Annotated in this window: 39 protein-coding genes (1 of these 39 running past the window's edge); 28 read left to right on the forward strand and 11 right to left on the reverse strand. The window is 56.1% G+C overall.

The window, feature by feature from the left end:
- Positions 1-1,783: 1,783 nt before the first annotated feature.
- The 11 genes from H6B30_RS06745 to H6B30_RS06795 all read left to right on the forward strand — a co-directional run bounded on the left by H6B30_RS06745 (position 1,784) and on the right by H6B30_RS06795 (position 18,780).
- Entirely contained in the window at positions 1,784-5,107 is a 3,324-nt protein-coding gene (locus H6B30_RS06745; RefSeq protein WP_205108981.1) for a SusC/RagA family TonB-linked outer membrane protein, read from the forward strand.
- A 20-nt stretch (positions 5,108-5,127) separates the two neighbouring features.
- Positions 5,128-6,717, forward strand: coding sequence for a RagB/SusD family nutrient uptake outer membrane protein (locus H6B30_RS06750; protein ID WP_205108983.1), 1,590 nt, complete (start codon positions 5,128-5,130; stop codon positions 6,715-6,717).
- A 35-nt stretch (positions 6,718-6,752) separates the two neighbouring features.
- On the forward strand, positions 6,753-7,667 hold the full coding sequence (locus H6B30_RS06755) for a zinc-binding metallopeptidase (RefSeq protein ID WP_205108985.1): 915 nt from the start codon (positions 6,753-6,755) through the stop codon (positions 7,665-7,667).
- A 13-nt stretch (positions 7,668-7,680) separates the two neighbouring features.
- A complete protein-coding gene (locus tag H6B30_RS06760; RefSeq protein WP_205108986.1) occupies positions 7,681-8,997 on the forward strand; it encodes a DUF4302 domain-containing protein in 1,317 nt (438 codons plus the stop codon).
- A gap of 9 nt (positions 8,998-9,006) precedes the next feature.
- A complete protein-coding gene (locus H6B30_RS06765) occupies positions 9,007-10,071 on the forward strand; it encodes a BACON domain-containing protein (RefSeq protein ID WP_205108988.1) in 1,065 nt (354 codons plus the stop codon).
- Positions 10,072-10,143: 72 nt separating this feature from the next.
- On the forward strand, positions 10,144-10,635 hold the full coding sequence (locus H6B30_RS06770) for a TlpA family protein disulfide reductase (RefSeq protein ID WP_205108990.1): 492 nt from the start codon (positions 10,144-10,146) through the stop codon (positions 10,633-10,635).
- A gap of 24 nt (positions 10,636-10,659) precedes the next feature.
- On the forward strand, positions 10,660-12,384 hold the full coding sequence (locus H6B30_RS06775; RefSeq protein WP_439116961.1) for a DUF6029 family protein: 1,725 nt from the start codon (positions 10,660-10,662) through the stop codon (positions 12,382-12,384).
- Positions 12,385-12,392: 8 nt separating this feature from the next.
- Positions 12,393-13,259, forward strand: a complete 867-nt coding sequence (locus H6B30_RS06780; protein WP_205108992.1) for an Omp28 family outer membrane lipoprotein — start codon at positions 12,393-12,395, stop codon at positions 13,257-13,259.
- Between the two features lie 36 nt (positions 13,260-13,295).
- Entirely contained in the window at positions 13,296-13,937 is a 642-nt protein-coding gene (locus H6B30_RS06785) for a hypothetical protein (RefSeq protein WP_205108994.1), read from the forward strand.
- Positions 13,938-13,982: 45 nt separating this feature from the next.
- Complete coding sequence (locus H6B30_RS06790) at positions 13,983-16,097, forward strand: hypothetical protein (protein ID WP_205108996.1); 2,115 nt, start codon at positions 13,983-13,985, stop codon at positions 16,095-16,097.
- Between the two features lie 565 nt (positions 16,098-16,662).
- Positions 16,663-18,780 carry a hypothetical protein gene (locus H6B30_RS06795; RefSeq protein ID WP_205108998.1) on the forward strand — a complete coding sequence of 706 codons (2,118 nt, stop codon included), beginning with the start codon at positions 16,663-16,665 and terminating at the stop codon, positions 18,778-18,780.
- Between the two features lie 508 nt (positions 18,781-19,288).
- Here the strand turns inward: H6B30_RS06795 and H6B30_RS06800 are convergent.
- Positions 19,289-20,065 (reverse strand): radical SAM protein, encoded by a 777-nt coding sequence (locus H6B30_RS06800; protein ID WP_205109000.1) that lies wholly within the window; start codon positions 20,063-20,065, stop codon positions 19,289-19,291.
- A 271-nt stretch (positions 20,066-20,336) separates the two neighbouring features.
- On the opposite strand from H6B30_RS06800, the gene H6B30_RS06805 reads away from it, so the two are divergent.
- The 6 genes from H6B30_RS06805 (at position 20,337) to folK (ending at position 24,835) form a co-directional block, all read left to right on the forward strand.
- Positions 20,337-21,215 carry a cell division protein FtsX gene (locus tag H6B30_RS06805; protein ID WP_205109001.1) on the forward strand — a complete coding sequence of 293 codons (879 nt, stop codon included), beginning with the start codon at positions 20,337-20,339 and terminating at the stop codon, positions 21,213-21,215.
- Between the two features lie 152 nt (positions 21,216-21,367).
- Positions 21,368-21,646 (forward strand): DUF3098 domain-containing protein, encoded by a 279-nt coding sequence (locus tag H6B30_RS06810; protein ID WP_205109003.1) that lies wholly within the window; start codon positions 21,368-21,370, stop codon positions 21,644-21,646.
- A gap of 1 nt (position 21,647) precedes the next feature.
- A complete protein-coding gene (locus H6B30_RS06815; RefSeq protein WP_205109005.1) occupies positions 21,648-22,502 on the forward strand; it encodes an undecaprenyl-diphosphate phosphatase in 855 nt (284 codons plus the stop codon).
- A complete protein-coding gene (truB, locus tag H6B30_RS06820) occupies positions 22,502-23,221 on the forward strand; it encodes a tRNA pseudouridine(55) synthase TruB (RefSeq protein ID WP_205109007.1) in 720 nt (239 codons plus the stop codon). The genes H6B30_RS06815 and truB overlap by 1 nt, the downstream gene beginning before the upstream one ends.
- Positions 23,222-23,225: 4 nt before the next feature.
- Positions 23,226-24,386, forward strand: coding sequence for a tRNA preQ1(34) S-adenosylmethionine ribosyltransferase-isomerase QueA (queA, locus tag H6B30_RS06825; protein WP_205109009.1), 1,161 nt, complete (start codon positions 23,226-23,228; stop codon positions 24,384-24,386).
- A 20-nt stretch (positions 24,387-24,406) separates the two neighbouring features.
- Positions 24,407-24,835 carry a 2-amino-4-hydroxy-6-hydroxymethyldihydropteridine diphosphokinase gene (gene folK, locus H6B30_RS06830; protein WP_239483710.1) on the forward strand — a complete coding sequence of 143 codons (429 nt, stop codon included), beginning with the start codon at positions 24,407-24,409 and terminating at the stop codon, positions 24,833-24,835.
- Between the two features lie 224 nt (positions 24,836-25,059).
- On the opposite strand, the gene rpsO is transcribed toward folK, so the two are convergent.
- From rpsO to H6B30_RS06850, 4 genes are all read right to left on the reverse strand, one after another.
- A complete protein-coding gene (gene rpsO, locus H6B30_RS06835; RefSeq protein WP_205109011.1) occupies positions 25,060-25,329 on the reverse strand; it encodes a 30S ribosomal protein S15 in 270 nt (89 codons plus the stop codon).
- A 217-nt stretch (positions 25,330-25,546) separates the two neighbouring features.
- On the reverse strand, positions 25,547-25,930 hold the full coding sequence (locus H6B30_RS06840) for a DUF2752 domain-containing protein (protein ID WP_205109012.1): 384 nt from the start codon (positions 25,928-25,930) through the stop codon (positions 25,547-25,549).
- Positions 25,931-26,105: 175 nt separating this feature from the next.
- Positions 26,106-26,372 (reverse strand): CD225/dispanin family protein, encoded by a 267-nt coding sequence (locus H6B30_RS06845; protein WP_205109015.1) that lies wholly within the window; start codon positions 26,370-26,372, stop codon positions 26,106-26,108.
- A gap of 55 nt (positions 26,373-26,427) precedes the next feature.
- Positions 26,428-26,973, reverse strand: a complete 546-nt coding sequence (locus H6B30_RS06850; RefSeq protein WP_205109017.1) for a CD225/dispanin family protein — start codon at positions 26,971-26,973, stop codon at positions 26,428-26,430.
- A 602-nt stretch (positions 26,974-27,575) separates the two neighbouring features.
- Between H6B30_RS06850 and typA the strand changes: the two genes are divergently transcribed.
- Positions 27,576-29,378 carry a translational GTPase TypA gene (gene typA / locus H6B30_RS06855; RefSeq protein ID WP_205109019.1) on the forward strand — a complete coding sequence of 601 codons (1,803 nt, stop codon included), beginning with the start codon at positions 27,576-27,578 and terminating at the stop codon, positions 29,376-29,378.
- Between the two features lie 251 nt (positions 29,379-29,629).
- On the opposite strand, the gene H6B30_RS06860 is transcribed toward typA, so the two are convergent.
- Together H6B30_RS06860 and H6B30_RS06865 are read right to left on the reverse strand one after the other, a co-directional pair.
- Positions 29,630-30,109: an S-ribosylhomocysteine lyase gene (locus tag H6B30_RS06860; protein WP_205109020.1), complete on the reverse strand. Its 480-nt coding sequence runs from the start codon at positions 30,107-30,109 to the stop codon at positions 29,630-29,632.
- Between the two features lie 53 nt (positions 30,110-30,162).
- Complete coding sequence (locus H6B30_RS06865) at positions 30,163-30,849, reverse strand: 5'-methylthioadenosine/adenosylhomocysteine nucleosidase (protein ID WP_205109022.1); 687 nt, start codon at positions 30,847-30,849, stop codon at positions 30,163-30,165.
- A 151-nt stretch (positions 30,850-31,000) separates the two neighbouring features.
- Here H6B30_RS06865 and H6B30_RS06870 point away from each other — a divergent pair, with 151 nt between their 5' ends.
- Positions 31,001-33,508: a YfhO family protein gene (locus H6B30_RS06870; protein WP_205109024.1), complete on the forward strand. Its 2,508-nt coding sequence runs from the start codon at positions 31,001-31,003 to the stop codon at positions 33,506-33,508.
- 374 nt (positions 33,509-33,882) lie between these two features.
- Here the strand turns inward: H6B30_RS06870 and fucP are convergent, their stop codons facing one another.
- Both fucP and H6B30_RS06880 read right to left on the reverse strand, forming a co-directional pair.
- Positions 33,883-35,271: an L-fucose:H+ symporter permease gene (gene fucP / locus H6B30_RS06875; protein ID WP_205109026.1), complete on the reverse strand. Its 1,389-nt coding sequence runs from the start codon at positions 35,269-35,271 to the stop codon at positions 33,883-33,885.
- A gap of 58 nt (positions 35,272-35,329) precedes the next feature.
- Entirely contained in the window at positions 35,330-37,243 is a 1,914-nt protein-coding gene (locus H6B30_RS06880; protein ID WP_205109027.1) for a DUF2264 domain-containing protein, read from the reverse strand.
- A 954-nt stretch (positions 37,244-38,197) separates the two neighbouring features.
- Here H6B30_RS06880 and H6B30_RS06885 point away from each other — a divergent pair.
- The 4 genes from H6B30_RS06885 (at position 38,198) to H6B30_RS06900 (ending at position 46,255) form a co-directional block, all read left to right on the forward strand.
- The gene (locus tag H6B30_RS06885; RefSeq protein WP_205109029.1) at positions 38,198-40,924 is read left to right on the forward strand and encodes a bifunctional fucokinase/fucose-1-phosphate guanylyltransferase; all 2,727 of its coding nucleotides are present in this window, start codon (positions 38,198-38,200) and stop codon (positions 40,922-40,924) included.
- A 248-nt stretch (positions 40,925-41,172) separates the two neighbouring features.
- Positions 41,173-41,973 (forward strand): GSCFA domain-containing protein, encoded by an 801-nt coding sequence (locus tag H6B30_RS06890; protein WP_205109031.1) that lies wholly within the window; start codon positions 41,173-41,175, stop codon positions 41,971-41,973.
- Between the two features lie 206 nt (positions 41,974-42,179).
- Positions 42,180-44,651: a bifunctional UDP-N-acetylmuramoyl-tripeptide:D-alanyl-D-alanine ligase/alanine racemase gene (locus H6B30_RS06895; protein ID WP_205109032.1), complete on the forward strand. Its 2,472-nt coding sequence runs from the start codon at positions 42,180-42,182 to the stop codon at positions 44,649-44,651.
- A 152-nt stretch (positions 44,652-44,803) separates the two neighbouring features.
- The gene (locus tag H6B30_RS06900; RefSeq protein WP_205109034.1) at positions 44,804-46,255 is read left to right on the forward strand and encodes an MFS transporter; all 1,452 of its coding nucleotides are present in this window, start codon (positions 44,804-44,806) and stop codon (positions 46,253-46,255) included.
- Between the two features lie 434 nt (positions 46,256-46,689).
- Here H6B30_RS06900 and H6B30_RS06905 read toward each other — a convergent pair whose 3' ends face one another.
- Together H6B30_RS06905 and tnaA are read right to left on the reverse strand one after the other, a co-directional pair.
- Positions 46,690-47,427: a nitroreductase family protein gene (locus H6B30_RS06905; protein WP_205109035.1), complete on the reverse strand. Its 738-nt coding sequence runs from the start codon at positions 47,425-47,427 to the stop codon at positions 46,690-46,692.
- A gap of 603 nt (positions 47,428-48,030) precedes the next feature.
- Complete coding sequence (tnaA, locus tag H6B30_RS06910) at positions 48,031-49,404, reverse strand: tryptophanase TnaA (RefSeq protein WP_205109037.1); 1,374 nt, start codon at positions 49,402-49,404, stop codon at positions 48,031-48,033.
- A 931-nt stretch (positions 49,405-50,335) separates the two neighbouring features.
- Here tnaA and H6B30_RS06915 point away from each other — a divergent pair.
- The 5 genes from H6B30_RS06915 to dnaA all read left to right on the forward strand — a co-directional run.
- Entirely contained in the window at positions 50,336-52,900 is a 2,565-nt protein-coding gene (locus H6B30_RS06915; RefSeq protein WP_205109038.1) for an adenosylcobalamin-dependent ribonucleoside-diphosphate reductase, read from the forward strand.
- A gap of 105 nt (positions 52,901-53,005) precedes the next feature.
- Positions 53,006-53,386, forward strand: coding sequence for a dihydroneopterin aldolase (gene folB / locus H6B30_RS06920; protein WP_205109040.1), 381 nt, complete (start codon positions 53,006-53,008; stop codon positions 53,384-53,386).
- Between the two features lie 53 nt (positions 53,387-53,439).
- Positions 53,440-54,849: an N-acetylmuramoyl-L-alanine amidase family protein gene (locus H6B30_RS06925; protein ID WP_205109041.1), complete on the forward strand. Its 1,410-nt coding sequence runs from the start codon at positions 53,440-53,442 to the stop codon at positions 54,847-54,849.
- A 12-nt stretch (positions 54,850-54,861) separates the two neighbouring features.
- The gene (locus tag H6B30_RS06930; protein WP_205109043.1) at positions 54,862-55,764 is read left to right on the forward strand and encodes an MlaD family protein; all 903 of its coding nucleotides are present in this window, start codon (positions 54,862-54,864) and stop codon (positions 55,762-55,764) included.
- Between the two features lie 805 nt (positions 55,765-56,569).
- Positions 56,570-57,671, forward strand: partial view of a chromosomal replication initiator protein DnaA gene (gene dnaA / locus H6B30_RS06935; RefSeq protein WP_205109044.1) — the 5' portion only. It continues 305 nt past the right edge of the window; only the first 1,102 of its 1,407 coding nucleotides appear in the window; it begins with the start codon at positions 56,570-56,572; the stop codon falls past the right edge of the window.

The following is a 57,671-nucleotide window of genomic DNA, read 5'->3' on the forward strand; positions in this document are numbered from 1 at the left end:
GTCACAAAACCAATCTATATCTGTATCTTGTCCTTTCCATCATCTTGCAAGCTCTTCCGGGTGTTTTCTTTATGCCCAATCGAGTGTTTGGTTCGCTTCACTTCCTTCTTCGCCCTTGCCAAAAACATTCCCGTAACTGCGCACAATCTGATGATGATTAATTTTCAACAGCTACTTAAAATGTGTACTTCTTCGTATCGGCGAAGCCCTGCTCTGGCATAGGCCAACGGCATCATCGGCAACAGGCATATTGCCTGAAGGTTGCCTGATGGCGCTCTATGTGCTTGAAAATCAGGGTTTCCCTCCTGCGCCTTTGCTTCGTGTAGCGCCTTTGCCAGGGCTCTGCGCGCCCAAGTGCTGAGCCATCTTTCAGCAACTTGCCTTGAGTACCGGCATGCACATCAGTCTTTGCCCAACCTTCGCTTCCGTTATTGTCATGCTGTTGTCAGCGTATTTACATACAGGCAGCCGCGAGTTTTTTCCACAGCCATACTCGGGCTCGTTGATTGCAACAGTTAAGTTATTTTATAATCGCTTTTGTTATCAAGAATGATTTTTTTTTATTTTATCATTACCCAAATCCTAATTATCCATCTAAGGCGTTTCTTTATAACATCCGATTTGCTGTGCTGTCTGTCGGTAGTGGCATTGTTGTACACTTTGAAATTTAACATTTGCTGTATCTTTTGTGTCTGTTCAATTACACCTTTGCCGGTGCTCAGTCCGCCCGTTTATATTTTCCGCATATATTTCAAAATGCTGAAAGCCCTTCAAGCCAGTTCCGTTAAAGTCTGTTTTTCTGTGTCTGTTATTTCCTTCCAAATGATAAGTTTCTCACCATTGTGGTTTATTCGGCTGAACTTTGTGACATGTTAATATGGGGTTGACGCCATTTTTTGAAGCAGATTGAACATGCGCATCGCGGCCATCCGCCATCGCCTGTCGTTCATTTATGCATTTTGTGCGCAATTTTGTGTTTGATAACAGTTTTACAGCACAATAGTATTTCAGTGCAATTTGTTCTCAAAATCATGTCCTTACCGCCTGTTTCCGTGTTACTTTTATCGGCATAATTATCGGTTCTTGATATTTTCACTTACTAATTCGTGCCATTATAGTTTTTAAAGTTCTCCGTTTTTTCCACCAGAGATATTATAATTATGTATGCGTGCGCGCGTACCTATAATATATAGTAGCCACGGCCTTCGTGAATTTAGTACTTGTTCTGTATATATCCTCTATATGCGATAAATGTTTACATTGCAGCCTTTGCTTCCCATACGGGCTGTTTCGCACGCCCAAACAGCCCGTTTTGTGTTGTCAAAAGGGTTGTTTCGACATGCGTTACCGGCCATTTTGCCTTTAGTCATTTACTGTTAACGTAACACATTGGCCTGCAGCTGGTTTTCAAAGCCAAGCAAAATAGTAACAAAACTTTACATGGATATTTCCTGGCGATGCCAGGTTGTATGGTCGGGTGGGGGCGCTCATATTTCAATAGGCCACGTTCGGGGTGGATATTTATACGTTGTTTGACTTTGGTGTTTGGGTATTTATGCGGCTTTTAGTGCTTTTTTGACACCCAAATCGTTTGCAAACTGTAAACGAATGACTGATAATCTTTTCAATGTGGAATGTAAAACAATCACTTTTGAGGCTTTTGTAGCACGAAATAAGTTAAATATTTGATTTTTTTAGCCATTTATGCTGTGGGGTGAATAATTTTGTTTAATTTTGCATGTTGTAATGTTATAGTAGTAATTTAGTAAAGAAGAGAGTATTTATGGAAAGAAGATTAACTATGCTTTTGGCTTGCCTTCTCCTTTCAATAGGGATGGCTTTTGCCCAAACAAAAGTTACAGGTACCGTAATATCTCAGGAAGACGGGCTGCCGATCATCGGTGCTACGGTCATGGTTGAGGGAACCAAGACCGGTACTACCACCAACATGGACGGTCAGTTTACGCTCTCTGTGCCGGCCGGCAAGAAACTTCAGATAAGTTATGTCGGCATGAAGCCGCAGGTAGTGGTTGCGAAGCCTGGGATGAAAGTTACGCTTGAGAGTTCTGCCCATGTCGTAGACGAAGTAGTCGTTACGGGTATGCAGAAGACCGACAAGCGTCTTTTCACCGGTGCAACTACAAAAATCGATGCCGAAGGGGCAAAGATTTCCGGTGTGGCTGACATCAGCCGCTCGCTTGAGGGACGTGCTGCCGGTGTGTCTGTGCAGAACGTGTCTGGTACATTCGGTACTGCTCCCAAAATCCGCGTCCGCGGTGCTACGTCTATCTACGGCAGCTCCAGCCCCCTCTGGGTTGTCGATGGCGTTATCATGGAGGACGTGGCAGAGGTTAGCACTGACCAGCTCTCTTCTGGAGACGCCAATACGCTTATCAGCTCGGCCATCGCAGGTCTTAACTCAGACGACATCGAGAGTTTCCAGATTCTGAAGGATGGTTCGGCCACATCTATCTATGGTGCACGCGCCATGGCCGGTGTGATTGTCGTTACCACAAAGAAAGGTAAGTCGGGCCAGGCTCACATAAGTTACAACGGTGAGTACACCATGCGCCTGATACCGCGATACTCTACGTTCAACATCATGAACTCACAAGACCAGATGTCTGTGTATCAGGAGCTTCAGCAGAAGGGCTACCTCAACTATGCTGAGACTGCCAACGCACAGAACAGCGGTGTGTATGGCAAGATGTATGAGCTCATCAACACCTACGACCCGAACACAGGCCAGTTCGGACTGGCCAACACTCCGGCTGCCCGCGCCGCTTATCTGCGCGCTGCCGAGTATCGCAATACAGACTGGTTCAAGGAGCTGTTCTCCAACTCCATACAGCACACCCACTCTGTCAGCATGTCGGGCGGTTCTGACAAGGGCAACTACTATGCTTCTGTCAGCGCAATGTATGATCCGGGATGGACAAAGCAGAGCAAGGTTGAGCGCTATACGGCAAACTTCAACGTAAACCACAACATTTCGAAGAAGCTGACCGCCGGCATCATCGGTAACGCATCTTACCGTAAGCAGAAAGCTCCCGGAACGCTGTCTTCGCAGCCCGACCCTGTGTCTGGCGAGGTTACTCGTGCGTTCGACATCAACCCTTATTCTTATGCGTTGAACACTTCGCGCACGCTCGACCCGAACGTGTATTACACACGTAACTACGCCCCGTTCAACATCTTCCATGAATTGGAGAACAACTATATCGACCTGAATGTGGTGGATTTCCGTATGCAGGCCAAGTTGAGCTACAAGCCCATCACCAAGGTTGAGCTCACCGCCCTCGGCGCTGTGAAGTACAGCTCGGCCACCCAGGAGCACAATATCCTTGATGCCTCAAACCAGGCACAGGCTTACCGCGCCATGGGTACGTCTACAATACGCGACAACAACGACTATCTGTATACCGACCCAGATGACATCTACGCTCTGCCGGTGACGGTGCTGCCCTATGGCGGTATTATCAACCGTACAGACGACCGCATGTTCGGATACGACTTCCGCGCCACTGCACAATATAACGATGTGTTCGGTGAGGACACGCACATCGTAAACGCATACGGAGGTATGGAAATCAACAGCGTGGAGCGCCACAACACATGGTTCCGCGGCTGGGGTATGCAGTATGAGCTTGGCGAGACTCCGTCGTGGGCATACGAGGTGTTCAAGAAGAGCCTTGAGCAGGGTGAAGATTACTACACCCTGAGCAATACCCACGAGCGCAGCGCTGCGTTCTTTGCCAACGGAACTTACTCTTACAAAGGGCGTTACACTATCAACGGAACGGTTCGCTACGAGGGTACCAACCGCTTGGGCAAGAGCCGTGCGGCTCGCTGGCTGCCTACATGGAACGTGTCGGGTTCGTGGAATGTTCACGAGGAGCCCTTCTTCAAGAAGTTGCAGCCCGCCATGTCTCACCTGGCCCTCCGCCTGTCTTACTCTTTGACTGCCGACCGCGGCCCGTCGTATGTCACAAACTCTACGGCCGTCATCATGGCCCAGAACCCGTGGCGTCCGTTTGCCGACGTACAGGAGACTGCACTTTATATATATCAGCTCGCTAACGACGACCTGACTTACGAGAAGAAGCACGAGTTCAACTTCGGTCTTGACATGGGCTTCCTCAACAACCGCATCAACTTGACCATGGACGCTTATGCACGCCGCAACTTCGACCTTATCGGCCTCGCGCTGACAACAGGTGTGGGCGGTGAGCTGCAGAAGTACGGCAACATCGCCTCAATGAAGTCGAGCGGTGTCGAAATGTCGCTCTCTACAACGAACATCAAGAACGAGGACTTCTCGTGGACCACGAGCCTCATTTACAGCTACACTCACAACGAGGTGACAGAGCTGCGCAGCGCAACAAGAATGCTTGACTTGGTTTCGGGCGTAGGCTACGCCATGGAGGGATATCCCGTGGGCGCCATCTTCTCGATACCGTTCGTGGGTCTCAACGAGGAAGGTCTGCCGCAGTACATCAATGAGTCTGGCGAGGTGACGGTGTCTGACATCAATTTCCAGCAGAACGATCCCGAGCAGCTCAAGTACCTCAAGTATGAGGGCTCGGCCGATCCTAAGCATGTTGGTAGCTTCGGCAACATCTTCAGATATAAGAACTTCACTCTCAATGTGTTCCTTACTTACTCGTTTGGAAATGTGGTGCGTCTTGACCCGATATTCTCTAACACCTACGACGACCTCGTGGCTACGCCGAAGGAGTTCAACAACCGTTGGACTGTGCCCGGCGACGAGAAGCATACCACCGTACCGGTTATACCGAGCAAGATGCAGAACCAGCTTGACGCCAATCTGCGCTATGCTTACAATGCATACAACTATTCGACGGAGCGTATAGCCAAGGGTGACTTCATCCGCATGAAGGAGATTTCATTGTCTTACGATTTCCCCAAGTCGCTTATCCAGAACTTAGGCGTAAATACACTCTCTTTGAAATTGCAGGGCACCAACTTGTTCTTGCTGTATGCAGACAAGAAACTCAATGGCCAGGATCCTGAGTTCTTCAATACAGGTGGTGTGGCCTTGCCTATGTCCAAGCAGTTTACTTTAACTTTGAAGGTTGGTATTTAATCAATTAGATGAGCTTAACAATGAAAAAAAGAAATATTTTATATGTCGCAGCCTTTTCAGCCTTGATGGGCTCGTCGTTGGTGTCATGTGACTCTTACCTTGACACGATGCCCGACAACCGCGCTGAAGTTAACACCGAAGATAAGGTGGTTAGGTTGATAACATCTGCTTATCCCGACAACTCTTATATAATGGTGGCAGAGTGCATGTCTGACAATATCGACGACATGGGGCCGCGCTTCTCGAATTATACAAGCCGTTTCTACGACCAGGTGTTTGCTTGGCAAGACATTGTTGACACGGATAATGACGACATGCGTGTGTTCTGGCTCGCTTGCTACGGGGCCATAGCCAATGCCAACGAGGCACTGCAGTCTATCGAGGAGATGGGCGGGGCAACAACCCAGACGCTCCGCGAGGCCAAGGCCGAGGCTTTGCTCTGCCGCGCATACGGCCACTTCCTGCTTGTAAACATGTTCTCGCTGAACTACAACAAGGCTACCAGCTCTACGGACCTCGGCGTGACATACATGACCGAACCCGAGACAACGGTCAACCCTTCCTATGAGCGCAACTCGGTGGCCGACGTGTACGACAAGATAGACAAGGACATCCAGGAGGCCCTGCCTATGGTAGGCGACACACACCTCGATGTGCCCAAATATCACTTCAACAGGCAGGCTGCCTATGCTTTCGCCACCCGCTTCTACCTTTTCTATGAGCAGTGGGACAAGGCTGTGCAGTATGCTACGGAGTGTCTCGGCACCAATCCTTCGTCGATGCTGCGCGACTGGGATGAGATGGAGTCGTATGGTATCACCGACGACCTGACTCCGCGTACAAACCAGTACATCAGCAGCTCTGACAACTCCAACCTTATGCTGAGCACAGCCATCTCCATGATGGGCTACTGGAACAGCAATTATTCTTACATGTCTAAGTACAGCCACGACAGTTACATGTCGACGACAGAGACTCTTGAGGCCACCAACATCTGGGGCGGCTCACGACTGATGAGGTGCCAGCCGCTGAGGTTTATCGGCGGTACGCTCAACCGTGTGCTGGTTGCAAAGTCTCCCCGTCTGTTTGAGTATATTGACACGCAGAACCAGACCGGTTACACCCGCTCGGTTTATCCTCCGTTCAAGGCCGACCTCGTTTTACTGGAGCGTGCCGAGGCTTACATCATGTTGGGCGAGTATGAAAAGGCTTGCGCAGACATGACGCTTTGGATGCAGAACTGGACAACGTCGACCATGACGCTCACGCCGGAGAACGTGACGTCGTTCTACAACTCAATGTCTTACTGGACATGGGATAACCCGACGTTGAAGAAGAAGCTCCACCCGGCATTCACCATCGATGCCGACGGAAGCACGCAGGAGTCTATGTTGCAGTGTGTGCTTAACTTCAAGCGATTGGAAAACATAGCCGAGGGCTTGCGCTGGTTTGACATCAAGCGCTATGGCATCACGGTTTATCGTCGTACGATGAATGCTTCTGATGAACCTGAGTCGATATCAGACTCTCTGCCAGCAAATGATTTGCGCAGGGCCATACAGTTGCCTTCGCAGATAATACAGGCAGGCATGCAGGCTAATCCCAGATAAGTCAGTCGAACTAACCATTTAAAGTGATTGTAAGTATGAAAAGAAATATATATTATTCTTTCTTGCTGGCGGGAGCAGCATTGGCTTTCACAGCTTGTAGTGATGACGACTTTTCTTCTCAGTCTATTATTACTACAGACATGGTGGAGCAGACGCCTCTCGACAAGTGGCTCGAGGTGAACTACCTTCAGCCATACAACATCGAAATGAAGTATCGCTACGAGTTCAACGAGAGCAATGCTGACTATTATACTGTACCGGCTGAGTATGAGCAGGCTGTGCAGATGGCTCACATCGTGAAGTACAGCTGCGTCGAGGCTTACGACGAGGTGGCCGGCATAGACTTTACGCGCCGGTATTTCCCGAAACTGTTCTTCCTCGAGGGCGAATGGCACTATCGTAACAATGGTACGTTTGAGCTCGGAACTGCCGAGGGCGGCCGAAAGATATTCCTCATGGGCGTCAACTATATCGATAGCTACAAGTATTCGATTGAGTCGCTTAACGAGTATTACCTGAAGACCATCCACCACGAGTTCACACATATCCTGAACCAGACGGTAGACTATTCTGCCGCCTACCAGATGATTACTTCCACAGGCTATGTGGCCGACAGCTGGAGCGACGCTCCTTGGAACACCGACTACCTGCAGCGTGGCTACATCTCTGCCTATGCCCAGCAGTCTCACGCCGAGGACTTCGCCGAGATGATGTCGATGTATGTCACCAACACTGAAGAGCAGTGGGAGCAGTGGATGCAGGAGGCTGCCGGAACAGACGACAACCCGCAGCCCGGACGCGCATACCTTGAGAGCAAAATGGACATTGTCCGTTCTTACATGAGGGATAACTTCAACATTGACCTGGATGAGTTGCGCGACGCAGTGCTTCGCCGTGAGCACGACATCGTTTCAGGGAAGATTGATTTGACAGACGTTTCAATTGATTAAACAAATGAAGGTTATGAAAATTAAGAATATATTGTTTCTGTTAGCGCTGGCTCTTCCGGCATTGGTGCTTACTTCTTGCCAGAGTGAAGAGGACGATGCGTTCAACGAATCATCATCCCTGCGCCTTCAGCAGGCCATGAATGAGGCAAAGAATGTCTTGCGGAGTGCTCAATACGGTTGGGTGATGGACTATTATATAGGTGACGACCAGCAGTATGGAGGCCGAGCCATGACCGTAAAGTTTGACTCGCTCACTTGTACTGTTGCATCGGAGAGCATGCCTCAGGAGTGCACTTCTTACTATAAGATGAGCACCGACCAGGGCCCTGTGCTTACTTTCGATACATACAACGAGGTGCTCCATGAGCTGTCTACGCCGAGCTCTACCAACTATGAGGGGTATCATGCTGATTTCGAGTTCGTTGTTGAAAGCGCTACGCCTGAGCTCGTTGTCCTCCGTGGAAAGCGCATCGGCAACTATGCCTACCTGCATCCTCTCACCGAGGCGCCGCTCGACTACCTGGCTAAGGTCAATGCAATGAGAGACAGCATCTATGTCGCCACGGCTGACGGCATGATTGGGTCTGACTCTGTTTCGGCTTCATTTGACTATGACAGCCGTACTGTAACGTTCAACTATACGAACAACAGCGTTGACGAGCAGGTTCCTGTTGCATTCACTTATACTGACTCGGGCATACGCTTGTATGATGACGTCGACGTGAATGGCACTACTCTCTCTGAGTTTGCTTATAATGGCAATGGAATGACGTTCTCCGGGATAAACGCCGGGGCAAACAACTTTGCCATGATTGGGTCTGTGCCTGATGACTATGTGTCTTTCGAGAAGTTTGCCGGCAATTACAGGTTGCTCTATTATGTGCCGGGCAACAACAATGATATGGTTGAGTCGACCATCGATGTGACGCTCACTCCTTCTGAAGACGGCACTTCTTACAATATGTCCGGGCTCAACCCGAACTTTGAGGTTGTGCTTCATTTCAACCGCCAGGCAGGCCGCCTCGAGTGGAATACGCAGGCCGTAGGCCAGCAGGGCAGCAATATAATCTGGCTGAATGCCATGAACTGGGCTTCAGGCGGCAACCTCTTCCCGGCTTACACAGGCTGTGGCATGGTTACGGTATGGAATGGTGACAGCGAGAATCCTGTGTATAATTGGGTGACAAATTCCGATGTTAACCTGACAACAGACTCGTTCTGCTTCTGGCTCACTGATTCTTCAGGCCAGAGCCTTGGTCAGTTCACTGAGTGGGGTGTTAATGGTTATGTGCTCATGCTCAACATAACATCAATGACAAAACTAAATTAATCGACAGTTATGAAGAAACTTTTTAATATATTGCTTGCCGTTTGTTGCCTCGGTTCGTTCGTGGCTTGCGACGACGATGTCGAGAATCCCTATGCAACGGAAAGTTCAATTTCGATTGTGGCCGCTCACTTGGATTTCTCACCGGCTTCTTCAGTGGGCTCAATACACTTCGCCTCTAATTCTGGAACGGTGACTGCAACAACGCGTGCATCATGGTGTACTGCCACCGTCAGTGCCGACTCGGTAATTGTTTCTGTCGATCAGAACACAGGTGTTGCCGGACGTTCAACTGTGGTGGTGCTCCGCAACGGTTCCGACTCGATACAGGTACCTGTCACCCAGCGCGGAATCATCTTGTCGGTAGACAAGTCTGAGATATCGTCGGGCAATGCTGCCGGTTCTGATGTGGTTGTTTTCACATCAAACATGGACGTTCAGGTTCTCTCAGCTCCCGACTGGATAACCACGTCGCTGTCAGGAGATACCCTCGAGGTCTCTTTCACGGCTAACACAACAGGGCATATCCGTCGCGGATATGTTGCATACCAGTCGGGTGGAGTGAAAGACTCGTTGCGCGTGCAGCAGGCTGATTTCGATACCGACATTGCCGGGACATACACGTTCTATTACAGTGACGATGCCGAAGGGCCACAGCGCAACTTCAGCGTTACCGTTTCGAGGGATGCGTTGCGCATCACAGCCCTGGGCCTGAGCATACCGATGACTTACGACTCTGATGCGATGAGCTTCACGATACAGAGCGGTTGCTATGTCGGACGTTACAGTTCCTATTATGTCTATGCTGCGTTCCAAGCCGGCGATTACTGGACCGCATACAACACTATGTCCACCCTCACGCTGTCGTTTGATTACGATGATGTAGAAGGCACAAGTGGAACGTTCAGCGGTTACCTCGGGACAACAGCCGGAGCGTTGCCTATAGATGGCATCATCCTTGAGGCGTTCTCTTCCAACTCGATGACGGAGAGTGCCGACCAAGGCCCGCTCATGACGTTCTACCGTCCGACGTTGAAGCGCGCTCCCGTTGTAGCGTCATCTTACGTTTTGCGATAACTAATCATCAAATGTCCGTGTCGGCCGTTGGCCGATACGGACATTATAACCTTTTAAATCAAGATTGAAATTATGAAGAGTATCAAAGTTTTGCTCGTAGTTGCTTTCCTCGCCATCGTAGGTATAGCGCAGGCACAGACATTGCCGGCCGTTACTCTTAAAGACATTAACGGCAAGACGGTACAGACAGATAAATTGTCGAATGACGGCAAACCGTTTATTATCTCTTTCTTCGCCACATGGTGCAAGCCCTGCAACCGTGAGCTTTCTGCCATCAGCGAGGTTTACGCCGACTGGCAGGATGAGACCGGCGTCAAGCTCATTGCCGTCAGCATCGACCAGGCTCAGAACATCAACAAGGTAAAGCCCTTGGTTGACAGCAATGGCTGGGAGTATGATGTGCTCCTCGACCCCAACAGCGACTTCAAGCGTGCCCTCGGCATACAGATGATACCTTATGTGATCATCGTCGACGGCAAGGGCAACATTGTGTACAAGCACAATGGCTACACCGATGGTGCCGAGAAAGAGCTGATCGAGAAAGTGCGTGAACTGATTAAGTAACCCTTTAAGCCAATTGTTTTGAGACTGTTTAGACTAATATCCGTATTTGGATGCTGCGTCGCTTGTGCGTCTGTGGCCATGGCCCAGGAATCGGAAGCCGGTGGCAACAAGGTTCAGGTGAGCGGTAGCATACAGAGCGACATCCTTATACCGCAGTCCGACGCGACGATTGGCGCTGAGGATTATAGCGAGTTTGCCCTCACCAATACCTTTGGCGAGGTCAACCTGTCGAGCAAGTACATCGACGCCGGGGCGCGTGTGGAATATCTTGACCACCCGCTTCCCGGATTCGAGCCCGACTACAAGGGGTGGGGAATACCCTACATCTATGTTAAGGGCAAGTATAAGAATGTCGAGGTGACCGCCGGTAATTTCTACGAGCAGTTCGGTTCGGGCTTCATTCTCCGCACGTATGAGGAGCGCAGCCTCGGCATCGACAACTCTTTGCTTGGCGGCCGACTGGTCTACAAGCCTTTCAACTGGGCTACGGTGAAGGTGCTGGCAGGCAAGCAGCGCCGCTATTGGCATGACGGAGGCCCGTTTGAGGGGCTCAACCGCTCGTGGGTTGGCGGTGCCGACGTTGAGTTGAGTGTTGACCAGTGGTTCAAGAAGATGCAGGAAAAGAACACATATCTCACCTTTGGCGCCTCGTTTGTCAACAAGCATGAAGGCGACGAGGAGATGATTGTGAGTTACGACGGCAAGCAGCGCCTTAACTTCCCGACCGATGTCCAGGCCTTCGACGTGCGCCTGCGCCTGCAGACCGGCAACTGGAACGTGCTTGCCGAGTATGCACAGAAGTCGCAAGACCCGTCGCAAGACAACGACTACATATACCGCAAGGGGTATGTGGCCATGTTGTCGGCCAGTTACTCCAAGCGTGGCATGAGCTTCTTGGTGCAGGCCAAGCGCAGCGACAACATGTCGTTCCGCAGCCAGCGCACACTGCCGTCGCTGTCGGAGAACTCTTCGTTCATCAATCACCTGCCTGCGTTCACGATGGAGCACACCTATGCTCTTGCCGCACGTTATCCATATGCCACGCAGCCCGATGGCGAATGGGCTTACCAGGCCGAGCTGGCTTACAACTTCAAGCGCCATTCGTTCTTCGGAGGTAAGTATGGCACGAAGGTCAAGTTGAACTTCTCGCATGTTCACTCCATTGCCAAGAACACTCGTTACGCCGACGGCATCATGCAGGGTTCCAACGGTTACTATCCAGGAACCGACGGCTACGGCTCTGCTTTCTTCAAGTGGGGCGACTCAAAGTACTATCAGGACTTCAACGTACAGATTGAGAAGAAGTTCACCAAGGCCTTCAAGCTCAACCTTATGTACATGAACCAGTTCTACAACAAGACAGCGGTAGAGGGCCACGGCGGCATGCTCCACAACAACATCTACGTGGCTGAGGGCAAGTATCAGTTCAACGACAAGTTCACCCTGCGTGCCGAGGCCCAGTATCTCGACATGACTTCGGGTGTGAACAATGAAGATGGCGACTGTGATTGCGTCTACGGACTGCTCGAGCTGTCTGTGTTGCCATACCTGATGTTCACCGTTTCGGATGAATACAGCATCGGTGACGAGATACATTACTACAACGGTTCAGTCACTTTTGCCAAAGGTGCCCATCGTCTACAGGTGGGATATGCGCGCACCCGTGCTGGCTTCAACTGTTCAGGCGGCGTATGTCGCTGGGTGCCGGCAAGCAAGGGAGTGACAATGTCGTACAACTTTAATTTCTGACATCGAATATGCAGTTAAAGAAATCAGTATTCATGGCTTTGGCCCTCGTGGCGATGGGAGTTGCCTCTTGCGACCAGATAAGCGATGGCGACCGTTACCTTGCTGTCGACGACCCCATATCACCCGGCGACAGCACCGGTTCTGACACTACCGACATCAACGCCCCGATATACCACTCAGTGTTGGTTGAGGAGTTCTCCGGCCAGTTGTGCGTCAACTGCCCGGCTGCATCCGAGGCTCTCGAAGTTATGCAAGAAGCCAACGGCGGGCCAAACAAAGTCATTGTAGTCTCAATACATGCAGGCAGGAACATGAATCTCGCCATAGGGGTGGGCCAGAATCCGCAGTTTGAGGGCTTGGCCACCGATTTCGGCGAGCAACTCTTCAGCCGATACGGTCTGCAGAGCGAGCCTAATGCCATCATCGACCGCACTGGTGGGGTGCTAAGCCAGCCCAACTGGCTCACGGCCATTGTCAACGGGCTAAGGCGCGAGACTACGGTTGCTCTTTCCGCCCGTTCGTCATACAACGAGGCCGACCGTAGCGTGACGGTCAGCGTCATGGGCCGCGCCAAGTCCGATTTCACCGGCAACGCCCATGTTTGGCTCACAGAAGACAGCATCGTTACGATGCAGCTTTTTAGTAGCGGGCCGGTCATAGACCACCGGTTCAACAACATCTTCCGCACATCAGCCACGCCGATTGATGGCGTTCCTGTCACAATTAGTGCCGGCGAAGATATGAAGGAAATATACACCACAACGATAAAGCTTGACGATATATGGCGTCCGCGCCACATGGCTGTCGTTGCTTTCGTCGACAATTCATCCGGCGTTGTTCAGGCTGCGCGCACCGAAGTCCTGCCGTCGGAGTGATTAATTAAAACATTACAAACTTAACAGGTTATAGGCATGAAAAGATTGTTTATTACATTTATCCTTGCTGTTGTATCAACAGTGATGGTTGTAGCGCAGACGTTTGAGTTCCGCATGGATGGCAAGACCGTTCCCGAAGGCTCTACTGTAGAGTTCGTTTCCACTTATGAGCCGCTGTTTGTGCGGGAGGACTGCTACATGGGCAATCGGCTGGTGCTTTGTAACCTGACGTCAAGCGAGTTGAAAGGAAGTCAAATCCAGATTAACTATAGCTACGTTAGCGGTTCGTTGGGTGATGGCGTTTACCCCGTGAATTGCATGGGTGGTGAGTGCAGGACCAACGTGTGGTCAACTTACACCGCCACTTTGGGATTAGGTCCCAATGGCAGCATGGGTGTTGACATTCATGTGGAAGATGTAAAGAACGGCGAGATGCTAACCAAGCTTAGTGTAACCATAGGTCGTGAGACCCATGTAGTGTACATCAAGTTTGTCTGCAACGCGACATCGGGCATTGGCAATGCCGGCATTGCATCGGCATCGTTTGATGTCTACGACCTCACAGGCAGCGTAGTAGCCAAGGGAGTCTCGGCGTCGGGTCTCCGCTCGCTTCGTGCGGGAGTGTATATATTGGTGGATGCGAACACCCACACTGCCCGCAAATACGTGGTTAGATAAGATTGCTTAGTCTATCTTATATTTACTGAAACTAATTTTAGGGTTATGATCAAAAAATTACTTTTATGCTTAGCAATGGTTGCTTTCGTGGATACGGCGAATGCCCAGAACGCAATCAGGCTCGGCTCCGGCTTCGCGAAAAACAGTAGCAAGCAGGTTCAGAAGGCAGCAAGCCTGAAGTTGCCAGACTTCGGCTTGAGTGTTGTCAACAAGGTATCGGGCCGTCCGATGCAGCTTTCCTCGACGGCCAATGGTGCCAAGAAACTTGCGCCCATGCAGCGTGCAGACGCAACCAGTTATGTCCTGTGGGGCTATCCCATGAACTCACAAGGTTCCGGCTATGTGTGGGGATGGAATGCTTTTTCACAGGTGTTTGATGATGCTTCTATGGCCGGCCTCACAGACTATAATGTAGCTGTATATGTTCCATCTACTTATGCCAAGGCCGTTATCGACTCTGTTTACTCAGTGTTCTCGTCTGGCGCCTATTCAAACTTTAAGATTTGGGTAAGTGATTACGAGACAGACGGCCAGTACATCATCCTGCCGTCAACCCCCGAAGAGGCCGACTATTGTGAGAACATTGGTGACCACCAGGTTGATGCCCCGTCCGGCATGGTTGCTCAAGAGGGCTACGAATTGTCAACCCCGTATACAGTGCCTGATAACGGATGCTTCATCGGCATCTCGTTTACAACAACCGTAGAGTTACCATTGTTCACTTGGGATGTTGAATCATCGTCGGGTGCCTTCTTCATGCAGATGCCTTACCAGGGCGAAATGTTGTGGAACAACATGGCATCATACGGCCTTTTCGGCAATCTGCCCATCATGGCATTGATGGATATATCCAATTGCTCGCAGAACGATGTGTCGATACAAACGATTTCCGAGACAGCCGTGCTGATGAATACCTCTTATGATTTTTCACCGGTTGTATACAACAACGCTATCGCCACCGATGTGACAAGCGTAAGCTATGTCCTCACTGTCGACGGCGAAGCCCAGGAGGAGCAGACACTTAATTTCTCTTCGTCTCTGCCCGGTGGATCTGGCGGTTACATCAGTGTTCCTTACACATTCACAACAGAGGGCATCCACCCAGTCAGCATAGAGATTACCAAGGTAAACGGCGAGGCAAACGCTTCGACATCTGCTTCGACGGCATTCGATGTGCTGGCCCTTGAGACATCAGCCACGCGCACACCGGTTGTCGAGGAGTTCACCGGCACATGGTGCGGATGGTGCCCTCGCGGCCATGTTGGCCTTGAATTGCTGAAGGAGCGTTATGGTGAAGGCATTATAACCCTTGCCGCTCATGCATCATCCAGTTCTACAGTAATCGACCCGATGGAGTGTGCCACATACTTAGACGTTGTTTACGGTTTCGCCCAGGGCTTCCCGTCAGCCCTTTACGACCGTTGCCTGCTTGGCGACGCATACCAGGGCATCGACGGTAACCAATATGCATTCGGTGCCAATCAATATATTGATATATTGAACTCATCGTTCCCCTCTGAGGCAACAGTTACTCTTACCGCCGACTGGGGCGACACAGACAAGAATGTAATCAATGCAAACGTCGGTCTCACCTTCGGTTGCACGCGCATCAGCCTTGGTTCCGCCAATCCGTATGCCGTTGCCTTTGTTCTCTCTGAAGACGACATGACCGGCGAGGGCCAGCAGTGGCTGCAGTACAACTATTATTCAGGCGAAACGAGTTTCGGCAATGACGACAACATGCTGAGCTGGGTTAGCGCAAGCGAATATGTAAAGATGGATTACGACAACGTTGTCGTCCAGGGATGGGATGCGCTTCTCGGTATCGACGAGAGCGTGCCTTCCACTGTGTTCAAGGGTGAGAACCTGACATACAACGCCACTCTCGACATCTCGGCCAACACCCTCATACAGAACAAGGAAAAGCTGCATCTCACAGCCCTTCTCATCAACCGCAACAACTATTCAATAGTCAATGCGGCACAGGTGAGCCTCGGCGACGGTGGCAGCTCAGCCATCGAGGGTGTCACTGACGATGCCAACGGAGCAGCCGAGGTTGCCCGTTACAATGTCAACGGCGTGCGCCTTGACAAGGCACAGAAGGGTCTTAACATAGTTAAGTACTCCGACGGTACCACCAAGAAGGTAATCGTGAAGTAAATCAAGCATATTGTTGTCTGCGGGCTATGCCCCTCATGCGGGGCACAACAGGCTTGTTGGAAGTCGCGGGCAGCAATGCAGAACAACAAAGCCGCAGGAAACTGCGTGTTTCCTGCGGCTTTCACATGATCGTTCTCCGGCCACCCGGTGGCCCGGCACACATAGCGGCAGGCTCTTCCGTTACATGGGGCCACAGTCAGTAGTATTAACTTAAGTCACTATTCACTATGTTTATGTTTAACAAAGTTCGTTTCATGGCAGATGCAGCATCCCACCCCTTGTAATGCAGGAGGGCGAGGCTGTAGCCCGAAGTCAGAGTCACGGTTCACAATGTTCATGTTTAACTAAAGTCGTTATGTGTGACATGCGGCCGCCCATGCGCCTTTGCGTTGTCACGCAAGCCTTGCGCAGGCTTTTATAGTCACAATCCGTCATGCCCATGTTCGACTCTCTTCGTAACGTTTGACATGCAGTAGCGTACATTCCTTCCAAGGGTGTCGCGGCCAGAAATAAATATATTAAATCACTATTAATTAAATTAATGTTTAACTAAAAAATTATCGTTATGATTAAAAGGTTGCTTTTAGGCGTAACTATGTTGGCTTTCCTCGGCTCCGTGAGCGCGCAGGAGGCTGTTGTGCTGAATCCTCAGCAAGTAGAAAACGTTAGCTCGTTGATGGAGAAGTCAGCAAACTTAAAAGTAGGTGACATGGGGTTCGCCGGTGTGTCCCAACATCCGTTGGGCATAGCACAGATGCCTTCGCAGTTGCGCAGCATGAAAAAGCCTGCTCCGATGCGTCGTGCAGGAGAAGATAATACCATTTGGTTCGCCTACCCGATGAGTGATGATGGCAAGTTTTCAGCAATAGGTTGGAAAATCATTTCAGTTATTTTTGATGACAAGGCCAGTGCTTACGCAAAACTTACCAACTATAACGTGGCATTTATGGTGCCCGGCAATTATGCCAAGGCCGTGGTCGATTCAGTCATAATGGTATTGGGTGTCGGCAAGTACACAAACGTAAAGCTGTGGATAGACGGTGTTAAGTCAAACGCCCAAGGGAGTATATCATTCCCGCAAACGCCCGACATGGCCGACTATCACGAGAATCTAGCCGACTTCGAGTTGAAGGGGGCGGGTAGGAACATGTTTGCCCTCAAGGACCTTGAGCTGGCTTCCAAATACACCATTCCGGAAAACGGATGCCTCATTGGCTTTTCTTTCACAACAACAACAGAGAGCCCTCTGGTGTTCTGGGGTGAACCCATGAGTGGCGGTTTCTTCTTTGGTGTTCCAGCACAAAATCAAGACGTCTTTCTTGACATGTCATTGTTGAACCTTGGCAGCTTGGTTGCGATGGCCCGTCTTGACGTTACCAACTGCTCACATGCCAATGTCTCAATGGACAAGCAGCTTGAGAAGCCGGCGCTGATCAACCAGGAGACAAGGCTGTCGGCTGCCGTCCACAATGATGCAGCTTCCGCGATTGACAACGTGAACTTTGTGCTTACAGTCGATGGCGAGGCCCAAAAGGAGAAGACATACAACTTCCCGGCCCCTCTGGCCGGAGGCGGCAATGACGAACTTGTAGTGCCTTACACCTTCACTACCGAGGGCGTCCATCAAGTGGAATTTAAGATAACAAAAGTCAATGGCGAGGTCAACACTTCATCGAATCCGTCAACTTCATATGAGGTGTTTGCCTTTGAGAAGTCGGCCAAGCGCACGTCGGTTGTCGAAGAGTTCACCGGTACTTGGTGCGTTTGGTGTCCTCGCGGCCACGTCGGTGTGCATAAGCTGAAGGAGAGGTATGGCGACGACATAATCATCCTTGCGGGGCATGCTTCGAGGGACGAGAAAGACGTTGATCCTATGGAGTGTGCTTCCTATTATGAGGTTATTAGGGCATACAACCCCGATTTCCCCATAGCCTTGTACGACCGTTCGGCTTTTGGTGACCCGTATGCAGATCCGGCAAGCAGCACACTTACTTATGGTTCCTACAAATATGTAGAATTCGTTAAAGAGATTATGCCAACGGAGGCAACGGTGGCTCTCACGGCCGACTGGGCCGACACAGGCAAGTCGGTCATCAATGCCAAGGTTGATTTCAGCTTCGGCTGCTCTCGCATCAGTCTTGGCTCTGCCAATCCTTATGCCATAGCCTTCGTGCTTTCTGAAGACGGCATGCAAGGCGAGAAAGACGACCACACCTGGTATCAGGCCAATGGATTTTCAGGCGGCACAGGATATAATGCCGACTTTGATAGTTGGACAAGTGCAGGCCGTTATGTTAATATGGCATACGACAATGTGATTGTTCAGGCGTGGGATGCCCTCAATGGCATAGACGAGAGTGTGCCCTCGGCGGTGATGAAGGATGAGAAACTGTCGTACAGCACCACTCTCGACATATCGGCCAATACGCTCATACAGAACAAGGAAAAACTGTATCTCACGGCCCTTCTCCTCAACCGCAACAACTATTCAATAGTCAATGCGGCACAGGTTAGCCTCGGCAATGGCGGCAGCGCATCCATCGAGGGTGTTACCGACGATGCCAACGGTGCAACGGTGGTGGCCCGTTACAATGTCAACGGCGTGCGTCTTGACAAGGCTCAGAAGGGCCTCAACATCGTCAAGTACTCCGATGGCACCACAAAGAAGGTGATGGTCAAGTAATGCAGATTGTTTACCTCGTTTACCCCGGTGTGTCTTGACATAATCGGCAAGTGCATCGGTTATATTTAGAATGGCCGCGCATCCTTATATTTTGGCCGCAGGAAACAAACTGTTTCCTGCGGCCTTTTTGTCGTCATTCGGTTTTCGGCCGTGCCGTAGGCGTCATGCCACTGCCTGGTGGTTTTGTGGCCAGCCGTCCGCCTGTGGGTTGATGTCAGCCTTCCCCTTGCCCCCAATTGTCACGTTTATGCCCCATGCGGCTTCATCTCCGCTAGTCTGTGGCGTCGGCCTATGCATGGTGGCATCCTGTCCACCCCCCATTCCTCGTTATGGGGCAAGGCTCCCCCGCCCGGTTGCAGGGCATCTTGGCCGCCGCCTTTGCCCCCGGCTTGGCGGGCAACGGCGCGGCAATGCGTCCGGCAATATGCCGGCAACAGAGCGAAAGCACCATAAGTGCCGTGATAAGCATCAAAGGCGCATCCCCGGCGGATATGATGGCCGATTGGGCTCAATATGAAGCTGTGCACGGAATGCCCGCAGCAATCACCCTGTCTCTGATGGCGTCGAGTTCGTCGCGTGTGGCTTTCTTCAGGCCGTGGTCGGGCGTTTCGCGGTCAATGGTGTATATCATGACTTCACGCGGCGCAATCTCCACCACCTTATCAAGCCACGGGCCTACATATTCCTCGCCCGTGTTGTCAACGCTCACGCCCCCCGTAGACCCTTTCATGAACATGGTCTGTATTATCAGGTGCCCTTCATACGACTTCAGCGTCGACACCACGTCGTCCACATTGAATCTGCATGCCGGTCGGTTCACCAGGTTGATATACCCCGGGTCTACCGTGTCGAGTTTCAGAATGTTGTTGTCAACCCGCATGAGCGCATTGCGCACGTCGGGCCTGTGGGCCGCCGTCGAGTTGCTCAGCACCGAAATCCTTGCCTTCGGTGCATACCTGTCGCGCAGGCATATAGTGTCGCCTACTATCGCTGCGAAGTCGGGGTGCAGCGTAGGTTCGCCGTTGCCGGCAAACGTCAGCACGTCGGGCAGCAGCCCCTCGGCCGCCATCTGCTTCAGCTTTGCCTCGAGAGCGCCAGCCACCTCTTCCCGAGTGGGTCTCGGCAGTGCTGGTCGCCTTTGTGCGTTCAGTCCGCATTCACAGTAAATGCAGTCGAAAGTGCAAATCTTGCCGTCGGCCGGCATCAGGTTGATGCCAAGAGATACTCCCAGCCTCCGGCTGTGTATCGGCCCGAAAATGGGCGAAGGGTATATCACAGTGCTCATGATTCATTTCTTTTGGTTAATACGTTGAAGGTGCAGTCCGGCACCGCCAGATGCCCGGCCTCGGGCCCGGCCGGCGCCTTCGGCCGCGCCGCCGTGCCAAGACCGGGGCCGAAGGCGTGGCATTGCCACTCTTGCCCGGGTGCATCTTGTCTTCTGCAAAGGTATACAAAATAATGCGACACCCGTTGTTAATAGTAGTTAATCAGTTGCCCGTGAACGGATTTTTTTGTTACTTTGCACAATCTAAGATGTATTACATCCTGCTAAGATAATGGGAAAGAGACGTAAAAGAGCCGGCGGCCGCCATGGGCTGCAGGTGGTTACTTTGTGTATAAGCACCACAATGGTGCTCGTTTTGCTTGGGCTGTTGGTGTTTTTCGTGCTCACGGCCCGCAACCTTTCGGCCTACGTTAAGGAAAACCTCACGGTGACGGTGATGTTGGCCGACAGCGTGACCGACAATCAGGCGCGCCTGATGTGCCGCGACATGTACCGCCGGCGTTACACCCGCAACGTTGACTACATAAGCAAGGAGCAGGCCCAGCGGGAGCAGACGGCCGCCATGGGCGCCGACCCGTCAGAGTTTCTCGGCTTCAACCCGTTCTCGGCCACGCTCGAGGTGCGCATGAAGTCGGAATATGCCAACCGTGATTCGCTCCGTTGGATATCGGCCGAGCTCATGAAAGACAGCCGTGTTACCGACGTGGCTTACCAGGAAGACCTCATGGACAGCGTCAACAACAACCTGCGCAAGTTCAGCGTGGTGCTGCTTGCGCTGGCCGTCCTGCTCACGTGTGTCTCGTTCTCCCTGATTAACAGCACCGTGAAACTGAGCGTTTATTCCCGCCGTTTCCTCATCCACACGATGAAGCTTGTCGGTGCCTCGTGGGGCTTCATACGTCGCCCGTTCCTGCGCAATGCCATAGGCATAGGCCTGCTGGCCGCTGTGCTGGCCTGCGGTGTGCTTGGCGGCGGGGCCTACCTGCTCTATACCTACGAGCCTTCGATAGTGGCCGTGGTCACATGGCGCGAGCTTGCCATCACCGGGGTTGCCGTGTTTGTGTTCGGCATAGTCATCACCACCCTGTGCTCTTGCATCTCGGTCAACAAGTTCCTGCGCATGTCGGCCGGCGACTTGTATAAGATTTAGCCTGCCACCCGCTCCGGCAGCCACGCGGGGGCGCCATTGCGTGGCCGCAGCCACGGCTGCAAGCAGCCGGCTGCGGCCCGGCGCGCGTCGCAGTCTGCCGCCGTGGGGGCGTTTGCATATTGGTTTTTGATAAGAGTATTAGTTTAATTATAATGGACAAGAGAAATTTAGCATTCGACCGTACGAATTTCATATTGCTGGCAGTATGCATGGCAATAGTGATAGTCGGCTTCGTGCTCATGAGCGGGCCCGGGTCGACTGAAGACGTGTATAACCCCGACATCTTCAGTGCGCGCCGCATCAAGGTGGCTCCCGTTGTGTGCCTTGTCGGCTTTGTCGGCATGGTTTACGCCATTATCCGCAAGCCAAAGTCTGTTGCAGGCGAGGCCATAGAGAGTGTAGAACCAACCCAGGAGGCAACGGCAGAGTAAGATGGGAGACATGACATTGCTCGAGGTGATAATCATCGCCATCGTCGAGGGGCTCACCGAGTTCCTGCCTGTGTCGTCAACAGGCCACATGATAATTGCCCAAAACGTGCTTGGCGTAGAGAGCACCGTGTTTGTCAAGGCATTCACGTTCATCATCCAGTTTGGTGCCATACTCTCTGTGGTGGTGCTCTACTGGAAGCGTTTCTTCCGCCTCAACCGTGAGCCGCTGCCCGAGGGGGCTTCGGCTGTCAAGCGTTTCCTCCACAAGTTCGACTTCTACTGGAAGCTCCTGGTGGCCTTCATCCCGGCCGCCGTGCTCGGGCTTTTGTTCAGCGACATGATCGACGCCATGCTCGAGAGCGTCATGGTTGTGGCCATCATGCTCGTGGTTGGCGGTGTGTTCATGCTCTTTTGCGACAAGCTGTTCGGCAACGGCAGCGAGAGCACCAAGATGACCGAGCGCCGTGCGTTCATGGTGGGCCTCTTCCAGTGCATCTCGATGATACCGGGCGTTTCGCGTTCCATGGCCACCATCGTGGGCGGCATGGCCCAGAAGCTCACCCGCAAGGCCGCGGCCGAGTTCTCGTTTTTCCTCGCCGTGCCCACCATGTTTGCCGCCACGGTCTACAAGATGTATAAGCTCTTCAGCGAAGGCGGCACCGACATAATCATGAACAACCTCGGGGCGCTCATCGTAGGCAACCTCGTGGCATTCGTCGTTGCCATGCTTGCCATAAAGTTCTTCATCAGCTATGTGACAAAATACGGCTTCAAGGCATTCGGCTGGTACCGCATCATCGTCGGGCTGGTCATCCTTGCGCTGCTGTTCACTGGCCACACACTTGAGATGGCATAATGAATTTCACCGAGGGAGAGTACATCTATCTTGACAAACCTTACGGTATGTCGAGCTTCGGGGCGTTGGCAAGGGTGCGTTACCTCATATCCCAGCGCCTCGGCGTGAAGCGGCTCAAGACCGGCCACGCCGGCACGCTTGACCCGTTGGCCACCGGCGTGCTCATACTCTGCACCGGTCGGAAGACAAAAGAGATTGAGAGGCTGCAGCTCACCACCAAAGAGTATGTGGCCACCATGCAGCTCGGGGCCACCACTCCGAGCTTCGACATGGAGCACACCGTCGACGCCACCTATCCCACGGCGCACATCACGCGCGCCAAGGTCGAGGCCGCGCTGGCCCGTTTTGTGGGTGAGATAAGCCAGGTGCCGCCCGAATACTCTGCCTGCAAGGTGGGCGGGGCCCGGGCTTACAGCCTGATGCGCAAGGGGCGCGACGTGGAGCTCAAGCCCAAGACGCTGCGTATCGACGAGATAGAGCTTATGGATTTTGATGCCACGCGCATGAGGCTTGCCGTCAGGGTGGTCTGCGGCAAGGGCACATACATACGCGCCCTGGCCCGCGACATAGGCCGCGAGCTGGGCAGCGGAGCCTTCCTCACGTCGTTGCGCCGCACGCGCATCGGCGCCGTCAGGGCCGAAGACTGCGTGACGCTCGACGACTTCCCGGCGTGGCTCGAACGACAGGACATTGAAGACAATATACTGAAAGGAGATTGAATATATGAAACTGACACAATTCAAGTTTAAGTTGCCAGAGGCGCAGGTGGCCCTTGAGCCGCCGTTCCGCGCGTTCCCCAATCCCGACGGCACCGTCGACAAGGTGTACCATCGCGATGAGTGCCGCCTGATGGTGGCCCACCGCAAGAGCAATAGTATAGAGATGTGCAAGAAAGACGCCGAGGGCAACGACATGATGGATGCCGATGGCAATCCCGTTTACCTCGGTTTCCGCGACATAGTGAACTACTTTGACGACGGCGACGCCTTCATCTTCAACGACACCAAGGTGTTTCCGGCCCGACTCTACGGCACCAAGGAGAAGACCGACGCAAAGATTGAGGTGTTCTTGCTGCGCGAGCTCAACGAAGAACTGCGCCTTTGGGACGTGCTGGTTGAGCCGGCCCGGAAGATACGCATAGGCAACAAGCTGTTTTTCAACGACGACGGGCCGATGGTGGCCGAGGTCATCGACAACACCACGAGCCGCGGGCGCACGCTCAGGTTCCTGTATGACTGCCCTCACGATGAGTTCAAGCGCGAGCTCTTTGCCTTGGGCGAGGCACCGCTGCCGCGCTACATCATCGACCGCAGGCCTGCCACAGCCGACGACATGGAGAACTTCCAGACCATCTTCGCCAAGAACGAGGGGGCTGTCACTGCACCTTCCACAGGGCTGCACTTCAGCCGTGAGCTGATGAAGATGATGGAGATTCGCGGCATCAACAAGGCGTTCATCACCGTGCATTGCAGCCTCGGCAGCTTCGAGCCCATCGAGGTGGAGGACCTGACTAAGCACAAGATGAACTCCGAGCAGATGATTGTGGGTGCCGAGGCTTGCCGCGTGGTCAACGAGGCCAAGCAGGCCGGCCACCGCGTCTGCGCTGTCGGGGTGAGCACGGCACGTGCCACTGAGACTGCCGTGGGCACCGACGGGCTGCTGAAAGAGTTTGACGGCTGGACAAACAAGTTTATCTTCCCGCCCTACGACTATGGCATGGCCAACAGCATGGTGGCCAACTTCTACCATCCCGAGTCGACCATGCTCATGGCCACGGCTGCCTTTGGCGGCTACGAGCTCGTGATGGAGGCCTACAAGATGGCGGTCAAGAATGGCTACAGGTTTGGGTGCTACGGCGATGCGCTGCTCATACTTGACGACTGACGTGGCCGGAGGCATGCGACATGAGTGAAGGCATGGCATTCCACGATGTCTATCTTGGCCTCGGGGCCAACATCGGCGACCGCGCAAAGACCTTGGCCGCTGCCACCGACAGGATTGGCGAGCTAGTTGGCGAGGTGGTGGGCCGCTCCGCTCTGTATGAGACAGAGCCGTGGGGGTTTGAGTCAGACCACATGTTTGTCAACTACGTGGTGCATTGCCGCACGGCCCTGAGCCCGCGGCAGGTGCTCGAGCAGACGCAGCTCATAGAGCGCGAGCTCGGCCGGAGGCGCAAGTCGGTTGGCGGGTGCTATGCCGACAGGCCCATCGACATCGACATTTTGCTTTACGACGACATCACCGTCGACGAGCCCGACCTCAAGATTCCGCATCCGCTCATGCACGAGCGCGACTTCGTGATGATGCCCCTCAACGAGATATTGGGGCGCTGACGGGCTTTTGGCCTGTCAGCGGGCATGCGTCCGCTTGGCCATGAAACAAGGCGCCACAGGCAGTGCTGCACTGCCTGTGGCGCCTTTCGCATATGTCTGGCCGGCTCCGCGCCACGGCCCCCTGGCTGCTGCGGCTGCTTGCCGTGGGGCAAAAGCAAAGGCAGGAAGCTCCGTTTTTGCCGGTGCTTCCTGCCTGTTTTCCTTTTCCGCCTGGCGTTTGCCTGTTACTTGCGCAGGCCGAGAGCCTTGATTATGGCGCGGTAGCGGTTTACGTCGCGGTCGTAGAGATAGTTGAGCAGTGCGCGGCGCTTGCCCACGAGCTTGGTCAGCGACCTTTCGGTCACGAAGTCCTTGTGGTGCTTCTTGAGGTGCTCTGTCAGGTGGGCGATGCGGTATGTGAACAGCGCAATCTGGCTTTCAGCCGACCCTGTGTTGGTCTTTGACGTTCCATACTGCTCGAAAATCTCTTCCTTTTTTGCCTTGTCTAAATACATGGTTTTTTGTTTGATTAATTTGTTTGATAATTACATCCTTCTGATGCCGGCAGCCTTAATCACAACGGCCGCATCGTCGAATGCATCGGACTTTCCGAATTTGCGGTTGCAAAGTTACTTATTTTTATTCATATTACGCTGTTTGTCAGCATGTAATTGGTGGCGCGTTAACATATATTTAGTGTTCGGGCCCCTTCGGCGGTGCTGTCCGCTGCGCTCACCAGCCCATTATGTTGCGCAATATCCACCACCCTGTCACCGCCAGCAGCACGCCAGCGGTAAACTTGGTGTTGTTGACCGCGGCATAAAACCCCGGACGGCGCTTTCTCACGAGTTCGCCTACCAGCAGCAGGGCCACGGCCGGCAGCGAGGCCACCAGCAGGAAGTTGTAGGCGGCCGCCCCCCTGATGTCGGCGTGCAGCAGGCAGTGGATGGCCCTTTGCGAGCCGCATCCCGGGCATTTCAGGCCCGTCAGCGTCAGGAACGGGCACCGTGGGAATATGGCGTTCGTGGCCGGGTCGAGCGCGAAATAGGCCGCCCCGGCCAATGCTATGGCACATGCCGCGAGTGCCGTTGTGGCTATTCTTGCTGTTTTCGTCATTGTTTGGTTTGCTGTTTGTTGCCGGGTGTGGCGGCGGGCAGTGGCCTGCGCGGCCTGCCGCCCCATCGCCCGGCCATGGCAAAGGCCCATCCGCTGTGGCGTGATGGGCCTTTGTGGCTTTTCTTGCTTTGGCTTTGCGGCGCCTGCCGTGCTCTGCTGCGCCGCGCGGTAGCGCCTACATGTCGGGAAGTGCCGACTTCAGCATCACGCCGTAGCCGATGGCATAGACGATGATGACCACTATACCCACTATGAATCCTATCTTTGTCCACTTGGCGGCAGTGGCACTGGCCTGCTGCGCAGCCTCTATGTTGCCCGATGCGTAGAGTGAGTTGACCTTTGCTGCGTTGACTATTCCAACGATGCCGAACGGCAGGCAGCAGAACAGGGTCACGAGGATTGACTCAACGAGCCACGTCTTTGGTTGTACGTTTTCTTCCATGATAGCTTTGTTTTAAGTTGTTATTGATAATTGTTGACGGTCGTTTGCAGGTGGGTCACAGCGCAGAGAGCAATGCGCCCATGACGATGAAGCCTATGTACAGTACTGCCACGCCGGCCCCTATGCCAATGCCCCACAACACCATGTTGCGCGCCTGGCGCGACTTGTATTCGGCCATTTCGTAGTTGCCTTGCAGGTAGTTGCTTTCCACCTGTGATGAATATACTATTGCTATCACTCCGAACACTATGCAGCACAGCAGCGTCACGACTATCGATTCGGCCAGCCATGTCTTGGGCATGGGCGGGCGGGTGGCCTCGGCCTTGCTGTCTTGCGGCGCGTCCACCTGCGGCGGGGCTGCAGGCAGTGCAAACTCGGCCAGCTCGGCCACGTCGGCGGCGTCTGTCCATCCGTCCAGTCCTTCGCGCCATACCTTTGTGTCTTGTGTCAGCCCTGTTTCTCTCAGGTATTCAATAGAGTAAGGGCCTTGCCTCCGGTTGTCTTTGATGATGTAGTAGTCCATGTCGGTCTGTATGTTCGTTAGTGTCGGCCCGGTATTGCGTTGTGGCTCCGTGGCGTGGCATTTTGCCTTGCCTCCCATGCTCCAAGCCTTATGCAAATGTACGAATAAAATTGCAAACGGCAATGAAAAAACATGAAAAATGTTTCAATTCGGCATGTTGTGATGCAGTGGCGTTGCTCATTTCGGTTGTTTTCGCTGCTAATTTGTGCTGGTTTTCGGTATGTCCCGGTTTGTCGTCCAGCCCTGCCGGGCGTTTGCGGTGCTGCGGGCGGGGTGGTGGCGGTGTGGCTTGGCTGCGTCGTCGCCACATGGTGTGGCGCCATGTGGTGTGAGTTTTTAGTCATGTCGTGGCACTTTGCGCAACCGGTTGAGCCACAGCCTGTTTGCCTTGCCTTGGTCATGGCTGTGCAGAACGGGCCGTTTTGGCTTGCCGTTTGGGCCGTTTTGCACTGCCAAACGGGCCGTCCTGTTTGGCAAAACGGCCCTGGCCGTACGGCTGCCGTTGCGTGTCAGTATATTTCGCGTTGCGCAGGTAGGCTCTCGCCCGGCCGTGGTGGCGTGCCGGCGCAGGCCTTGCGCAACAGACATATTTTGCCCGTGCGTGTTAAAAATACCGCGCATGATTATTTATTGTGGATTAAAATGTGTAACTTTGCAGCGGTTTTTAAGGTAACAACTCAATGCAAGACATCAGAAACATAGCAATCATTGCCCACGTTGACCACGGAAAGACAACGCTGGTGGACAAGATGATGCTCGCCGGAAACCTGTTCCGCGACGGGCAAGACCTCAGCGGGCAAGTGCTCGACAGCAACGACTTGGAGCGCGAGAGGGGCATAACAATCCTCTCGAAAAACGTCTCCATCAATTGGAAAGGAACGAAGATAAACATCATAGATACCCCGGGCCACTCGGACTTCGGCGGCGAGGTGGAGCGCGTGTTGAACATGGCCGACGGCTGTCTGCTGCTCGTCGACGCCTTTGAGGGCCCTATGCCGCAGACGAGGTTTGTGCTGCAGAAGGCCCTGCAGATAGGGCTGAAGCCCATAGTGGTGGTAAACAAGGTCGACAAACCCAACTGCCGCCCCGAAGAGGTGTACGAGATGGTGTTCGACCTGATGTTCTCGCTCAACGCCACCGAAGACCAGCTCGACTTCCCCGTGGTCTACGGCTCGGCCAAGAACGGCTGGATGGGCGAAGACTACAAGGAGCCCACGGGCGACATCAACTACCTTCTGGACAAGATTGTCGAGGTTATCCCGGCGCCGAAGGTGATTGAGGGCACGCCGCAAATGCTCATCACGTCGCTCGACTACTCCAACTATACAGGCCGCATTGCCGTGGGGCGCGTGCACCGCGGTGTGTTGCGCGAGGGCATGAATGTCACCATAGCCCACCGCGACGGCTCCATGGAGAAGACGCGCATCAAGGAGCTGCACACGTTTGAGGGCATGGGCCATGTGAAGGCGCCCGAAGTGGCCAGCGGCGACATCTGCGCCATCATCGGCCTTGAGCGTTTCGAGATTGGAGACACCATCTGCGACTTCGAGAATCCCGACCCGCTGCCGCCCATAGCCATCGACGAGCCTACCATGAGCATGCTGTTCACCATCAACGACTCGCCGTTCTTCGGCAAGGAAGGCAAGTTTGTCACCAGCCGCCACATCAACGACCGCCTGCAGAAGGAGCTTGAGAAGAACCTCGCCCTGCGCGTGCGCCAGTTTGAGGACAGCACCGACAAGTGGATAGTGAGCGGGCGCGGAGTGCTGCACCTGTCGGTATTGATAGAGACCATGCGCCGCGAGGGCTACGAACTGCAGGTGGGCCAGCCACAGGTGATATACAAAGAGATTGACGGTGTGAAGTGTGAGCCCATCGAGGAGCTTACCATCAACGTGCCCGAAGAGTTTGCAAGCAAGATGATTGACATGGTTACCAGGCGCAAGGGTGAGATGACTTCGATGGAGAGCCAGGCCGACCGGGTGAACATCGAGTTCGACGTGCCGTCTAGGGGCATCATCGGCCTGCGCACCAACGTGCTCACTGCAAGCCAGGGCGAGGCCATCATGGCCCACAGGTTCAAGGAATACCAGCCTTACAAGGGCGACATCAGCCGCCGCATCAACGGCTCGATGATTGCCATGGAGACGGGCACCGCCTATGCTTACTCTATCGACAAGCTGCAAGACCGCGGCAAGTTCTTCATCGACCCGGGCGAGGAGGTGTATGCCGGCGAGGTCGTAGGGGAGCACGTTCACGACAACGACCTCGTGGTGAACGTTACAAAGGCCAAGCAGCTGACGAACACCCGGGCCAGCGGTTCCGACGACAAGGCGCGCATAATACCCCGCACCGTGCTCTCGCTCGAGGAGGCCTTGGAGTACATCAAGGAGGATGAGCTGGTAGAGGTAACGCCGAAGAGCATGCGCATGCGCAAGATAATACTCGACCACAACGAGCGCAAGAAGAGCCAGAAGTCGTAAGGCTTTGGGCCAGGATATACGCAGCTGGATTGTTGCGGCACCGGTGCCGCAATGCGACAACAGGGCAAAGGCGGATTGGGGCATGGCTTGAGGCCGTGCGGCTCGGTCAGGCCTTTGCCCTTTTGCTTGCCATACGGTGGCCTTGCATGGCAACGTCGGCTGTGTTGGAAATGTATGGCATTGTGTCGGAAAACGCCGCCCGGCCATCCCCAACGGGGGTGGCCGGGCGGCGCTGTTGTTGTGGTTGAGGCCTATTCAGGGTAGGCCATGTTCTTGTCCTTTATGCATTCGAGCACCTCTGTCAGGTATTTGCGGGCCTCCCACCGGGCCATCGGCAGGTCGTGGAGCAGCCAGTTGCCGCAGTCTTTGGGCGCGGCGCCTGGCACGTCGCCCTCGTACGACGCAACAAAACCGAACGTACGGCGCATCAGGTCGACGATGTCGCGGCTCTCCAGGTCGCCTTTCACGAGCAGGTAGTTGCCCGTCAGGCATCCCATCGGCCCCCAATAGACTATACGGTCGCGCCATTCGGGGTCGTTCCTGAGGTATGTCGCGGCCAGATGCTCAATGGTATGCAGGGCGCCGGGGTGCATGGCGGGCTCCCGGTTGGGCTCTTTCATGCGTATGTCGAACGTGGTCACGGTCTCGCCGCCCACGTTGTCCTTGCGCGAAACGTATATGCCGCGCAGCAGGAGGTTGTGATTGATTGTGAAACTTGGTATCTTGTCCATCTCAATAACGTTTTGGTGTGGTTGTGCTGTCTGTTGTCTGTTGCTGCCGCAAGTCACGATATGCTTTCCAACAGGGCCCTTGTCACGTGGAAAGAGCTGTCGGCCATGCGCTCCCAGAAGTCGAAGTACTGGCTTGCCTTGTCGTCTTTGAGCGGTATGTCGCTTATTATCCGGAAGCTGATGAACGGCACCCCGAACTGGTGGCAGGCCTGTGCTATGGCGGCAGACTCCATGTCTACGGCCATGGCTTCGGGGAAGTGGGCGACGATGGCGCGCATCTTGTCGCGCGAATCGACAAACCAGTCGCCCGTGACGATGAGCCCCGGCGTTATCTTCGTGCCGCAGTCGATGGCCGAGGCCGCCCGCAGCAGGGCTTTGTCAGAGGCAAACCGAGGCGGCATGCCCATTATCTGGCCGTACTGCTGGTCGCTGCCGCAGTAGGCGTCGTGGTAGCACGACTCTGTTGCCACCACCACTTCCTGCACGTTGAGGGCCGTCGAGGCACCGCCGGCCACGCCCGTCGAGATGACCACGTCGGGGCTAAAGGCGTTCACCATGTCTGTCGTCCATATGGCGGCGTTCACTTTTCCGATGCCGCACTGCACCATCACGACCTCGTTGCTGCCTATGGTGCCGGTGGTGTAAGTCTTGCCCCGCCGTGCCGTTTGCTTCACTTCGCCCAGCATCGAGCACACCTGGGCGAACTCTTTGTCCATAGCTATGACTATGCCTATTCTCATTTTGTGTCTTGATTTGATGGTGCAAAGATAGCAAATAAATATGAATTATGTCTTTGAGGCCGATGTTATGCAATGCCATTTGGTGCTTTTTGAATTAAAAAACGTATCTTTGCACCCGTGAATTGAACCAATAATAAAAACAATTATATAGATGAAGACATTGAAACGATGCCTGCCCGATGTGTTGGCAGTGCTCTTGTTTGCGGTTCTTTCGTTCGCTTATTTCTTCCCGGCAGACACGGAAGGGCGCATCCTTTACCAGCATGACGCCTCGGCCGGGCGCGGTTCCGGCCAGGAGATTGCCGATTATCGTGCCCGCACGGGCGAGACCCCACGGTGGACCAACACCCTTTTCTGCGGCATGCCCACCTACCAAATCGCCCCGTCGTACGACAGTTCGGGCATCCTCTCGACCGTCGAGACGGCCTACCACCTGTGGCTTCCCGACTACGTATGGTATGTGTTTGCCTACCTGCTTGGCTTCTACATACTGCTGCGGGCCTTCAATTTCAGGCAGTCGCTGGCCGTGCTGGGCTCCATCGTATGGGCTTTCAGCAGTTACTTCTTCATAATCATAGCCGCAGGTCACATCTGGAAGGTGATGGCCCTGGCCTATCTGCCGCCGATGATTGCCGGTGTTGTGCTGGCCTACAGGGGCAAGCTGTTGTGGGGTTTCATACTCACGGCCTTGTTTGCCGGCCTTGAGGTGCACGCCAACCATGTGCAGATGACATACTACTACCTGTTTATCATCTTCTTCATGATAGTGGCTTTCCTCGTCGACGCCATACGGAAGCGCCGCATGGCGGCTTTCCTAAAGGCCACGGGTGTGTGTGCCGCCGCCGCCGTGCTGGGCATCTGCATGAACATCTCAAACCTTTACCACACGTGGGAATACTCGCATGAGTCGATGCGAGGCAAGAGCGAGCTGGTCAAGGAGCATACGGCCAACCAGACAAGCAGCGGCCTCGACCGCGACTACATCACCCAGTGGAGCTACGGGGTGGGCGAGACGTGGACCCTGCTCGTGCCCAACGCCAAGGGCGGGGCATCGGTGCCGCTGAGCCTCAACGAGACGGCCATGGAGCACGCCGACAACAACTACGTGCAGATATACCAGCAACTGGGGCAGTACTGGGGCGAGCAGCCCGGCACGAGCGGCCCGGTCTACGTGGGCGCCTTCGTGCTGATGCTGTTCATTCTCGGCCTGTTCATCGTCAAGGGGCCCATGAAGTGGGCCTTGCTTGCCTCGACCGTGCTCTCCGTGCTGCTGTCGTGGGGCCACAACTTCATGTGGTTCACCAACCTGTTCATAGACTATGTGCCCATGTACGCCAAGTTCCGCACGGTGGCCTCAATACTCGTCATTGCCGAGTTCACCATCCCGCTGCTGGCCATGCTGGCGCTGAAGAGGCTTGTCGACGAGCCCGAGTTGCTCACGAAGAAGATAAAGCTCGTCTACGTGAGCTTCGGCCTGACGGGCGGCATGGCCCTGCTGTTCGCGCTGATGCCGGGCCTTTTCTTCCCCGAATACGTCTCGTCGGCTGAGATGCAGGCCATGTCGCAGATTCCCGCCGACCAGTTGCAGCCGCTGCTGGCCAACCTCACCGAGATGCGTAAGGCCATTTTCACTGCCGACTGCTGGCGGTCGTTCTGGATTGTGGTGGCCGGCACGCTGCTGTTGCTGCTCTTCAAGGCGCGCAAGCTTAAGGCTTCCTACATGGTCGGGGCCGTCACGGTGCTCTGCCTTATTGACATGTGGCAGGTAAACAAGCGCTACCTGCACGACGATATGTTTGTCGACGCCAGCGTGCGCACCGCCCCGGTGGAGATGACGCAGACCGAGCAGCAGATACTTCAGGACAAGCAGCTCTACTACCGCGTGCTCAACCTTGCCACGAACACGTTCAACGAGAACGAGACATCGTATTACCTGAAGAGCGTAGGCGGCTACCACGCCGCCAAGCTGCGCCGTTACCAGGAGCTGATAGAGGCATACATCTCGCCCGAGATGCAGAAGCTGTTTGCTGCCGTGGCCGAGAATGCAGGCGACATGACGCGAATCAACGGCGACAGCATATTCCCCGTGCTCAACATGCTCAACGCCAAGTACTTCATAATGCCGCTGCAGTCGGGGCAAACCGTGCCGCTGCTAAACCCCTATGCCTATGGCAATGCATGGTTTGTTGACAAGGTAAGCTATGTCGACAACGCCAACCAAGAGCTCGAAATGGTGGGTAAGGTAAGCCTGCGCCACGAGGCTGTGGCCGACAAGAAGTTTGCCGACTGCCTCGGGCAGAGCCAGACGCAAGACAGCACGAGCGTTGTCAGGCTCACCGCTTACGATGCCACTAAGCTGACCTACGACGTCAATTCGTCGAAGGGCGGCGTAATAGTGTTCTCCGACATATATTACCCGGGCTGGACGGCCACTGTCGACGGTCAGGAGGTAGAGGTTGGGCGTGTCAACTACGTGCTGCGCGCCATCAACGTCAAGCCCGGCCGCCACACCGTCGAGCTGAAGTTCTTCCCCAGGTCGGTCGATGCCACCGAGACAATAGCCTATGCGGCCTACGCCATACTTGCCGTGGTGGTGCTTTTGCTTGTTTATCTCGAGTGGCGCAAGCGCCGCAAGGGCGGGCCGGCCGCAGAAGGATAAGGCGGTTGTGACATATCGATGGCCGGATGGTTGTTGCCGGGCTGTTGCGCAAGGGCGCATGGCCGGCGGCGCCCATCCGGCCTCTTCGTTGCGTGCGGGCGTCGTTTATGCCGTATGGGCAGGGTCTGCCGTCCGTCAGTGGGCTTGCTAACGGGCGCCGGGCGGTTGCTGTCCGATTTCCCGACATTAGGTATGCCGCCCTGCCGTAGATGCCGTATGGTGTTGCAGCATGGGCCGTTTCAGGGTGCAAAAAGGGCCGTTCCGAAATGCGGAACGGCCCTTTTTGCGAGGCTATTCGGCCCTGCAGCCCAAGTGGCTGGCGCCCAGATGGTTGGCAGTGGGGCGCAGAGGGTAGGGCCGAAGGTAAAAAAATGCTACTCGGTGTGTGCTGTAGCCCGCGGCTTGCGCTTCTTTTCGCGCAGGTAAGCCCGTTGCCCGTAGACGGCCACGACCACGAAGCACACCAGCGGCACGGCAAACGACGTGTTGGTGGCAGGCAGTCCGGCCACGGTGAAGCCCGCGTCGATGAGTGCCGCCTGCAGCGGCGGGAACACCGAACCGCCCAGTATCGACATTATCAGGCCGGCCCCGCCAATCTTCACATTGTCGCCCAGGCCGCGCAGGGCTATGCCGTAGATGGTGGGGAACATGAGCGACATGCACCCGCTGACGGCCACGAGGCAGTAGAGTCCGCGCCGGTCGGTGAACAGGATGACGCCGCAGACGGCCACCACGGCCACCACGGCGAGCACCGTCAGCAGGCGCCCGGGACTGACGTACCTGAGGAACCACGTGCATACAAAGCGGCTGCACGTGAACAGCACCAAGGCCGCTATGTTGAACTTCTGCGACAGTATCTCGGCCGCATGCTCCTCCATGCCCTCGCCCATGAGCACGTGGGTGCCGTATTGTATGATGAATGTCCAGCACATCACCTGTGCCCCGATGTAGAAAAACTGCGCCACCACGCCCTCGCGGTAGTTGCGCACGCGCGCCAGCTCAGCCAGCGAGGTGCGCAGGCTCTTGTCTGTGGGCGCGTCGCCGTCCTTGGGCATCTTGGTCAGGCGTATCAGTATGAGCAGCGCTATGACCACGATGCCAATGAAGAGGTATGGCTGTATGAGCACGTCGAGGTCTTGCTCCTTCAGCATGTTGAACTCCTCGTCGGGCAGCGTCAGCCGTTCAGCCGTGGGCATGGGGTTCATCCGCGCCTGGACAAAGGCCATGGCAACATACATTCCGGCCAGTGCGCCTATCGGGTTGAACGCCTGCGCCATGTTGAGGCGCCGCGTTGCCGTCTCCTCGCTGCCCATGCAATAGATATAGGGGTTGCAGCTGGTTTCGAGAAACGACAGGCCGCACGTCATCACGAAGTAGGCCAGCAGGAACGGGGCGTACACCCCCATGGCCTTGGCCGGGAAGAACAGCAGTGCCCCGGCGGCATACAGCGACAGCCCCACGAGCACTCCGGCCTTGAACGAATACCGCCTTATGAACATGGCGGCGGGGAACGCCATCACGAAATAGCCCAGGTAGAAAGCCACCTGCACCATTGCGCCCTCGGTGACGCTCATCCTGAATATCTTTGAGAAGGCCTTGACCATGGGGCTTGTCACGTCGTTGGCAAAGCCCCACAGGGCGAAGCAGGCTGTGATTGCCGCGAAAGGCAGCAGGAAACTGGCGCCGTTTTTGGTGAAAAGTCCGTCGGCCGGCCTTTTCGCGCCGTTGTCGTCTATGTTTGAGTAGTGTCTGTCAGTTTGCATATAAATAGATTCTTAAACGATGTAGCCGGCACGGGCGCTTGCCCATGCCGGCTGTCTGTCATAATTGCTTTATGGCTTTTTCTATGCTTTTCCGGTCAAACTGCCCTTCCTTGAAGAGCATGAGCGTCTTCAGTTCGGTGGGCCCGTTGACGTCGGCTGTGGCGTTTATCGTCTCGGCGAATCGCGTTTCGGGGTGCAGCCCCTCGGTCCTGACGTATTCCACCTTGCCCCATCCCTTGATGGGTACGAGCGCCAGCGAGTGGCGTCCGTTGTAAATGGTGTAGGCTTTCAGCCCGTTTTTCAGGCTTATTGTGGCCTCCTTTATCGGCGTGTCGCGCTCTGGCAGGGCGTAGTGGCCCAGCCTCAGTGTCGTGGGCGTGGCGCAGCCGGTCACCGAGTCGGAGCGCATCATGCCGTCGGGCAGCGTCTTGTCGGCCAGGCTCATGGTGAAACGCTTGTCGCTCTGCAGCCACACCGTGCGGTGAAGCGTGCCGTCGGCATATCCCGTGGTGGTGTATCGGCGCATAGGCTCCCACTGCCCCTTGGCGTTCTTCACTACGTATGCCATGGCCACCTCGCCGTTTTTGCCGTCGGCCATCCACGGGAACAGCGTGTTGTAGGCCAGTCTGTTGTATTGCTCCGAGCCGCGGAACTTCTCAGCCCCGCGCCGTTCGGTGTCGTAGTCGCAGAAGGCCCTCGTCTCTGCTGCGCCGCTGTTGGCGTAGTTGGTTATCAGCATCTTCGGCCCGGGCAGCCACAGGTTGTCCACCTCGCCGGCCTTCATGCCGGCCCAGAAGCCCTCGTTCTCGGTGTCGCTCCAGTAAGGGTGGCTCTCGGGGAGCATCAGCGGGAGGAACGCCTTGGCGCACCAGTAGACGCTTCCGCGGCAACTGTAGCCTTGGAGCACGGGGTCGAAGAGGCCGTAGAAGCCCGGTGTGGGCACTCCGTCGGCATAGATGAAGTCGGGGTTCTGCAGGAACTGCAGCAGACAGCCGGAGGCTATGCGTCGCATCCAGCCGTAGTTTATGCCATCGCCCCATGCCAATGGCGCCGCGGCGGCAAAGCGGTACATGTTGCTCCGGCCCCACATGGGCATGTGTCCGTCGCGCCCGAACATGCGCGGATAGCTGCGGTACATCTCGGCGAAGTTCTTTTCAAACTGCGCCGCCAGCTCCGGGTAGTGCTCGCGGCCGAAGAACCGGGCCCAGAGCTCGCCGTAGAGCTGGTATGCCCACATCGAGTAGAAGTCGTAGTTGGGGTGGTCGAGATACCAGCCGTCGCCGCGGTAGTCGCCTTGTAGCAGGCGTACGTACTTCACGAGCAGCGAGTCGTTGACCTCGTAACCCTTCGACTTGAAGAACGACATGGGGAAAACGTTGAAGAAGCGCCAGTTTTGCGGTATGGTCGGGCCGTCGGCATAGCTCTCTATCATAGAGTATAGCGAGTCGCGGGTGGCCTTGGGCAGCGGTTCCCAGAGCACGTCGCCACAGATGAAGAGCGATATGCCCAGCGCGCCGAACTCCACCAAGTCCTGGCACGGGCCGCGGTTGCCGCGGTGCGCAACATACTGCTTGCTGTCCGGGTCGACGAGCAGTGACAGTTGCCGGCGGTAGTAGTCGGCCAGCCGTATGCCGTTGATGGTCAGCGTAGAGTCTTCGCGCAGCAGCGGCGAAGCCAGGAACAGGGTGCGGCACATGCCTTCGAGCGTTGCCCCGCGCACGCGGCTGTTGTCTTTCGGATAGCACACGTTGCCCAGCCGGTCGAAGTACATCGGGTCGTCAAGCGAGCGTATGTGGCCGAAAGCGCCTTCGAGCAAGTATTTGTCGGCTTCTATCCAGTGTCGGCGCGTCATGCCCGTATAAGGGCTGAGCTTGCTGTCGGGGTTGTCTACTTTAAACACATTGCCGGCTCCCATAGCCGACAGCGTGGTGGCTATGGCCAGCGACAAGGTGAGGAAAAATGCTTTATTCATTGTCTTGAGTCATTGGTTGTCATGCAGGTGTGCGCCTTGTCATCCCGTTGGCGGCTTCTGTCGGCAACGGCATGCCTGTGGCGTTACAACTGCAAAAATACTAATTTTTGGTGCAATATGCGGCCCTTTCTGTAGGATAATTTGCCAAAGCATAGAGTGGTGGCCACATTTAGACCAATGTGGCGGGGCGTTGTGGCGTGTGTGGCGCTGCTGAATTTCGTTTACAAACAGTCTCGTGAGAATGCTGTCAGCGCATCCGTCGGCCGGTGGCAACGCTTTTGCGCCGTTGTGGCGTGTGCAATTGCAACCCCTTGTCCTGCATTTGTTTATGCGTGCTGATGGCTTGCCTGTGCAATGAAAATGGCTGTCGTGGCCCCCCGGGGCAACGCCATGCCCCGGCCAAACGGCACGTTTTAGTCCCTCGAGGGCTTGCTTAGGCAGGGCTATGCCGTGTTGCCGAGCTTCCAATGAGGGCCGTTCGGCATCGCTATATATGCCGTTCGGCGTTGCCATCAGTGCCGTTTGCCAATCCGACACGGCCCGTTCTGTTGAATTTCGAAGCCCTTACGGGTTTTCCGTTTCTGTTTGGTCGAGTGTTGACGAGGCTTTTTTCTGCATGTTTTATTTACAAAACACAGTAGCCCCTTCTGCCCGCCGCCATGTCCTTTCAAGCCCCGGCGCTTGCCCGGCATACGTGCATGGCAGAAAAAACATGGGCCTGCAGGTCCGTAGTCTCGTGATTTTTGTGTAAGTTTGCAAGCAAGTTACTGACCGCGGCATACCATGGCCGCCTCATGTCGGTGTGCTTGCGGGCCCACGGCCACCGCCTGGCGGGCTGCCACAGCCGTCGTTGCCGGGCCTCCGCCGGGCGCCACCGTTGGCGGGGCGAAGGGCGCGCAGAGTCACGGCGGGGCGGCATGCATGTTGCCGACTGCTAAAACATGATATGCAATTATGAAAAAACTGCTTTCATTGCCCCCCAACCTGGTGGGCTGTTTCCATGAGATAACGGGCGCAGACCCGCAGGAGTATTTCTGTACCAGCGACCCCGTGGGCCGCAAGCTGGGCAGCGGCGGCGGCACCACATGGCTGCTGGAGCGTTGCCATGAGGCCTGGGGGGCGGGCCGGGGATTCGACGAATGGCTTGCCTCCGACCGCCGCATACTGCTGCACGCCGGCGGGCAGAGCCGCCGCCTGCCGTCATACGCCCCGTCGGGCAAGATACTCACGCCCATCCCCGTGTTCCGTTGGGAGCGCGGGCAACGCCTGTCGCAGACGCTGCTCGACCTGCAGCTGCCGCTTTACGAGCGGCTCATGCGGATGGCGCCGGGCAACATACACACCATGGTGGTGAGCGGCGACGTCTACATACGCGCCGCCGCACAGTTGCCGCCGGTGCCCGATGCCGACGTGGTTTGCTACGGGTTGTGGCTCGACGCGTCGATAGCCAAAGACCACGGAGTGTTCGTAAGCGACAGGCGCACGCCGTCGGTGCTCCGCCGGATGCTCCAGAAGCCATCGGTGGCCACGCTCAACGAACTGTTGCAGACGGGCTTCTACCTCACCGACATAGGCGTGTGGATGCTCAGCGACAGGGCTGTGCGACTGTTGCGGAGCAGGTCGAAGCGCGGAGCCGACACCGTGGAATATGACCTCTACGGCGAGTTCGGGTGCTCGCTCGGCACCGACCCCGTGATCGACGACCCCGAGCTGCGCTCGCTAAGCGTGGCCGTGGTGCCGCTGCCCGGCGGTGAGTTCTACCACTTCGGCACGAGCGGCGAGATGATTTCGTCGATGCAGGCCATACAGAACATTGTCAACGACCAGCGGGAGATAATGCACCACGGGCGCAAGCCGCACCCGTCGATATTCGTACAGAACGCCATCACCGAGATAACCATCACGGCCGAGAACACCAACCTGTGGATAGAGAACAGCCATGTGGGCCCCGGCTGGACGATAAGCCACGACAACATCATCACCGGGGTGCCCCGCAACGACTGGCACATAGCCCTCGGCGCGGGCCAGTGCATCGACGTTGTGCCTGTGGGCGAGGGCTCGTTTGCCGTGCGCCCCTACCGCATCGGCGACAAGTTTGCGGGCGAGGAGCAGCAGCGAAGGCAGTTCCCGGTGGTTGCCGACGTGGCCGAGATGGGCCGCGTGCTGGCATCCATGCTCGCCGGAGGGCCCGCCCCAGAGGGCTGCAGGCTCATGAGTGCCGAGGAAATATCCAACGAGGCCAACCTGCCCAGGCTCGTAGAGCAGCGCCGCCGCTACCGCAGGGACAACTGGGCGGCACTGGCCCGTAACTACGAACACAGCGTTTTCTACCAGACCGACCTCGACGACGCGGCGCGCGAGTTTGCCCGTTGCGGCATGGAACTGCCGGCGCCGCTGCCCGTTGAGGCACCGCTCATGACGCGGATTCACGACGCCATGTTCCGCTCGGAGGTGCTTAGGCTCACCGGCCGCGACGGTTCTGCTGACTGTCGGCGCGCCTTCGGCCTGCTGCGCGAGGGGCTCACGGAGACCGTGCTGGCCGACAGGCAGGAGCCGCGGCTGTCGGTCTACGCCGACCAGATAGTGTGGGCGCGCAGCCCCGTGCGCATCGACATCGCCGGAGGATGGACAGACACGCCGCCATTCTGCCTCATGGAGGGGGGCAACGTCATCAACCTGGCAATCGAACTCAACGGCCAGCCGCCGCTGCAGGCATACATACGCCCGTGCCGCGAGCCGCACATAGTGCTGCGGAGCATAGACCTCGGGGCTGTCGAGGTGGTGGAGACATACGAACAGCTGGCCGACTTCATCCACGTGGGCAGCCCGTTCTCCATACCAAAGGCGGCGCTGGTGCTGGCCGGCTTCCAGCCCGGCTTCAGCCTTGAGCGCCACGCCTCGCTGCGCGACCAGCTCGAGGCGTTCGGCTGCGGCATGGAGCTGACACTGCTGTCGGCCATTCCCGCCGGCAGCGGACTGGGCACGAGCAGCATCCTCGCGGCCACGGTGCTCGGGGCGGTGAGCGACTTCTGCTCGCTGGCATGGGACAAAAACGAGATTGGCCGGCGCACGCTCGTGCTCGAGCAACTGCTCACCACGGGCGGCGGATGGCAAGACCAGTATGGCGGGGTGCACGGAGGGGTGAAGCTGTTGCAGACGGGCCGCGGCTTCGACCAGAGCCCGCTGGTGCGTTGGTTGCCCGACGACGTGTACACCCAGCCCGACTGTGCCGGCTGCCACCTGCTTTACTATACGGGCATCACGCGCACGGCAAAGAGCATCCTGTCGGAGATTGTGCGCCGAATGTTCCTCAACAACAACCGGCAACTGGCGCTGTTGCGCGAGATGAAGGCCCACACCATCGACATGTACGAGGCCCTGCAGCGCCGCGACTACAGGCAGGTGGGCCTGCTCATGCGCGAGACGTGGCGGCAGAACCAGGCCCTCGACAGCGGCACCAACCCGCCGGAGGTGGCCCGGCTTACCGGCCTTGTCGACGACCTGTGCCTGGGCTACAAACTGCCCGGTGCCGGCGGAGGGGGCTATCTGTACATGATGGCCAAAGACCCCGAGGCTGCCGCCCGCGTGAAGCAGGTGATAAACGCCAACCGCATGAACGCCAACGCCCGCTTCGTAGACATGACGCTGAGCAAGGCAGGGCTGCAGGTGAGCCGCAGCTGAGGCGGTAGGATATGTTTACAAAGCCTGTGCCGTGAGGCCGCCGCAGCCGTTCGACGGCCTGAAACGGGCCGTTTGGCAGCGCAACGGCGGCCTGTTTGCCAACGCCCTGTGCCACAGCTGCTTGCGGAATGGGCAGCGTCGGCATGCACAATGGTAAGAAATGTTTACTGCGGCAGTCCCGGTTCCGCCCCTGCAGGGCCTGTGCCGGGACTTGCCGCCAACAGACACGCATAAGAAAATAGCAAGATATGGATTTCAGGACAATAGTGGATGTGCCCCGGCCCGACTTTGCCATCGGGCCGCAGGAGAAGATACTGTGCGTGGGCTCGTGCTTCGCCGACAGCATAGGGCGGCGCTTTGCCGAGGAGAAGTTCCGCGCAACGGTAAATCCCTTCGGCGTGATGTACAACCCGGCGAGCATACTCCACACCGTGGAGCGCACCGACTGCGCCCCGCGCGTGGCTTTCTTCACGCTCGGAACAAACCACGTGTACATACTCAACGAGACGGGCGAGATTGTGGACAACTGCCGCAAGCGCCCCCAAAGGCTCTTCACCGAGCGCGAGCTCACGGTGGATGAGTGCATTGGATACCTGCGGCAGGCCGTCGATACGCTTGCCAAGAGAGACCCTGAGGTGCAGGTGGTGATTACCGTCAGCCCCATACGCTACGCAAAATACGGCTACCACGGCAGCCAGCTGTCAAAGGCCGTGCTGCTCATGGCGGCCGATTGGATGGCGCGGATGTACCAGCGCTGCACTTATTTCCCTGCCTACGAGATTGTGCTCGACGAGCTGCGCGACTACCGTTTCTATGCGCCCGACATGCTGCACCCATCGCAGCAGGCCGTCGACTATATCTGGGAACGCCTATCTGAGGCATATTTCAGCGAGGAGGCCAAGCGTTTCCTCGAAGAGTGGCGGCCAATAAAGGAGGCCTTGGGCCACCGTCCGTTCAATCCAGACAGCGATGAGTACAAGGCGTTCTTGCAGAAAACGCACGAGAGGATGGCGGCGCTGAAGGAGCGCTACCCCTGTCTGGAGGTATGATGGCGCCATGGCCGTCGCCTGCCTCGGGGCCGGCGGTGGTGGCGGGCCTGCGTGGTGAGCGGCCGAAAGCCCTGCCGGGGGCGCCGGCATCGGTTGGCCGAGATGCTCCGGGCACGAAAAAAACAAGTACATTCTTTTGTCTTTCGGCCGAATTGCACTAATTTTGCATTGTGAATGATGCGCCACGGCGCACAAACGATATAACGATGAGATATTCAATCGAAAAAGTCACCACGCTCATAGGAGCGCGGCGCATCGGTGAGGCCGATGCCAACATTGGGTGGCTGCTCACAGACAGCCGCTCTCTCTGTTTCCCCGAGGAGACGCTTTTCTTCGCCCTGCGCTCCGAACGCAACGACGGTCATAAGTACATCTGCGAACTTTACCGCCGCGGGGTGCGCAACTTTGTGGTGAGCCGGGTGCCCGACGGATTGGAAAACTATCCCGGTGCAAACTTCCTCAAGGTGGTCGACACGCTCGAGGCGCTGCAGCGCCTGGCCGAACGCCACCGCGATGAGTTCGGCATACCGGTGGTTGGGATAACCGGGTCGAACGGCAAGACGATGGTGAAAGAGTGGCTTTATCAGCTGCTGTCGCCCTCGATGGTGGTCACGCGGTCGCCCAAGAGCTACAATTCTCAGATAGGCGTGCCGCTGTCGGTGTGGCTGTTGAACGAGCAGACGCAGGTGGCACTGTTTGAGGCGGGCATAAGCCGGCCCGGCGAGATGCAGGCACTGCGCGACATAATACAGCCCACGATAGGCGTGCTGACGTCGCTCGGAGCCGCACACCAGGAGAACTTCCGGTCTATGGAGGAGAAGTGTGAAGAGAAGATTGCACTGTTTCACGACGCCCGCGTGGTGGTGTACGACTCTGACGACGAGACCGTGAGCCGCTGCCTGCGCAAGTCGGGCTATGCCGGCGAGAAGATTGGGTGGAGCCGCCAGAGCCCCAACGCGGCCTTCTATGTGAGCCGTGTCGACACCGAAGGCACCACTTCGACCATACATTATATGTATAAAGGGGCAGAAGGCTGCTACCGGCTGCCGTTCATCGACGACGCTTCGCTCGGCTGTTCGTTTGCATGTGCATGCGTGGCGCTGCATCTCGGGCTGACGGCCGACGAGCTCGGGCAGCGAATGGCGGCCCTTGAGCCTGTGGCCATGCGCCTCGAGGTGAAGGAGGGAAGGCACGGCTGCACGCTTATCAACGACTCTTACAATTCTGACTTCAACTCGCTCGACATCGCGCTCGACTTCATGAACCGACGGCCCGACCACAACGGGCGCAAGCGCACGCTCATACTGAGCGACATCTACCAAAGCGGCGAGCGGCCTGAAGAGCTGTATGCCAAGGTGGGCGAGCTGGCGGCAAAGCGTGGCGTGGAGCGTTTCATCGGCATAGGGGCCGACATCTCGGCGCAGGCCGGGGCCATAACAGTGGCCGACAAGCATTTCTTTGCCGACGTCGACGGCTTTGTGGGCAGCCCGGTATTCCGCTCGCTGCGCGACGAGGTGATACTGATTAAGGGGTCGAGGGCATTCGGCTTCGACCGCATAACGGAGCTGTTGGAGCAGAAGGTGCACGAGACCATACTCGAGGTCAACCTTAACGCCCTGGTGGCAAACCTCAACTTCTACCGATCTTTCATGCGTCCGGAGACGAAGATTGTGTGCATGGTGAAGGCCGACGCCTACGGGGCAGGGGCTGTCGAGGTGGCCAAGACGCTGCAAGACCATCGCGCCGACTACCTGGCGGTGGCCGTGGCAGACGAGGGGGTGACGCTCCGCAAGAACGGAATAACCACGAGCATCATGATAATGAACCCCGAGATGACGGCGTTCAAGACCATGTTTGACTATGACCTGGAGCCCGAGGTGTACAGCTTCCGGCTGATGGACGCGCTCATCAGGGCCGCCGAGAAGGAGGGAATAACCAACTACCCGGTTCACATCAAGCTCGACACAGGCATGCACAGACTGGGATTCGACCCAAGGAAAGACATAGACGAGGTGATAAACCGTCTGAAGCATCAGAACGCAATCATCCCGCGGTCGGTCTTTTCCCACTTCGTTGGCTCCGACAGCGACGAGTTCGACAGCTTCTCGGCACAGCAGTTTGCACTCTTCGACGAGGGAAGCCGCAAGCTACAGGCGGCGTTCGACCACAAGATACTGCGCCACATGGACAACTCGGCGGGCATTGAGCACTTCCCGGAGCGCCAGCTCGACATGTGCAGGCTGGGCCTGGGGCTCTACGGGATAGACAGCCGCGACAACAGAATCCTGAGCAACGTGAGCACGCTGAAGACCACAATACTGCAGCTGCGCAACGTTCCGAAAGAGGAAACCGTGGGCTACAGCCGAAAGGGAAGGCTAACGCGCGACAGCGTGATTGCCGCCATCCCCATAGGATATGCCGACGGACTGAACCGACACTTGGGCTGCGGGCACTGCCATTGCCTCGTAAACGGACAGAAAGCACCGTATGTCGGGAACATATGCATGGACGTTGCGATGATTGACGTGACGGGCATCGACTGCCACGAAGGCGACTCCGTAGAGATATTCGGCGACCATCTGCCGGTCACTGTGCTGTCGGATGCGCTGCAGACAATACCATACGAAGTGCTCACAAGCGTCAGCAGCCGGGTCAAGAAAGTGTATTTCCAAGATTGACATTAGTCAATTGCTCGTAAAAACACCTATATGCAGTCTCGTTAAACTAATTTAACGAGACTGCATTTCCTTTTTGATTAAAAATCAGTATCTTTGCCGAAAACTTACTTGACAATACCTATTGGAAATAATTAAAAACTAATTAATAACTAATGAATCCTATTCAAACAACGAAGATGACCAACTTCCGTTGGGTCATTTGTGCTTTGCTTTTCTGCGCAACGACGGTAAACTACCTCGACAGGCAGGTTCTTTCGCTTACGTGGAAAGACTTCATAGCACCTGAGTTCCACTGGAATGATGCACACTATGGCATGATTACCGGTTTCTTCTCTGTGTTTTATGCTGTCGCTTGCTTGTTTGCTGGCAAGTTTGTCGACTGGATGGGTATAAAGAAAGGTTATCTTTGGGCTATCTTTATCTGGTCGCTGGGTGCATGCTTGCATGCCGGTTGCGGTTGGGTTACGATGGAAGTCGAGGGTCTCGACTCTGTTGAGGCCTTGCGGGCTGTCGAGGCCGGCAGTGCCGTTGCTGTTGCAATAGCCACGCTCAGCGTATGGCTGTTCCTCGTGTGCCGCGCTATCCTGGCTCTCGGCGAGGCCGGAAACTTCCCTGCCGCCATCAAGGTGACAGCCGAGTATTTCCCGAAGAAAGACCGTGCTTTTGCCACTTCAATATTCAATTCAGGCGCATCGGTGGGTGCATTGGCAGCTCCTCTTACCATACCAATACTCGCCAAGCACTTCGGATGGGAGATGGCTTTCATCATAATCGGTGCCATCGGCTTTATCTGGATGTTCTTCTGGGCCCACCTCTATGAAAAGCCTGAGAACTCAAAGCATGTGAACAAGGCCGAGCTTATATACGTCAACCAGGACGAGGAAGAAGAGACAAAGCCTGCCGAAGAGGCAAAGCCCGAGAAGACCATACCTTTCATGCAGTGCTTCAAGTACAAGCAGACATGGTCGTTTGTTGTGGGTAAGTTCTTCACCGACGGTGTATGGTGGTTCTATCTGTTCTGGGCACCGGCCTATTTCTCTGACCAGTTCGGCTACGAATCGTCGTCGACGATGGGCATGGCGCTCATTTTCGTGCTCTATCTCATCGTTACCGTGCTTTCGATATACGGCGGTTACCTGCCCAAGCTCTTTGTCGAGAAGAAGGGTATGGGCCCGTATGCCGGCCGCATGCGTGCCATGCTGATATTCGCTTTCTTCCCCCTCTTCGCGCTGTTTGCCCAGCCGTTGGGTGCCAACTCGGCGTGGTTCCCGGCCATTATCATCGGTCTTGCAGGAGCAGGCCACCAGGCTTGGTCGGCCAACTTGTTCTCGACAATCGGCGACATGTTCCCGAAGTCGACCATTGCAACCATCACCGGCATTGGCGCCATGGCCGGAGGCATAGGCTCGTTGCTTATCAACCTGGGTGCCGGAGAGCTGTTCAAGTATTCCGGCGACATGGGTTCGGCCTTCTCGTTCATGGGCTTTGAGGGCAAGGAAGGTGGCTACATGATTATCTTCTGCATCTGTGCCGTGGCTTACCTGCTGGCTTGGGTCATCATGAAGACCCTCGTGCCGAAGTACAAGCCAATCATTGTTGATTGATGACATAGACACAATTTCAATTTGACTATAGCTTATTGGTTGGGCCGCCTGCGACAAGCTGGCGGCCCAAATTTTTTTTCCAGAGCCGGCGACTGGCCCGACGCATGTTGGGGTTGGGTTGCTGCGGGAAGCTTGTCCGCTGCGTTGCCCGTTTCGGCGCCATGCCACAGGCCGTATGCCTATGGCGCGTCTGGTTGCTGCCTCAATGGCTTTTGTCGCCCTAAGTCACGTCGATGGGGCGTCGTGCCATGGTGTGTTGCCATGCTGTGCGGGGTAAAACGGCAGGCGGAATGGTATCAACAACGATACCATTCCGCCTGTAGCGTTTCCGGCTATGGTGTTTGCTGCCTTGCGCCAAGCCTGTAGGTTCTGCCTGCCTGTTGCCGTTTAAGGGCGTGTGGGCGTCGGGCCGTGGGCTCTGGCGATGGGTACGGTCAGATGAACTTCTGCTTTTTCAGTGCCTCCATCATGCCTTCAGACATGGCCTCGTTGTCTTTCTTGGTGTAGCGAATGTCGGTGAAGATTTGCGCGAGAGTCTCTTTGTGGTTAATCTCGCAGAAGTGTTTGTTCTCCTCCAGCCCCTCTTTGTAGGCATACAGGCGGTCGATGTCGGCCTTGGTGTAGTCGAGGTAGGTCTCGCTGTGTACGAAAGCCTCGGCCGGGAGCCTGTCGGTGAGCGGCGGGTTTTCCGCCGGCCAGCCCACTGTTAGCGTGGCAACGGGCATCACCAGTTCCGGCAGCTTCAGGGCGTCGATGATCATTTGCGGCATGTAGACAGTCGTTCCGAGGTAGCACAGGCCCAGTCCGGCTTCCTCGGCAAGGTTGCAGAACGTCTGCGTATAGAGCAGCGCGTCGGTGGCCGCATTGATAAACGACAGGAAGTTGTCGTATCCCGGCACGGCATTCCTGTTGCGGCACCATACCGACGTACGGTTATAGTCGGCGCAGATGGTCAGCACCACCGGTGCTTCAGTCACCATTGGCTGGTTGAAGTGGGCCGGCGCCAGCTTCTCCTTGCCTTCCTTGGAGCGCGTCACCACCACGCTGTACAGCTGCAGGTTGCCCATAGTCTGCGTGCGGGCGGCCTGGCTTAGCAGCTGCCCGAGCAATTCTTCACTCACGTCCTTGTCAGAATACTTGCGGATAGTCCGCCGTGTGTTTATTGTTTCCATGTCTCTTAGCATTGATTCATGATGCAAATTTACGCATATTTTTCCTTTGTTATGCTTCCGGCCATGTGTTTTTCGCATTTTTTCAAGGCTTTGTTTTCACGTCAGAGGCATGCCTCCGCCGGTAGCTGAGCGTTTGTTGGCATGTGGCCGTGGCCATGGCGATGCGTTGGCTTGTTGGGAAAAGAAACTTACACTTGGCCGACAGCCAAGCTACGCTTGCCTTGGCCGCCGGCCGAACGGCCTGTATTGTCGTTCGGAATGCACCGTTCCGGACGGTGAAACGGGCTGTATTGCAAGGCAAAACAAGTGTTTTTGCAACGTGCTGCCGGCCAGCGGGTTGCGCCGGATGCCCCGGCCTGCGAAATGTCTTTACAGAAAAAGCAGCTTGCCGTATAGGCCCCGTCGGTGGCAGCTGGCGCCGGCATCCGGCCTGCCGCCTTGCCACGTCGCACCCGTGTAAGCCATTCACGGAGCAGGCCGGCCATATTCACAGCAACAGTTTCGACCGTTGAGCCCTGCAATGTGCGTTAACGGTAAAAAGAGACAGCCGCCGCGGCGGGCATCCCGTTGCGGCGGCTGTTTTACATCGTTGCCCGGTGGCAATCATAACCTTTCCAGTTGCACGGTGAAGTGGCGCATTATTGGGGCTTCCCATGCAATGCGCACGCCCCTTGTCACCTGCTCGCGGCGGTCGTAAACGTTCTTAAGGGCGGCGGCAATCACGTCCATGTGGTTGTCGGTGTATACACGGCGTGGTATTGCAAGGCGCAACAGATCGAGCCCGTCGAAGCGGTTCTCGCGGGTCACGGGGTCGCGGTCGGCCAGCAGGTAGCCAATCTCGCAGCCGCGTATGCCGGCCTCGAGGTACAGCTCGATGGTCAGTGTCTGTGCCGGGAACTCCTCTTTGGGCACATGGGTGAGCACCTTCGGAGCGTCGACGAAGATGGCGTGGCCACCGGCCGGGCGCTGGTAGGGTATGCCGTATTCGTCGAGTTTCTCGGCAAGGTGGTGCACTTGGTGTATTCGTGTCTCCAGGTTGTCAAACTCAGTGTTCTCGTCGAGTCCTATGGCCAGGGCGTTCATGTCGCGCCCGTTCATGCCTCCGTAAGTCAGGTATCCCTCAAACTGCACGCAGAAGCCCTTGGCCCCCTCATACCAGTCTTGCCTGTTGGTGGCAATGAATCCGCCCATGTTCACTATGCCGTCCTTCTTGGCGCTCATCGTCATGCCGTCGGCCATGGCGAACATCTCGCGTGTTATTTCCTTGATGGTCTTGTTGGCATAGCCCTCTTCGCGCGTTTTGATGAAATAGGCGTTTTCGGCAAAGCGTGCCGAATCGAAGAGCACAGGCTTGTGGAACTTGTCGGCCACGGCCCTAACCTGCCTCAGGTTCTCCATGGAAACGGGCTGGCCGCCTGCCGTGTTGTTGGTTATGGTCACTATGATGAACGGTATCCGGTCGGCATGCTCCTCAAGGGCGCGCTCCAGCTTGGCCGGGTCTACATTGCCCTTGAACGGCACTTCGAGCTGGGTTTGCTTGGCCTCGTCGATGGTACAGTCCAGGGCGATGGCCTTTCGGCCCTCGATGTGGCCCTTGGTGGTGTCGAAGTGCGAGTTGCCGGGCACGATGTCGCCCTCGTGTACGAGGTAAGAGAAGAGCACATTCTCGGCCGCCCGGCCCTGGTGGGTGGGAATCACGTACTTGAAACCGGTCAGCCTCTCGATGGTTTCCTTCAGCCTGAAGAACGAGTCGGCCCCCGCGTAGCTCTCGTCGCCGGTCATTATGCCCGCCCATTGGCGGTCGCTCATGGCCCCGGTGCCCGAGTCGGTGAGCAAGTCGATGTACACCTGGTTGGCTTTCAGTTGAAACACATTGTAATGAGCCTCCTTAATCCATTGCTCGCGCTCTTCTCGCGTGCTCTTGCGGATAGGCTCCACCATCTTGATTTTCCAAGATTCAGCAAAGGGTAGTTCCATAGGTTTGTTTTTGGTTTTGTTTTACGGTTAGTCTGGCCCGGCCCCTTGGCATGGCCGCTTTGCGGTGCTCGGTGGCCCGCTGCGGGGCTTTTGTGGCTTTTAATGCTGCAAATATACAAAATATAAGTGAAATGCAGTCGGTGCGGGGCAAAAAAATAGCATCCCCGTCATTCAGTTTTTTCACGCTGCCCCCATTGCCGCCATGGCATGGTGGCGGGCTGGCAGAGTTGTCACTCCGGCCGATGGCAGCTTCCGTGTGCGCCGCCCCGCCTTGCAGGCATGTGGATGCCACTTTGCCGCCGGCCCGGCAGCGGTAGCTTAACGCTGCCTCGTGGCGTCCGCCCGGTGGCCATGCAGGCATCCGATGTGGTCAGAAAAAGACAACGCCGCCATTGTGGCGGATGCTTTTGTGCCACATTCCGCTACAGTGCCAGGCCTGTTCGTTGGCGTGCTCCGGCAGGTATTCTTTTGTTACATTTGTCGTGCATGTTGGTCGCACGGGTCGTTTGGCCTTGCCGCCGTGGTCGTTTGGCCTTGCAATATGGGCCGTTCGGGCCAGTGATACGGGCCGTTTCGCACGGTCATACGAGCCGTGTTTCCAACTTGCTGTGCGCCAGGTGTTTACGAAACGGTGCCCCGCCGTGGCGCTAAGCACAAAAAAGTTTACAGCCACTGTGGCCGTGCCGTTTCCCGCCGGTTGGCACCTGCCGCAACCGTGCTGCCGAAGCAAGCTCGCGGCACATGCGCGAGCCCCCGACGGCGGCGCCGAATGACGTTTATCTTTATGTTTCACCCGTATCTTGGTGAGGGCTAAAATGTTATCTGTTTCGGACAACTTGCGGGCTGCGTGAGCCAAAAAAGTTTTCCCCGAAAATATTCTTTTATATCATAAAAAGTGCCTAACTTTGCCCCAGCTAACATAAACATCACAATGGATTCAGGAAAGACATTCACTTATGAGGAGGCGTTTGCCGCTTCCTTGGAATATTTCGGTGGCGACGAGTTGGCAGCCCGCGTGTGGGTGAACAAGTATGCCATGAAGGATAGCTTCGGCAATATCTACGAGAAATCGCCCGAAGACATGCACTGGCGCATAGCCAATGAGATTGCCCGGATAGAGAAGAAGTATGCCAACCCGATGACAGCCCGCGAGGTGTTCGACCTGCTCGACCACTTCCGCTACATCATACCTGCCGGCAGCCCCATGACCGGCATAGGCAACAATCACCAGATTGCCTCGCTCAGCAACTGCTTCGTGATAGGCATCGACGGCGATGCCGACTCTTACGGAGCCATCATGCGCATCGACGAGGAGCAGGTGCAGCTGATGAAGAGGCGCGGCGGAGTGGGGCACGACATGTCGCACATACGCCCGAAGGGCTCGCCCGTCAACAACTCTGCGCTCACCTCGACAGGCCTCGTGCCGTTCATGGAGCGCTACAGCAACTCTACCCGTGAGGTGGCGCAGGACGGCAGGCGCGGTGCGCTCATGCTTTCGGTGAGCATAAAGCATCCTGACAGCGAGGCGTTCATAGACGCCAAGATGACCGAAGGCAAGGTGACCGGGGCCAATGTATCAGTGAAGATAGACGACGACTTCATGCAGGCCGCCATCGACGACCGCCCTTACGTGCAGCAGTTCCCCATCGACAGCGACACGCCCGAGTACAGAAAGGAAATCAGCGCCAAGGACCTTTGGGGCAAGATTGTGCACAACGCCTGGAAGAGCGCTGAGCCGGGAGTGCTCTTCTGGGACACTATCATCCGCGAGAGCCTGCCCGACTGCTATGCCGACTTGGGCTTCCGCACCGTCTCGACCAACCCCTGCGGCGAGATACCGCTGTGCCCTTACGACTCGTGCCGGCTCTTGTCCATCAACCTTTACTCTTATGTCATCGACCCGTTCACGCCCCACGCGCGTTTCGACTACGACCTGTTCAGGGCCCACGTGCGCGCTGCACAGCGCATAATGGACGACATCGTCGACCTGGAGCTTGAGAAGATTGACATGATAATGGCCAAGATAGACAGCGACCCGCAAAGCGCCGAGGTGAAAGGAGCCGAGCGCCACTTGTGGGAAAAGATAATGCGCAAGAGCGGCATGGGCCGCCGCACGGGCGTGGGCATCACGGCCGAGGGCGACATGCTGGCCGCCATGGGCCTTCGCTACGGCACGGAAGAGGCAACGGATTTCTCGGTCGAGGTTCACAAGACGCTGGCCCTGACCGCCTACCGCTCGTCTGTCGACATGGCCCGCGAGCGCGGCGCGTTCGAGATATACAGCGCCGAGCGCGAAAAGAACAACCCCTTTGTTGCGCGGATGCGCGAGGCCGACCCGCAGCTGTATGAGGACATGGCCAAGTACGGGCGCCGCAACATAGCCTGCCTGACCATCGCCCCCACCGGCACTACGAGCCTCATGACGCAGACAACGAGCGGCATCGAACCGGTGTTCATGCCCGTATACAAGCGCCGCCGCAAGGTGAACCCCGGCGATCCCGACGTTCATGTCGACTTTGTCGACGAGGTTGGCGACTCGTTCGAGGAGTACATAGTGTACCATCACAAGTTCCTCACATGGATGGACGTCAACGGCTACGACACCAAGAAGAAATATACGCAGGAGGAAATAGACGACCTCGTGGCCAAGTCGCCTTACTACAAGGCTACGGCCAACGACGTAGACTGGCTCATGAAGGTGCGTATGCAGGGCGCGATACAGAAGTGGGTGGACCACTCGATAAGCGTCACGGTCAACCTTCCGGCCGATGTCGACGAGGCGCTCGTCAACCGCCTGTATGTGGAAGCATGGCGGTCGGGGTGCAAGGGTTGCACCATCTACCGCGACGGAAGCCGCTCGGGCGTGATGATATCCGTGTCGAAAAAAGACAAAAAGGCCGACGGGGCGTCGCTGTCGCAAGCCCCCGCGCCCTGCAAGCAGCCCGAAGTGACAGAGGTTAGGCCCAAGGAGCTGGAGTGCGACGTGGTGCGTTTCCAGAACAACAAGGAGAAATGGGTGGCTTTCGTGGGCCTGCTCAATGGATATCCTTACGAGATTTTCACCGGCCTTCAGGACGACGAGGAGGGCATTGTGCTGCCCAAGACTGTGACAAAGGGCAAGATTATCAAGCAGACCGATGAGAACGGGAAGCACCGTTACGACTTCCAGTTTGAGAACAAGCGCGGGTATAAGACAACCGTCGAGGGCTTGAGCGAGAAGTTCAACCCCGAGTATTGGAACTATGCGAAGCTCATCAGCGGCGTGCTTCGCTACCGCATGCCCATCGCCCACGTCATCAAGCTGGTGGGATCTCTGCAACTCAAGAATGAGAGCATCAACACTTGGAAGAACGGCGTTGAGCGCGCATTGAAGAAATATGTGGTCGACGGCACCGAGGCCAAGGGCCAGAAGTGTCCCGTATGCGGCCACGAGTCGCTCGTATATCAGGAAGGTTGCCTGATATGCAAGAACTGCGGAGCCAGCCGTTGCGGATAGCAGGCATGGCGGCCGCCTCGCCCACAGGGGCCGGGGCGGCCGCACCGCCTTCAGTGGCGCGTTGGCCCTGTGTGTCAATCCAAACAATCATGTCAATCAGCAACTATGGTCATTGAGTCAAGTTATGTATCTTTGCGCGAATTGCGCTTCCACGCCCGTCATGGCGTCTCGCCGCAGGAGACAGTAGTGGGGGCCGACTTCATCGTGAGCCTGCGGCTGGGCTACAACATCGAGCGGGCAATGATAACCGACGATGTGCGCGACACGTTGAGCTATGCCGATGTATATGAAGTGGTGAAACGCGAGATGGCAGTGCCCTCAAAGCTGCTCGAGCATGTTGCCGGGCGCATTGCCGACGCCTTGTTGCTGGCGTTTCCCGCCATCACCTCCGTCGACCTGAGCGTCACCAAGGTCAATCCGCCCATGGGGGCGCATTGCCTCGGGGCCGGTGTCGAGATACACTTAATAAATAATAAAACTCGTTGAATTGTTCGGGTTTTTGTGGATTAATAGCTACTTTTGCATAATTTAAATGCGATATGGGCAAAAGGTACGTTGCGTTATTGGGTCTGTTAGTGTTGTTTGCCACAGTGGTTGTAGCGGCAAACAAGCGTTTCACGCTGGTCATTGATGCCGGCCATGGAGGCAACGACGCCGGGGCGCGGGGCAAGTTCTCGAAAGAAAAGAACATCAACCTTAACGTGGCGCTGGCCTTCGGGCGCTATGTGGAGCGCAACTGCCCCGACGTCAGGGTGATATACACACGCAAGACAGACGTCTTCGTGACCCTGCACGAACGGGCCAACATTGCCAACCGCAACAAGGCCGACCTGTTTGTGTCGATTCATACCAACGCCCTGCCCAAGGGAAAGATTGCCCGGGGTATGGAGACATACACCCTGGGAATGCACCGAGTGGCCGACAACCTCGACGTGGCAAAGCGCGAGAACTCGGTGATATTGTACGAAGACAACTACAAGCAGCATTACGAGGGGTTCGACCCACGTTCGTCTGAGAGCTACATCATGTTCGAGTTTCTGCAAGACCGCAACATGGCCAAGAGCGTAGAGCTGGCCAAATATGTGCAGAAACGCGCCTGCGCCGAGGCCGGCAGGCCCAACAAGGGCGTCAAGCAGGCCGGGTTCCTGGTGCTGCGCGAGACGTCGATGCCCAGCTGCCTCGTAGAGCTCGGCTTCATAACCACGCCCGACGAGGAGAACTACCTCAACTCTTCCGACGGCGTCGACGCCCTGGGGCGTGGCATATACAAGGCTTTCGTGGATTACAAGCGCAAGTACGACCGTTCGGTCACCGTGCCCTTCCAGCCTGACTCCGACGACGAGATACGCATACCCAGCGTTGTGCCCGACGAGGACAAGCCAGCCAGGCAGACGCGACGCCAGAGGCGTAAGCGCGAGAAAGAAGAGGCCGAGGAGGCAAAGGCCGTGCGCGACGACGCCGCGAGCATAGCCGCCGAGCTTGCCAAGGCCCGTGGCGGCGAGCAGCAGGCGCCTGCCGAGGCGGCAGCCAAGGCCGGAGATGAGGTTGCCAGGCCCGGTGCCGACGGCAGCCGCGCCATGGCAGCCTACGGCAATGGCGCAGCCAAGGTGGCCGAAGCCGCCGAGGCACAGCCGGCCCCGGCCCGCCAACCGGATGCACAGCAGCCCGACGTGCCGGTGTTCAAGGTGCAGATAATGGCCAGCGGTAACAGCCTGCCGGCAGGAAGCAAGCAGTTTAAGGGCCTCGACGGCGTGGAATGCTATGAAGACGGAGGCCTGTATAAATACACCTACGGCTCTTCTGCCGACTACAACGAGATATACCGGTTGCGCAAGAGCGTGCTCGACAAGTTTCCCGAGGCCTTTATCGTGGCCTTCAAGGGCGGTTTGCGCACCGACGTGGCGGCAGCCATACGTGAGTTTAAGCAAAACCGAAATAACAAGAAATAAGACATAAAGCTTATGAAATTCTTCAATCGAGAGGTGCAGATAGCCCTCGTGGCCATCGTCGGGGTGGTAGTGCTGTTCTTCGGACTGCAGTTTCTGAAAGGCTTGAGCTTGTTTTCAGATGAGGATGTCTATTATGTGTCGTTCGACGACATAAGCGGGCTTTCAGCCTCAAGCGCCGTCTATGCCGACGGTTACAAGGTCGGGGTGGTCAAGGACATTGTCTACGACTACGGTAGGCGCGGCAACATAGTGGCCGAGATAGGCCTCGACAAGAACCTGAGGCTGCCAAAAGGCTCGACGGCAGAGATAGAGAGCGACATGCTCGGCAACGTAAAGATAAACCTGATGCTGGCCAACAACCCCGTGGAGCGTGTGGCCGTGGGCGACACCATACGCGGCGGCAAGGCCTCGGGCATGCTCGGCAAGGCCGCCGACATGATACCGGCGATAGAGCGCATGCTGCCCAAGCTCGACTCGATAATGGCGCGCCTGAACGTTCTGCTGGCCGACCCGGCAGTGGAGAACTCTCTGCACAACGTCGACGAGATAACGTCGAACCTCACCACCACCACTGCCCAGCTAAACACTCTCGTGGCCGGGCTCAACAAGAGAGTGCCGGGCATGATGGCCAAGGCCGACGGAATACTCGACAACACGGGCAAGCTGACAAAGAACCTGAGCGAACTCGACGTGGCAGCCACCATGGCCCGCGTGGACGCAACGCTCGAGAATGTGCGCCAGATGACCGACAAGCTGAATAGCAACGAGGGCACCCTGGGGCTGCTCATGCGCGACCCGTCGCTCTACAACAACCTAAACTCCACTGTCAAGAGCGCCGACTCGCTCATGATCGACCTGAGGCAGCACCCGAAGCGCTACGTACACTTCTCGGTGTTTGGGCGGAAAGACAAATGACCTGTTGCCATCTGTGGCAAAGGTTGGCGCGGACTTTTGCAACGACCGGGGCCCTTCGGTGCAAGTCGCTGCCTGCCAGCGTGTTGCACCGAAGGGCTTTTGGTGTTGTAAAACGGCCCGTTTTGCAGCGTCAAACGGCCCATATCGCAATGCCGAACGGCCCGTTCTGAAACTCTGCATGCCGCAGGTGTCCAAACGGTGTCGATGCGGTTGATTTGCAGGCAGGCCACAGTCTTTGGCATCCGGGCATCTGCGAGGCTGCCCCCGTGGCGGGCCAATATGCCTGCGGGCGGCCATTCGCGCTTATGGCGCGTGGCTGTGTTGGAGCCACAGCCATACGGCGGGGGAAAGGCCTGATGGGGCTTGGCGGCCATGGCCATGGCCGCCAATGGTTAGCATGCCAACGTGACGTCGCCGCGCGGGCCGCCTGCAATTGCAATGTCGGCTTTGCAGTACCTAATTTTTATTTTGTCTAAATAAGAAACCGCTTTCGGAGTGTTGCCTTCGCTGAGTCGCAAACGCTTGATACAAGCCCGTTTCGGCCTCATTGCGGCCCATAGTCGGCATGCGCGTCCGGCCTGCGGCATCCCGGTAACAATCCGTTGTATTCCAAGATGTTACAATCTTGCAACAGCGCAAACCCGTGGCATGGCGCCACTTTGCGTTTAACTGCCCGTAAATAAGCACGTTACATACAGTAGAGGCATGAAGGCCAAAACCCGCGGATTTGCTTGTTTCAGAAAAAATTGCGATATTTGCACACCGAAATCAGCATCGGCTTTAATTAAGTAATGAGCAACGCCAAATGGTAAACAGTCATAAGGCGCTTTGGGGCAAGTGCCTTGATTTGATCAGGGAGAACGTCACGGAGCAGCAATTCAAAACGTGGTTCGCGCCAATAGTGTTCGAGTCTTTTTCGGCCTCGACCAATACCTTGTTGTTGCAGGTGCCAAGCCATTATGCCTATGAGTACCTGGAGCAGTATTACGTTGGGTTACTCAACAAGGTGTTGGCCCGTTGTTTCGGGGCGAACGTGGTGTTGCGATACCGCATAGTGACCGACCAGGAGCACCATCTCACCCAGGAAGTCGATGCTGAGCAGCCTGCCGACATTGAGCCGCCGCGCGCCGCAAGGGCCAACCAGGCGCCCACCACGCTCGACGCCGCCGTGCCGCAAGGGCTGAACCCCCAGCTCAACCCCCGCCACACGTTCTCTAATTTCATCGAGGGCGACAGCAACAAGCTGCCGCGTACCGTCGGCATATCTATTGCCGAGCACCCGGGGAAGTCTACTTTCAACCCCTTCTTCATCTACGGGCCGTCGGGATGCGGCAAGACCCACCTTGTCAACGCCATCGGAGTGCGCTGCAAGGAGCTCTATCCGCAGAAGAGGGTGCTCTACGTAAGCGCCCGCCTGTTTCAGGTGCAGTTCACCGATGCTGTGAGGCAGAACCGCGTCAACGATTTCATCAACTTCTACCAGACCATCGACATGCTCATTGTCGACGACATTCAGGAGTGGGCCACGGCCGTCAAGACGCTCGACACGTTCTTCCACATATTCAACCACCTGTTCCGCAACGGCAAGCAGATAATACTGGCCAGCGACCGGCCGCCCGTAGACCTGCAGGGAATGAAAGACAGGTTGCTCACCCGCTTCAGCTGCGGGCTTATCGCCGAACTCGAGAAACCCAACGTGCAGCTGTGTGTCGACATACTTAACTCAAAGTGCCGGCGCGACGGATTGAAGATACCGACCGACGTAATCACCTTCATTGCCTCTACGGCCAACGGCAGCGTGCGCGACCTTGAGGGCGTGATCAACTCGCTCCTGGCCTACTCGGTGGTGTATAACTGCAACATCGACATGCGTCTGGCCGAGCGGGTGATAAAGCGCGCGGTGAAGA

The organism is Marseilla massiliensis, from assembly GCF_016899955.1.
Classification (GTDB): Bacteria; Bacteroidota; Bacteroidia; order Bacteroidales; family Bacteroidaceae; genus Prevotella; species Prevotella intestinigallinarum.

Bases quoted from the DNA above. Each gene is read 5' to 3' on its own strand.
- H6B30_RS06785 (WP_205108994.1), top strand. From the start codon at position 13,296: ATGAAAAGATTGTTTATTACATTTATCCTTGCTGTTGTATCAACAGTG.
- H6B30_RS06750 (WP_205108983.1), top strand. From the start codon at position 5,128: ATGAAAAAAAGAAATATTTTATATGTCGCAGCCTTTTCAGCCTTGATG.
- H6B30_RS06865 (WP_205109022.1), bottom strand. From the start codon at position 30,849: ATGAGAATAGGCATAGTCATAGCTATGGACAAAGAGTTCGCCCAGGTG.
- H6B30_RS06885 (WP_205109029.1), top strand. From the start codon at position 38,198: ATGAAAAAACTGCTTTCATTGCCCCCCAACCTGGTGGGCTGTTTCCAT.
- H6B30_RS06765 (WP_205108988.1), top strand. From the start codon at position 9,007: ATGAAGAAACTTTTTAATATATTGCTTGCCGTTTGTTGCCTCGGTTCG.
- H6B30_RS06805 (WP_205109001.1), top strand. From the start codon at position 20,337: ATGGGAAAGAGACGTAAAAGAGCCGGCGGCCGCCATGGGCTGCAGGTG.
- H6B30_RS06800 (WP_205109000.1), bottom strand. From the start codon at position 20,065: ATGAGCACTGTGATATACCCTTCGCCCATTTTCGGGCCGATACACAGC.
- typA (WP_205109019.1), top strand. From the start codon at position 27,576: ATGCAAGACATCAGAAACATAGCAATCATTGCCCACGTTGACCACGGA.
- H6B30_RS06790 (WP_205108996.1), top strand. From the start codon at position 13,983: ATGATCAAAAAATTACTTTTATGCTTAGCAATGGTTGCTTTCGTGGAT.
- H6B30_RS06900 (WP_205109034.1), top strand. From the start codon at position 44,804: ATGAATCCTATTCAAACAACGAAGATGACCAACTTCCGTTGGGTCATT.
- rpsO (WP_205109011.1), bottom strand. From the start codon at position 25,329: ATGTATTTAGACAAGGCAAAAAAGGAAGAGATTTTCGAGCAGTATGGA.
- folB (WP_205109040.1), top strand. From the start codon at position 53,006: ATGGTCATTGAGTCAAGTTATGTATCTTTGCGCGAATTGCGCTTCCAC.
- H6B30_RS06795 (WP_205108998.1), top strand. From the start codon at position 16,663: ATGATTAAAAGGTTGCTTTTAGGCGTAACTATGTTGGCTTTCCTCGGC.
- H6B30_RS06755 (WP_205108985.1), top strand. From the start codon at position 6,753: ATGAAAAGAAATATATATTATTCTTTCTTGCTGGCGGGAGCAGCATTG.
- H6B30_RS06770 (WP_205108990.1), top strand. From the start codon at position 10,144: ATGAAGAGTATCAAAGTTTTGCTCGTAGTTGCTTTCCTCGCCATCGTA.
- fucP (WP_205109026.1), bottom strand. From the start codon at position 35,271: ATGCAAACTGACAGACACTACTCAAACATAGACGACAACGGCGCGAAA.
- H6B30_RS06760 (WP_205108986.1), top strand. From the start codon at position 7,681: ATGAAAATTAAGAATATATTGTTTCTGTTAGCGCTGGCTCTTCCGGCA.
- folK (WP_239483710.1), top strand. From the start codon at position 24,407: ATGAGTGAAGGCATGGCATTCCACGATGTCTATCTTGGCCTCGGGGCC.
- H6B30_RS06880 (WP_205109027.1), bottom strand. From the start codon at position 37,243: ATGAATAAAGCATTTTTCCTCACCTTGTCGCTGGCCATAGCCACCACG.
- H6B30_RS06890 (WP_205109031.1), top strand. From the start codon at position 41,173: ATGGATTTCAGGACAATAGTGGATGTGCCCCGGCCCGACTTTGCCATC.
- H6B30_RS06870 (WP_205109024.1), top strand. From the start codon at position 31,001: ATGAAGACATTGAAACGATGCCTGCCCGATGTGTTGGCAGTGCTCTTG.
- H6B30_RS06745 (WP_205108981.1), top strand. From the start codon at position 1,784: ATGGAAAGAAGATTAACTATGCTTTTGGCTTGCCTTCTCCTTTCAATA.
- H6B30_RS06815 (WP_205109005.1), top strand. From the start codon at position 21,648: ATGGGAGACATGACATTGCTCGAGGTGATAATCATCGCCATCGTCGAG.
- H6B30_RS06930 (WP_205109043.1), top strand. From the start codon at position 54,862: ATGAAATTCTTCAATCGAGAGGTGCAGATAGCCCTCGTGGCCATCGTC.
- H6B30_RS06860 (WP_205109020.1), bottom strand. From the start codon at position 30,109: ATGGACAAGATACCAAGTTTCACAATCAATCACAACCTCCTGCTGCGC.
- H6B30_RS06895 (WP_205109032.1), top strand. From the start codon at position 42,180: ATGAGATATTCAATCGAAAAAGTCACCACGCTCATAGGAGCGCGGCGC.
- tnaA (WP_205109037.1), bottom strand. From the start codon at position 49,404: ATGGAACTACCCTTTGCTGAATCTTGGAAAATCAAGATGGTGGAGCCT.
- H6B30_RS06915 (WP_205109038.1), top strand. From the start codon at position 50,336: ATGGATTCAGGAAAGACATTCACTTATGAGGAGGCGTTTGCCGCTTCC.
- H6B30_RS06780 (WP_205108992.1), top strand. From the start codon at position 12,393: ATGCAGTTAAAGAAATCAGTATTCATGGCTTTGGCCCTCGTGGCGATG.
- H6B30_RS06810 (WP_205109003.1), top strand. From the start codon at position 21,368: ATGGACAAGAGAAATTTAGCATTCGACCGTACGAATTTCATATTGCTG.
- truB (WP_205109007.1), top strand. From the start codon at position 22,502: ATGAATTTCACCGAGGGAGAGTACATCTATCTTGACAAACCTTACGGT.
- H6B30_RS06840 (WP_205109012.1), bottom strand. From the start codon at position 25,930: ATGACGAAAACAGCAAGAATAGCCACAACGGCACTCGCGGCATGTGCC.
- H6B30_RS06925 (WP_205109041.1), top strand. From the start codon at position 53,440: ATGGGCAAAAGGTACGTTGCGTTATTGGGTCTGTTAGTGTTGTTTGCC.
- H6B30_RS06845 (WP_205109015.1), bottom strand. From the start codon at position 26,372: ATGGAAGAAAACGTACAACCAAAGACGTGGCTCGTTGAGTCAATCCTC.
- queA (WP_205109009.1), top strand. From the start codon at position 23,226: ATGAAACTGACACAATTCAAGTTTAAGTTGCCAGAGGCGCAGGTGGCC.
- H6B30_RS06850 (WP_205109017.1), bottom strand. From the start codon at position 26,973: ATGGGAGGCAAGGCAAAATGCCACGCCACGGAGCCACAACGCAATACC.
- H6B30_RS06905 (WP_205109035.1), bottom strand. From the start codon at position 47,427: ATGGAAACAATAAACACACGGCGGACTATCCGCAAGTATTCTGACAAG.